The organism is Micromonospora sp. NPDC000316, assembly GCF_042898885.1.
Classification (GTDB): Bacteria; Actinomycetota; Actinomycetes; order Mycobacteriales; family Micromonosporaceae; genus Micromonospora.
Genome location: NZ_JBIAZG010000001.1, coordinates 327,303 through 381,956, shown reverse-complemented (window position 1 = coordinate 381,956; position 54,654 = coordinate 327,303). Strand labels below are relative to the sequence as shown.

57 protein-coding genes, 1 pseudogene and 1 riboswitch (2 of these 59 running past the window's edge) are annotated in these 54,654 nt (G+C 70.9%); of the genes and pseudogenes, 37 read left to right on the top strand and 21 right to left on the bottom strand.

All coding sequences use genetic code 11. The annotated features are described in order from the left end of the window. The 4 genes in view from ACFY2Q_RS01770 to ccsB are tightly spaced (each overlapping or abutting the next) and all read left to right on the top strand, a layout consistent with a single transcriptional unit that may run on beyond the window. Nucleotides 1-458 carry the 3' portion of a TlpA family protein disulfide reductase gene (locus tag ACFY2Q_RS01770; RefSeq protein ID WP_387126556.1) on the top strand. It extends 112 nt beyond the left edge of the window, so the window shows 458 of its 570 coding nt (coding positions 113-570); the start codon falls outside the window, past its left edge; the stop codon is at nucleotides 456-458. After that, nucleotides 458-1,306, top strand: a complete 849-nt coding sequence (locus ACFY2Q_RS01765) for a cytochrome c biogenesis CcdA family protein (RefSeq protein WP_387126554.1) — start codon at nucleotides 458-460, stop codon at nucleotides 1,304-1,306. Before ACFY2Q_RS01770 ends, ACFY2Q_RS01765 begins: the two co-directional genes overlap by 1 nt. After that, nucleotides 1,306-2,961 (top strand): cytochrome c biogenesis protein ResB, encoded by a 1,656-nt coding sequence (locus ACFY2Q_RS01760; protein ID WP_387126552.1) that lies wholly within the window; start codon nucleotides 1,306-1,308, stop codon nucleotides 2,959-2,961. The genes ACFY2Q_RS01765 and ACFY2Q_RS01760 overlap by 1 nt, the downstream gene beginning before the upstream one ends. Next, nucleotides 2,961-3,935: a c-type cytochrome biogenesis protein CcsB gene (gene ccsB / locus ACFY2Q_RS01755; RefSeq protein WP_387126550.1), complete on the top strand. Its 975-nt coding sequence runs from the start codon at nucleotides 2,961-2,963 to the stop codon at nucleotides 3,933-3,935. The genes ACFY2Q_RS01760 and ccsB overlap by 1 nt, the downstream gene beginning before the upstream one ends. Before the next feature lie 13 nt (nucleotides 3,936-3,948). Here ccsB and ACFY2Q_RS01750 read toward each other — a convergent pair whose 3' ends face one another. The 4 genes and pseudogenes from ACFY2Q_RS01750 to ACFY2Q_RS01735 form a co-directional block, all read right to left on the bottom strand. Further along, nucleotides 3,949-4,293, bottom strand: a complete 345-nt coding sequence (locus ACFY2Q_RS01750) for a hypothetical protein (RefSeq protein WP_387127614.1) — start codon at nucleotides 4,291-4,293, stop codon at nucleotides 3,949-3,951. Nucleotides 4,294-4,681: 388 nt separating this feature from the next. Further along, nucleotides 4,682-5,113, bottom strand: a pseudogene (locus tag ACFY2Q_RS01745) (FUSC family protein); the annotation flags it as partial. Between the two features lie 7 nt (nucleotides 5,114-5,120). After that, on the bottom strand, nucleotides 5,121-5,339 hold the full coding sequence (locus ACFY2Q_RS01740) for a hypothetical protein (protein WP_387126548.1): 219 nt from the start codon (nucleotides 5,337-5,339) through the stop codon (nucleotides 5,121-5,123). Nucleotides 5,340-5,409: 70 nt separating this feature from the next. Continuing rightward, nucleotides 5,410-5,886 (bottom strand): MarR family winged helix-turn-helix transcriptional regulator, encoded by a 477-nt coding sequence (locus tag ACFY2Q_RS01735; protein ID WP_387126546.1) that lies wholly within the window; start codon nucleotides 5,884-5,886, stop codon nucleotides 5,410-5,412. Nucleotides 5,887-5,982: 96 nt separating this feature from the next. On the opposite strand from ACFY2Q_RS01735, the gene ACFY2Q_RS01730 reads away from it, so the two are divergent. From ACFY2Q_RS01730 to ACFY2Q_RS01710, 5 genes are all read left to right on the top strand, one after another. Beyond that, nucleotides 5,983-6,537 carry a carboxymuconolactone decarboxylase family protein gene (locus ACFY2Q_RS01730; protein ID WP_387126544.1) on the top strand — a complete coding sequence of 185 codons (555 nt, stop codon included), beginning with the start codon at nucleotides 5,983-5,985 and terminating at the stop codon, nucleotides 6,535-6,537. Between the two features lie 203 nt (nucleotides 6,538-6,740). Beyond that, on the top strand, nucleotides 6,741-8,201 hold the full coding sequence (locus ACFY2Q_RS01725) for a menaquinone biosynthesis decarboxylase (RefSeq protein WP_387126542.1): 1,461 nt from the start codon (nucleotides 6,741-6,743) through the stop codon (nucleotides 8,199-8,201). Next, a complete protein-coding gene (gene mqnP / locus ACFY2Q_RS01720; RefSeq protein WP_387126540.1) occupies nucleotides 8,201-9,166 on the top strand; it encodes a menaquinone biosynthesis prenyltransferase MqnP in 966 nt (321 codons plus the stop codon). Before ACFY2Q_RS01725 ends, mqnP begins: the two co-directional genes overlap by 1 nt. Nucleotides 9,167-9,269: 103 nt before the next feature. Next, nucleotides 9,270-9,626 carry a GntR family transcriptional regulator gene (locus ACFY2Q_RS01715; protein WP_387126538.1) on the top strand — a complete coding sequence of 119 codons (357 nt, stop codon included), beginning with the start codon at nucleotides 9,270-9,272 and terminating at the stop codon, nucleotides 9,624-9,626. Next, nucleotides 9,623-10,621 carry a DUF1648 domain-containing protein gene (locus ACFY2Q_RS01710; protein ID WP_387126536.1) on the top strand — a complete coding sequence of 333 codons (999 nt, stop codon included), beginning with the start codon at nucleotides 9,623-9,625 and terminating at the stop codon, nucleotides 10,619-10,621. The genes ACFY2Q_RS01715 and ACFY2Q_RS01710 overlap by 4 nt, the downstream gene beginning before the upstream one ends. A gap of 13 nt (nucleotides 10,622-10,634) precedes the next feature. Here ACFY2Q_RS01710 and ACFY2Q_RS01705 read toward each other — a convergent pair whose 3' ends face one another. Next, the gene (locus tag ACFY2Q_RS01705) at nucleotides 10,635-11,498 is read right to left on the bottom strand and encodes a terpene synthase (RefSeq protein ID WP_387126534.1); all 864 of its coding nucleotides are present in this window, start codon (nucleotides 11,496-11,498) and stop codon (nucleotides 10,635-10,637) included. 272 nt (nucleotides 11,499-11,770) lie between these two features. Between ACFY2Q_RS01705 and ACFY2Q_RS01700 the strand changes: the two genes are divergently transcribed. Then, entirely contained in the window at nucleotides 11,771-12,400 is a 630-nt protein-coding gene (locus ACFY2Q_RS01700; RefSeq protein WP_387126532.1) for a UbiX family flavin prenyltransferase, read from the top strand. A gap of 95 nt (nucleotides 12,401-12,495) precedes the next feature. Here ACFY2Q_RS01700 and ACFY2Q_RS01695 read toward each other — a convergent pair whose 3' ends face one another. Next, nucleotides 12,496-12,762: a BldC family transcriptional regulator gene (locus ACFY2Q_RS01695; RefSeq protein WP_007454516.1), complete on the bottom strand. Its 267-nt coding sequence runs from the start codon at nucleotides 12,760-12,762 to the stop codon at nucleotides 12,496-12,498. 268 nt (nucleotides 12,763-13,030) lie between these two features. Between ACFY2Q_RS01695 and ACFY2Q_RS01690 the strand changes: the two genes are divergently transcribed. Next, nucleotides 13,031-13,489, top strand: coding sequence for an Lrp/AsnC family transcriptional regulator (locus ACFY2Q_RS01690; protein ID WP_357003862.1), 459 nt, complete (start codon nucleotides 13,031-13,033; stop codon nucleotides 13,487-13,489). 113 nt (nucleotides 13,490-13,602) lie between these two features. After that, a complete protein-coding gene (locus ACFY2Q_RS01685; RefSeq protein ID WP_387126530.1) occupies nucleotides 13,603-14,694 on the top strand; it encodes a PLP-dependent cysteine synthase family protein in 1,092 nt (363 codons plus the stop codon). A 12-nt stretch (nucleotides 14,695-14,706) separates the two neighbouring features. On the opposite strand, the gene ACFY2Q_RS01680 is transcribed toward ACFY2Q_RS01685, so the two are convergent. The 3 genes from ACFY2Q_RS01680 to ACFY2Q_RS01670 all read right to left on the bottom strand — a co-directional run bounded on the left by ACFY2Q_RS01680 (nucleotide 14,707) and on the right by ACFY2Q_RS01670 (nucleotide 18,339). Next, nucleotides 14,707-15,327, bottom strand: a complete 621-nt coding sequence (locus tag ACFY2Q_RS01680; RefSeq protein ID WP_387127555.1) for a putative glycolipid-binding domain-containing protein — start codon at nucleotides 15,325-15,327, stop codon at nucleotides 14,707-14,709. Between the two features lie 106 nt (nucleotides 15,328-15,433). Further along, nucleotides 15,434-17,422, bottom strand: a complete 1,989-nt coding sequence (locus ACFY2Q_RS01675; RefSeq protein WP_387127553.1) for a DEAD/DEAH box helicase — start codon at nucleotides 17,420-17,422, stop codon at nucleotides 15,434-15,436. 323 nt (nucleotides 17,423-17,745) lie between these two features. After that, a complete protein-coding gene (locus ACFY2Q_RS01670) occupies nucleotides 17,746-18,339 on the bottom strand; it encodes a hypothetical protein (protein WP_387126528.1) in 594 nt (197 codons plus the stop codon). A 181-nt stretch (nucleotides 18,340-18,520) separates the two neighbouring features. Here ACFY2Q_RS01670 and ACFY2Q_RS01665 point away from each other — a divergent pair, with 181 nt between their 5' ends. Further along, nucleotides 18,521-19,093, top strand: a complete 573-nt coding sequence (locus ACFY2Q_RS01665) for a hypothetical protein (RefSeq protein ID WP_387126526.1) — start codon at nucleotides 18,521-18,523, stop codon at nucleotides 19,091-19,093. A gap of 420 nt (nucleotides 19,094-19,513) precedes the next feature. On the opposite strand, the gene ACFY2Q_RS01660 is transcribed toward ACFY2Q_RS01665, so the two are convergent. Beyond that, nucleotides 19,514-21,067 carry a C40 family peptidase gene (locus ACFY2Q_RS01660; RefSeq protein ID WP_387126524.1) on the bottom strand — a complete coding sequence of 518 codons (1,554 nt, stop codon included), beginning with the start codon at nucleotides 21,065-21,067 and terminating at the stop codon, nucleotides 19,514-19,516. 256 nt (nucleotides 21,068-21,323) lie between these two features. On the opposite strand from ACFY2Q_RS01660, the gene mqnE reads away from it, so the two are divergent. The 3 genes from mqnE to ACFY2Q_RS01645 all read left to right on the top strand — a co-directional run bounded on the left by mqnE (nucleotide 21,324) and on the right by ACFY2Q_RS01645 (nucleotide 23,347). After that, complete coding sequence (mqnE, locus tag ACFY2Q_RS01655; RefSeq protein ID WP_091395685.1) at nucleotides 21,324-22,493, top strand: aminofutalosine synthase MqnE; 1,170 nt, start codon at nucleotides 21,324-21,326, stop codon at nucleotides 22,491-22,493. Nucleotides 22,494-22,515: 22 nt separating this feature from the next. Then, nucleotides 22,516-22,953 carry a hypothetical protein gene (locus ACFY2Q_RS01650; protein ID WP_387126522.1) on the top strand — a complete coding sequence of 146 codons (438 nt, stop codon included), beginning with the start codon at nucleotides 22,516-22,518 and terminating at the stop codon, nucleotides 22,951-22,953. Between the two features lie 73 nt (nucleotides 22,954-23,026). Continuing rightward, nucleotides 23,027-23,347 carry a DUF4229 domain-containing protein gene (locus ACFY2Q_RS01645; RefSeq protein ID WP_387127551.1) on the top strand — a complete coding sequence of 107 codons (321 nt, stop codon included), beginning with the start codon at nucleotides 23,027-23,029 and terminating at the stop codon, nucleotides 23,345-23,347. A gap of 62 nt (nucleotides 23,348-23,409) precedes the next feature. Here the strand turns inward: ACFY2Q_RS01645 and ACFY2Q_RS01640 are convergent, their stop codons facing one another. Then, a complete protein-coding gene (locus tag ACFY2Q_RS01640) occupies nucleotides 23,410-24,747 on the bottom strand; it encodes a C39 family peptidase (RefSeq protein WP_387126520.1) in 1,338 nt (445 codons plus the stop codon). A gap of 211 nt (nucleotides 24,748-24,958) precedes the next feature. On the opposite strand from ACFY2Q_RS01640, the gene ACFY2Q_RS01635 reads away from it, so the two are divergent. The 4 genes from ACFY2Q_RS01635 to ACFY2Q_RS01620 all read left to right on the top strand — a co-directional run bounded on the left by ACFY2Q_RS01635 (nucleotide 24,959) and on the right by ACFY2Q_RS01620 (nucleotide 30,039). After that, nucleotides 24,959-26,839: a M14 family zinc carboxypeptidase gene (locus tag ACFY2Q_RS01635; protein ID WP_387126518.1), complete on the top strand. Its 1,881-nt coding sequence runs from the start codon at nucleotides 24,959-24,961 to the stop codon at nucleotides 26,837-26,839. 46 nt (nucleotides 26,840-26,885) lie between these two features. Continuing rightward, nucleotides 26,886-27,031: riboswitch (cobalamin riboswitch) on the top strand. A gap of 83 nt (nucleotides 27,032-27,114) precedes the next feature. Next, a complete protein-coding gene (locus tag ACFY2Q_RS01630) occupies nucleotides 27,115-28,050 on the top strand; it encodes an ABC transporter substrate-binding protein (RefSeq protein WP_387126516.1) in 936 nt (311 codons plus the stop codon). A gap of 22 nt (nucleotides 28,051-28,072) precedes the next feature. After that, complete coding sequence (locus ACFY2Q_RS01625) at nucleotides 28,073-29,179, top strand: FecCD family ABC transporter permease (RefSeq protein ID WP_387127549.1); 1,107 nt, start codon at nucleotides 28,073-28,075, stop codon at nucleotides 29,177-29,179. Nucleotides 29,180-29,259: 80 nt separating this feature from the next. Then, complete coding sequence (locus tag ACFY2Q_RS01620) at nucleotides 29,260-30,039, top strand: ABC transporter ATP-binding protein (RefSeq protein WP_387127547.1); 780 nt, start codon at nucleotides 29,260-29,262, stop codon at nucleotides 30,037-30,039. Nucleotides 30,040-30,048: 9 nt separating this feature from the next. Here ACFY2Q_RS01620 and ACFY2Q_RS01615 read toward each other — a convergent pair whose 3' ends face one another. From ACFY2Q_RS01615 to ACFY2Q_RS01595, 5 genes are all read right to left on the bottom strand, one after another. Continuing rightward, the gene (locus ACFY2Q_RS01615) at nucleotides 30,049-30,822 is read right to left on the bottom strand and encodes a VOC family protein (protein WP_387126514.1); all 774 of its coding nucleotides are present in this window, start codon (nucleotides 30,820-30,822) and stop codon (nucleotides 30,049-30,051) included. A gap of 95 nt (nucleotides 30,823-30,917) precedes the next feature. Then, on the bottom strand, nucleotides 30,918-31,655 hold the full coding sequence (locus tag ACFY2Q_RS01610; RefSeq protein WP_387126511.1) for an ABC transporter permease: 738 nt from the start codon (nucleotides 31,653-31,655) through the stop codon (nucleotides 30,918-30,920). Nucleotides 31,656-31,666: 11 nt separating this feature from the next. Further along, nucleotides 31,667-32,665 carry an ABC transporter ATP-binding protein gene (locus ACFY2Q_RS01605; RefSeq protein ID WP_387126509.1) on the bottom strand — a complete coding sequence of 333 codons (999 nt, stop codon included), beginning with the start codon at nucleotides 32,663-32,665 and terminating at the stop codon, nucleotides 31,667-31,669. After that, nucleotides 32,662-32,988: a transcriptional regulator gene (locus ACFY2Q_RS01600; protein ID WP_387126507.1), complete on the bottom strand. Its 327-nt coding sequence runs from the start codon at nucleotides 32,986-32,988 to the stop codon at nucleotides 32,662-32,664. The genes ACFY2Q_RS01605 and ACFY2Q_RS01600 overlap by 4 nt, the downstream gene beginning before the upstream one ends. Further along, nucleotides 32,985-33,623 (bottom strand): transporter, encoded by a 639-nt coding sequence (locus tag ACFY2Q_RS01595; protein WP_387126505.1) that lies wholly within the window; start codon nucleotides 33,621-33,623, stop codon nucleotides 32,985-32,987. Before ACFY2Q_RS01595 ends, ACFY2Q_RS01600 begins: the two co-directional genes overlap by 4 nt. Nucleotides 33,624-33,775: 152 nt before the next feature. On the opposite strand from ACFY2Q_RS01595, the gene ACFY2Q_RS01590 reads away from it, so the two are divergent. Together ACFY2Q_RS01590 and ACFY2Q_RS01585 are read left to right on the top strand one after the other, a co-directional pair. Beyond that, entirely contained in the window at nucleotides 33,776-34,033 is a 258-nt protein-coding gene (locus ACFY2Q_RS01590; RefSeq protein ID WP_387126503.1) for a hypothetical protein, read from the top strand. Continuing rightward, nucleotides 34,021-34,185 (top strand): hypothetical protein, encoded by a 165-nt coding sequence (locus ACFY2Q_RS01585; protein ID WP_387126501.1) that lies wholly within the window; start codon nucleotides 34,021-34,023, stop codon nucleotides 34,183-34,185. The genes ACFY2Q_RS01590 and ACFY2Q_RS01585 overlap by 13 nt, the downstream gene beginning before the upstream one ends. Nucleotides 34,186-34,249: 64 nt before the next feature. Here the strand turns inward: ACFY2Q_RS01585 and ACFY2Q_RS01580 are convergent, their stop codons facing one another. Further along, the gene (locus ACFY2Q_RS01580) at nucleotides 34,250-36,556 is read right to left on the bottom strand and encodes a HelD family protein (RefSeq protein ID WP_387126499.1); all 2,307 of its coding nucleotides are present in this window, start codon (nucleotides 36,554-36,556) and stop codon (nucleotides 34,250-34,252) included. Between the two features lie 524 nt (nucleotides 36,557-37,080). Then, nucleotides 37,081-38,331 carry a DUF222 domain-containing protein gene (locus ACFY2Q_RS01575; RefSeq protein ID WP_387126497.1) on the bottom strand — a complete coding sequence of 417 codons (1,251 nt, stop codon included), beginning with the start codon at nucleotides 38,329-38,331 and terminating at the stop codon, nucleotides 37,081-37,083. A gap of 319 nt (nucleotides 38,332-38,650) precedes the next feature. On the opposite strand from ACFY2Q_RS01575, the gene ACFY2Q_RS01570 reads away from it, so the two are divergent. Continuing rightward, entirely contained in the window at nucleotides 38,651-39,502 is an 852-nt protein-coding gene (locus ACFY2Q_RS01570) for a menaquinone biosynthetic enzyme MqnA/MqnD family protein (RefSeq protein WP_387126495.1), read from the top strand. Nucleotides 39,503-39,636: 134 nt separating this feature from the next. Here ACFY2Q_RS01570 and ACFY2Q_RS01565 read toward each other — a convergent pair whose 3' ends face one another. After that, entirely contained in the window at nucleotides 39,637-40,593 is a 957-nt protein-coding gene (locus ACFY2Q_RS01565) for a hypothetical protein (protein ID WP_387126493.1), read from the bottom strand. Then, nucleotides 40,593-41,579, bottom strand: a complete 987-nt coding sequence (locus ACFY2Q_RS01560; RefSeq protein ID WP_387126490.1) for a hypothetical protein — start codon at nucleotides 41,577-41,579, stop codon at nucleotides 40,593-40,595. Before ACFY2Q_RS01560 ends, ACFY2Q_RS01565 begins: the two co-directional genes overlap by 1 nt. A 372-nt stretch (nucleotides 41,580-41,951) precedes the next feature. On the opposite strand from ACFY2Q_RS01560, the gene paaA reads away from it, so the two are divergent. From paaA to paaE, 5 genes are read left to right on the top strand one after another with little or no spacing between them, the layout of a single operon-like run. Further along, the gene (paaA, locus tag ACFY2Q_RS01555; protein ID WP_387126488.1) at nucleotides 41,952-43,019 is read left to right on the top strand and encodes a 1,2-phenylacetyl-CoA epoxidase subunit PaaA; all 1,068 of its coding nucleotides are present in this window, start codon (nucleotides 41,952-41,954) and stop codon (nucleotides 43,017-43,019) included. Continuing rightward, entirely contained in the window at nucleotides 43,016-43,303 is a 288-nt protein-coding gene (gene paaB / locus ACFY2Q_RS01550; RefSeq protein WP_357990554.1) for a 1,2-phenylacetyl-CoA epoxidase subunit PaaB, read from the top strand. Before paaA ends, paaB begins: the two co-directional genes overlap by 4 nt. After that, nucleotides 43,300-44,025: a 1,2-phenylacetyl-CoA epoxidase subunit PaaC gene (gene paaC / locus ACFY2Q_RS01545; protein WP_387126485.1), complete on the top strand. Its 726-nt coding sequence runs from the start codon at nucleotides 43,300-43,302 to the stop codon at nucleotides 44,023-44,025. Before paaB ends, paaC begins: the two co-directional genes overlap by 4 nt. Beyond that, nucleotides 44,019-44,495: a 1,2-phenylacetyl-CoA epoxidase subunit PaaD gene (paaD, locus tag ACFY2Q_RS01540; protein ID WP_387126482.1), complete on the top strand. Its 477-nt coding sequence runs from the start codon at nucleotides 44,019-44,021 to the stop codon at nucleotides 44,493-44,495. Before paaC ends, paaD begins: the two co-directional genes overlap by 7 nt. Further along, on the top strand, nucleotides 44,492-45,601 hold the full coding sequence (gene paaE / locus ACFY2Q_RS01535; RefSeq protein ID WP_387126479.1) for a 1,2-phenylacetyl-CoA epoxidase subunit PaaE: 1,110 nt from the start codon (nucleotides 44,492-44,494) through the stop codon (nucleotides 45,599-45,601). The genes paaD and paaE overlap by 4 nt, the downstream gene beginning before the upstream one ends. Before the next feature lie 63 nt (nucleotides 45,602-45,664). Here the strand turns inward: paaE and ACFY2Q_RS01530 are convergent, their stop codons facing one another. Further along, on the bottom strand, nucleotides 45,665-46,792 hold the full coding sequence (locus ACFY2Q_RS01530) for a Fic family protein (RefSeq protein WP_387126477.1): 1,128 nt from the start codon (nucleotides 46,790-46,792) through the stop codon (nucleotides 45,665-45,667). Nucleotides 46,793-46,994: 202 nt separating this feature from the next. On the opposite strand from ACFY2Q_RS01530, the gene mqnC reads away from it, so the two are divergent. The 9 genes from mqnC to ACFY2Q_RS01485 all read left to right on the top strand — a co-directional run. Continuing rightward, nucleotides 46,995-48,185 carry a cyclic dehypoxanthinyl futalosine synthase gene (gene mqnC / locus ACFY2Q_RS01525; RefSeq protein ID WP_387126475.1) on the top strand — a complete coding sequence of 397 codons (1,191 nt, stop codon included), beginning with the start codon at nucleotides 46,995-46,997 and terminating at the stop codon, nucleotides 48,183-48,185. Nucleotides 48,186-48,588: 403 nt separating this feature from the next. After that, nucleotides 48,589-49,866, top strand: a complete 1,278-nt coding sequence (locus ACFY2Q_RS01520) for an LPXTG cell wall anchor domain-containing protein (protein WP_387126473.1) — start codon at nucleotides 48,589-48,591, stop codon at nucleotides 49,864-49,866. A 221-nt stretch (nucleotides 49,867-50,087) separates the two neighbouring features. Continuing rightward, on the top strand, nucleotides 50,088-50,798 hold the full coding sequence (locus tag ACFY2Q_RS01515; RefSeq protein ID WP_387126471.1) for a demethylmenaquinone methyltransferase: 711 nt from the start codon (nucleotides 50,088-50,090) through the stop codon (nucleotides 50,796-50,798). 84 nt (nucleotides 50,799-50,882) lie between these two features. Then, nucleotides 50,883-51,107 (top strand): hypothetical protein, encoded by a 225-nt coding sequence (locus ACFY2Q_RS01510; RefSeq protein WP_387126470.1) that lies wholly within the window; start codon nucleotides 50,883-50,885, stop codon nucleotides 51,105-51,107. Between the two features lie 139 nt (nucleotides 51,108-51,246). After that, nucleotides 51,247-52,524: a geranylgeranyl reductase family protein gene (locus tag ACFY2Q_RS01505; RefSeq protein WP_387126468.1), complete on the top strand. Its 1,278-nt coding sequence runs from the start codon at nucleotides 51,247-51,249 to the stop codon at nucleotides 52,522-52,524. A gap of 134 nt (nucleotides 52,525-52,658) precedes the next feature. Continuing rightward, a complete protein-coding gene (locus ACFY2Q_RS01500) occupies nucleotides 52,659-53,024 on the top strand; it encodes an NADH-quinone oxidoreductase subunit A (RefSeq protein WP_387126466.1) in 366 nt (121 codons plus the stop codon). A 14-nt stretch (nucleotides 53,025-53,038) separates the two neighbouring features. Next, nucleotides 53,039-53,716, top strand: coding sequence for a NuoB/complex I 20 kDa subunit family protein (locus ACFY2Q_RS01495; protein ID WP_387126464.1), 678 nt, complete (start codon nucleotides 53,039-53,041; stop codon nucleotides 53,714-53,716). Beyond that, a complete protein-coding gene (locus ACFY2Q_RS01490; protein WP_357484586.1) occupies nucleotides 53,713-54,450 on the top strand; it encodes an NADH-quinone oxidoreductase subunit C in 738 nt (245 codons plus the stop codon). Before ACFY2Q_RS01495 ends, ACFY2Q_RS01490 begins: the two co-directional genes overlap by 4 nt. Next, nucleotides 54,447-54,654 carry the start of an NADH-quinone oxidoreductase subunit D gene (locus ACFY2Q_RS01485; protein ID WP_387126462.1) on the top strand. Its footprint extends 1,118 nt past the window's final position, so only the first 208 of its 1,326 coding nucleotides appear in the window; its start codon is at nucleotides 54,447-54,449; the stop codon falls past the right edge of the window. The genes ACFY2Q_RS01490 and ACFY2Q_RS01485 overlap by 4 nt, the downstream gene beginning before the upstream one ends.

Genomic DNA, 54,654 nt, shown 5'->3' with positions numbered 1-54,654 from the left:
GGATCATCGAGTGTGCCCCCGATCAGCGGTCGGCGCCGCCGAAGCTGGCCGGTGAGCTGCTCACCGGCGGCACGTACGACGTCAGCCAGGCCCGCGGCCAGGTCGTGGTGGTCAACTTCTGGGGCTCCTGGTGTGCGCCGTGCCGTGCCGAGGCCGACGACCTTGAGGCCGTCTACCAGGCGACCAAGGGCTCCGGGGTGGAGTTCCTCGGCATCAACGTCCAGGACCAGCGGGACAAGGCCAAGGCGTTCGAGGAGGGCCGGGTCACCTATCCGAGCCTGTTCGACCCGGCCAGCCGGCTGGCGCTCGACCTGGACATCCCGCCGAACACCGTCCCGGCGACTGTGGTGCTCGACCGGGAGGGCCGGGTCGCGGTGGTGATCCGGGCAGCCGTCAAGCAGGAGGGCCTGCAACCGATCGTCGAGCGGGTCGCCGGCGAGAAGCCGGCTTCGGGCTGATGGGCGAGACCTTCCGGGAGTTGGCCCTGAGCGGGCCGCTGCTGCTCGCCATCGGCGCGGCGGCGCTCGCCGGCCTTGTCAGCTTCCTCTCGCCGTGCGTGCTTCCGCTGGTCCCCGGCTACCTCTCGTACGTGACAGGCCTGGCCGGCGCCGACCTCGAAGGCAGTGCAAGGAAGGGCACCTCGTTAACGCCTGCGGTAGCCCTTCCTGACGCTTCCGCCGACGGTGGTGGAGCTGTCGCCGTACGCGAGCGAACCGCGACGGTCGCCGTCAAGGGCCGGGTGCTCGCCGGGACGTTGCTCTTCATCGCCGGCTTCACTGTGGTCTTCGTCGCCACCGCGATCCTGTTCGCCGGCATCGGCCGGGTCTTCTTCGAGTACGAGCGGCAGCTGGAGATCGTCGTCGGCGCGCTGATCATCGTGCTCGGGTTGGGCTACCTGGGGCTGATCCCCGCCCTGCAACGCGAGTTCCGGATCTCCCGGCTGCCGTCGGCCGGGCTGCTCGGCGCACCGGTCTTCGGCGCGGTCTTCGCGCTCAGTTGGGTGCCCTGCACCGGCCCGACGCTCGGCGCGGTGATGGGCATGGCCACCGCCTCCGGGCAGAGCGACCGTGCCGTGGTGCTCGCCGTGGCGTACTGCCTCGGGTTGGGGATACCGTTCATCGTCTTCGGGCTGGGCTTCCAGCGCCTGCTCGGGGTCTTCCGCGCCGTCCGGCGCAACAGCCGTTGGGTCACCCGGATCGGCGGCGCGCTGCTCATCCTGATCGGCCTGGCGCTTGTCACCGGCGGATGGCAGAACTTCGTGATCTGGCTGCAGACCACCGTCGGGGTGGGCGAGGTGAGTATCTGATGACGGTCGTCGACGACCGGCCGCAGACCGAGGCGCCGGCGCCCCGGCGTCGCCCCAATCGGCTGCTGGCGCTGCTGCGCAACTCGTGGCGGCAGCTCACCAGCATGCGTACGGCGCTGATCCTGCTCTTCCTGCTCGCGGTCGCGGCCATCCCCGGCTCGGTGCTGCCGCAGCGCGGGGTCAGCCCGGAGAACGTGAACCAGTACTTCATCGACCACCCGGACTGGGCGCCCCGGCTGGACCGGATCGGCGCGTTCGAGGTCTTCGGCTCGGTCTGGTTCTCGGCGATCTACCTGCTGCTGTTCACGTCGCTGATCGGCTGCATCACGCCCCGGCTCCGCGACCACGTCCGGGCGCTGCGATCCCGCCCTCCGGCCGCGCCGAAGCGGTTGGCGCGGCTGCCGCAGCACACCGTTCTGCCCGCTCCGGCCGGTGGCGCGGCGGCTGTCGCCGAGGTGCTGCGCAAGCGGCGTTGGCGGGTGGAGGTGCGTGGCGACGAGGTGTCCGCCGAGAAGGGCTACCTCAAGGAGACAGGCAACCTGCTGTTCCACACCTCGCTGATCGCGGTGCTGATCGGCGTCGCGCTCGGCTCCTGGTACGGCTGGAGCGGCAACCGGATCCTGGTGGCCGGCGCGGACAACGCCTTCTGCAACACCCGTCAGCAGTACGCCGAGGCGAAGCTCGGCCCCCAGGTGGACAGCGCCGACCTGCCCGGCTTCTGCCTGCGGCTGGACGACTTCCAGGCCCGGTTCCTGCCGTCCGGTCAGCCGGAGTTCTTCAACGCCACGGTGACAGTCGACGGCCCGAACGAGCCGACCCGCAGCGCGGACTTCTCGGTGAACTCGCCGCTGCGGCTGAACGGGGCGAACGTCTACCTGCTCGGCCACGGGTACGCCCCGCTGATCCGCTACACCGACCGGTTCGGCAACAGCCAGACCAGCGACCTGCCGTTCCTCACGACCGGGGACATGGGTCTGACAAGCGAAGGGCTGGCGGCCTTCCCGGACGCCAACGTCGATCCGAGCACCGGGCAGCGCGCGTCGGATCAGCAGGTGGCGTTCACAGGCATCTACCTGCCCACGGCCCCGCAGCAGGCGCCGTTCGTCCGTTCGGAGTATCCGACGGAGCGCAACCCGGCGCTGAACCTGGTCGCGTACCGGGGCAACCTCGGGCTGGACGCCGGCATCCCCAGTTCGGTCTACCAACTCGACCAGCGGCAGGTGACCGCCGGCAAGGTCAAGGAGATCGGCACGAAGGTGCTGCGCAAGGGCGAGACCTGGACGCTCGATGACGGCACGACAGTCGAGTTCCTGGGCACCGAGCGGTACGTCACGCTCTCCGTCCGGTACGACCCCGGTTCGACGATCCTGCTTGTCAGCTGTGGTTTCCTGCTGGTCGGGCTGATGGGCTCGCTGTTCGGGCGGCGTCGCCGGGTGTGGTTCCGGATGCTGCCGGCCGACCCCGGAGACGGATCTCCGACGGGCGGTAGTAGCTTGATGGAGGCCGGTGGGTTGCCGCGCACCGACTATCCAGGGTTCGCCGACGAGTTCGCCCAGCTCGTCACCGCCGTGGGCGGTGACGGCAAGGCAGCCGAGCGAGCCGGCACCGACGCTGATTCCAGCGACCGGGCCGGTGTGCGAGAAGGGACCGAGTGATGTCCGCGCTCTCCGACAATCTGGTGACCTTCGCGATCCTGGTGTACCTGATCGCGATGATCAGTCACGCCGTGGAGTACGCGCTTGGCAACGCGCGTACCCGGGTCGCGGTGCCGGCTGCCGAGCGCGAACTGGTCGGCGCCGGAGTCGGTGGCACCGGCTTGACGCCGTCGTCCACGCCGGCCCCGCCGCCCGTGGTCCACAGCTCGGCTCGGCGCGCCCGGATCGCCGGTCTGATCGCGGTGGCCGCCACAGCTGTCGCCGCCGTGCTGCACCTCGCGGCTCTGGTCACGCGCGGCATCGCCGCCGACCGGATGCCCTGGGGCAACATGTACGAGTTCGTGCTCACGGTGACGTTCATCGGTGCCGTGGCCTGGCTCGGGGTGCTCTGGAAGCTGCCGTCGCTGCGCAAGCTCGGGCTGTTCCTCACCCTGGTGATGGTGCTGCTCGTGGCCACCGCCGAGCTGGTGCTGTACGTGCCGATCGTGCCGCTGGTGCCGGCTCTGAACTCGTACTGGTTCGTCATCCACGTGTCGACGATCGTCTTCGCGTCCGGCATCTTCCTGTTCGGCGCGGTGCCGGCGGTCGGCTTCATCATGCGTAACGGGTACGAGCAGGGTAAGCGGAGCTTCCCGTACACCCTGGCCAAGCGGCTGCCCGACGCGGGCAGCCTGGAGCGGCTGACCTTCGTGCTGCACGCGTTTTCCTTCCCGATCTTCACCTTCGCGGTGATCGCCGGCGCGATCTGGGCCGAGGCGGCCTGGGGTCGCCCGTGGGGCTGGGACCCGAAGGAGACCTGGGCGTTCATCTCCTGGGTGGTCTACGCCGGCTACCTGCACGCGCGGGCCACGCCGAGCGTCAAGCGCAACGTGGCGACCTGGCTGGCGGTGCTCGGCTTCCTCACCGTGCTGATGAACCTGTTCGGCGTGAACATCTTCTTCACCGGTCTGCACTCGTACGGCGGCCTGGACTGATCGTCGACGGCAGTCACTGCTGCTTTCCGACGGTTGGCAGGTCGAGCGCGTCGTCGATCGCGTTGAGCACGTCCTGCCGGTCCGCACCGGCGCTGCGCAGCAGGTCGAGGACGGCCATCCGGAGCTGACCGATCATCGTGCTCACCGGCAGCGGTTGCTCGTGCCGGAGCAGCGGTGCCACCGCCCGTACGGCGTCGACAGCGATGCCGCTGACACGGTCGCGATGCCGGTCGGCGGTGTCGCGGTCGCCGGTGACGACGGCGACGAACACGGTGGCGGCACATGTCGTCAGTTCGTGCAGTGCGGCCAGCGCGGTGTCGAGCTGCTGCGGTGTCGGATCCGGCAGCCGGGTGATCATGATCGTCGTGCGCGCCAGGGTCCGCGTGTTGCGTACGGCGTAGTCGACGTGGTCGATGGCGGCCCGCGCCGCATCGATTCGCGGGCGGCTGTGTCGGTCCCAGGGCGCGAAACGTAGGTTCTCGTCGGCGACCCAGGGCGGCCTTGCGCAGTGCCTCGGTGCGCGAGTCCAGTTGGCGGGCCTGGTGGAGCACGGCCTGGGCCGTCGCCTCGTCATGCCGCCGCAGCGCCTGCCGGATGCCGTCCACCACGCCGGCGAGTTCGGTGAACGCCTGCCGGCCCTCGGTCTCCAGTGGTGCCAGCGGCGTACGTGCGACGGCGATCTGACTGATCAGCAGCGCTATCGAGCCGCCGATCAGCGCGTCGTAGAAGCGGGTGGGTGCCTGGTTCTGGTTGCCCGGTGGCACCACGGCGACCAGGAAGAGCGCGGACATCGTCAACTGGTTGCGGACGACGCCTGCGGCTCCTGCGGCCACCGAGAGCCCGGCCGCGACCAGGATGACGACGAAGATGCTGGCGGTGGATCGCGCACCGAGTGCCTCGATGACGACCTCGCCGAGGACTGCCCCGACGGTGATCCCGATCATGGTCCCGATCGCCCGGCGCAGTCGCGTGCCCCTGGCCTGGGCCAGCACGATCAGCGCGGCGGCCGGTGCGAAGAACGGCCCGCTGTATCCGGCGCCACTGAGCAGGCGGCTGGCGACGAACCAGGAGACGGCAGCGGCGAGCGTCACCTGCGCCACAAGCGGCCAACCAGTGCGCAGGTGCGCCCACGCGCCGCGCAACCAGCTCGCGATCCGGGTCACGGTTCTCGTCGTCATCGACTGGTCAACGACTCAGCCCGGCTGCCGGTGGACGTGATCGCCAGCCGCGTAGCGCCCGCTCGACCTGGATGGTGACCTGGTAGGAGACCTCGGGCAGGTCGGCCAACTCGATCCGCTCGCCACGTAGCGCCAGTTGGGCGTGCAGCTCGCGGGCGACGGTATCGCGCAGCTCGGCCAGCAGGGGCGACAACCCGTCCGGATCGCCCACGACGTACGCGTCCATGCCCCTCAGCCTGCCCCGCGGTGGGCCGGGCGGGACAGCGTCGGTGAGATTCGCCCGCAGGGCTTGCGCGTCAGCCGCCGAACCAGCCCGGCATGTCGAGGCGGAACCAGTTGGCCGAGGCCACCCTGCTCAGGTCGTCTTCCAGAGCGGCGACCCGGTCCTCGCCGAGAGTCGCCGTCCAACGCTTTCGAAGCTGGTCGAAGATCTCCGCCGAGCGGTGCAGGCCGTCAGCGCCGCGTGGTGTCACTCGGACCAATCGGCGGCGGGCGTCGGCGGGATCGTCGATCCGCTCCAGGTAACCGACGGCGACAAGCCGGTCGACGGTCTTGCCGGCTGCCTGCTTGGAGATGCCGAGGCGTTGGCCGAGCTCGGTGGCGGTCGTGCCGTCCATCCCCACGGCCTGGAGCACGAAGCCGTGCAGCGGTCGCAACTCTGGATGCCCCTGTCGGGTCAGCTCGGCGTGCAGATCGTCGATAAGCGTGCGGAAGCCGGCCAGCAGGAGCAGCGGCAGGGCAAAGCCGGGCCGCGCGGAGTCAGCGCTTGCCATGTTCGACAACCACATTTACTATTTGGTCAACCACGTTGACTATCTTACGGGATGTGTCCTCGCAGTCCCGACCGACTCCCCGAGAGCAGGTAAACCGTGCCCGTCTTCACCGCACACACCGCCGACACCGCACCCGCCGCCGCCCGCCCGACCGTCGAGGAGGTACGCCGCCGGTTCGGCTGGCTGCCCACGCCCGTGGCACTGATGGCCGAGTCGCCCCAACTGCTCGCAGGATTCGTCACCGCCAACAAGGGCTTCGAGCAGACCGACCTGTCGCCGCTGGAGCGGGAGGTGGTCGTGCTCGCCGTTGCCACCACAAACGAATGCCACGTCTGCGTAGCCCTGCACACCGGCACACTCACCCGACTCGGCGCGACCGCCGAACTGATCGCCGCCCTGCGCGCCGGCACCCCGCTGCCCGAGCCGCGCCTGGAAGCGTTGCGTCGGTTCACGCTGGCCATGATCGCCCACCGGGGCGCGGTGCCTGACGACGAGATTGATGGCTTTCTGGCCGCCGGCTATCGGCCCCGACACGCGTTGGACGTGGTGCTCGGCGTCGGCGCGTACACCCTCTCCACGTTCGCCAACCGGCTCACCCGCGCACCACTCGACCCGCCACTGTCTCAGCACGCGTGGACGCCTGCGGCCTGACTCGACGCGGGGCGCGCGGCGCACCAGGTCGCCGTTGATCCACTCGGCTTCGGCGAAACCGGTGTGTCCCCGCCGCAGGACGCCCCGATTTCACGGAAGCCGACTGGATCAAGCCCCGCCTCGCCGGCCGGTGACCCGGTCATCGCGGGTGTCACACCACCCGGCTTCGTGGACGGGGCACTGGGTGCGGGAGACTTGGCTCCATGGCGGCTCGTGGCTTTCCGTACACCGACCTGAAGGACTTCCTCGCGGCGCTGGAGCGCGCGGGGGAGCTGCGCCGGGTCGACGTCCCCGTCGACCCCACCCTGGAGATCAGCGAGGTGGTCACCCGCACGGTGCGTGCCGGTGGGCCGGCGCTGCTCTTCGAGCGCCCGACCCGGGGCGAGATGCCTGTGGCGATCAACCTGTTCGGCACCGAGAAGCGGATGGCGATGGCGCTCGGGGTGGAGAACCTCGACGAGATCGGCGAGCGGATCGGCGAGATGCTCAAGCCGGAGCTGCCGCAGGGCTTCTCGGGCATGATGGGCGGCCTCGGCAAGGTCATGCAGCTCAAGTCGATGCCGCCGAAGAAGGTCAAGACCGCCCCGTGCCAGCAGGTGGTCTACCGAGGCGACGACGTCGACCTCAACCGCCTGCCGGGGTTGCAGGTGTGGCCGGGCGACGGCGGGATCTTCCACAACTTCGGGCTGACCCACACCAAGCACCCGGAGTCCGGCAAGCGCAACCTCGGGCTGTACCGGCTCCAGCAGCACTCGCACAACACGATCGGCATGCACTGGCAGATCCACAAGAACTCGACGGCGCACCACGCGGTCGCCGAGCAGCTCGGGCAGCGACTGCCGGTGGCCATCGCCATCGGCGCCGACCCGGCGGTCGCCTACTCGGCAAGCGCGCCGCTCCCCGCCGAGATCGACGAATACCTGTTCGCCGGGTTCCTGCGGGGCGAGCGCGTCGAGATGGTGGACTGCCTGACCGTCCCGTTGCAGGTGCCGGCGCACGCGCAGATCGTCCTGGAGGGCTACATCGAGCCCGGCGAGCGCATGCCGGAGGGGCCGTTCGGCGACCACACGGGCTTCTACACGCCTGTGGAGCCGTTCCCGGTCATGCACATCGAGTGCATGACCATGCAGCGCGACCCGGTCTACCACTCGATCGTCACGTCCCAGCCGCCGCAGGAGGACCACGGCCTCGGCAAGGCCACCGAGCGGATCTTCGCGCCGCTGCTGCGCTTCCTGATCCCGGACATCGTCGACTACAACCTGCCGGCCGCCGGGGTCTTCCACAACTGCGCGATCGTGTCGATCCGTAAGCGCTACCCGAAGCACGCCCAGAAGGTCATGAACGCGATCTGGGGCGCGCACATGATGTCGCTTACCAAGCTGATCGTGATCGTCGACGAGGACTGCGACGTGCACGACTACAACGAGGTCGCCTTCCGCGCCTTCGGCAACGTCGACTACGCCCGCGACCTGCTGCTCACCGAGGGCCCGGTGGACCACCTCGACCACGCGTCGTACCAGCAGTTCTGGGGTGGCAAGGCGGGCGTCGACGCGACCCGCAAGCTCCCCACCGAGGGCTACAACCGAGGTTGGCCAGAGGAAATGACCATGGCCCCCGAGGTAACGGCCCTGGTGAACAAGCGCTGGAAGGAGTACGGGATCTGATGCCCGCCGACGACTCCCGCGATCTTGCACTTTCGGTCTCCGATTCGCCCCCTTCCACCCCTTCTGCCCCGGCAGAAAGTGCAAGATCGCGGGTGCGGGCGTTTTTGGATCTTGTTGCTATTGAGCACTCCGTGTTCGCTCTGCCGTTCGCGTTTCTTTCGGCGTTGACCGCTATGCAGGTCAACGGTGGGCGGGTTCGGTGGCTCGACCTGTTGCTGATCACTGTGGCTATGGTCGGGGCGCGGACGTTCGCTATGGCCGCCAACCGGATCCTCGACCGGCAGATCGACGCGCGGAATCCGCGTACCGCCAACCGGGAACTGGTGACCGGCGCGGTGAGCGTGCGGACGGCCTGGACCGGCGCGGCCGTCGCGCTCGTGGTCTTCCTCGCCGCCGCCGCCCTGCTCAACCCGCTCTGCCTGGTGCTGGCGCCGCTCGCCGTGGTGCCGCTTGTGGTCTACCCCTATGCCAAGCGGTTCACCAACTGGCCGCACGCCATCCTCGGCATCGCCCAGGCGGTCGGCCCGGTCGGCGCGTGGCTGGCGGTCACCGGCACCCTTGACGGCTCCTGGCCGGCCTGGCTGCTCGGCGCGGCGGTCGGGTTGTGGATCGGTGGCTTCGACCTGATCTACGCCTGCCAGGACTCCGAGATCGACAAGGAGATCGGCGTGCACAGCGTGCCCGCCCGGTACGGCCGGCGCTTCGCGCTGCACGCTTCCACGGTGGCGCACGTGGTGACATTCGGGCTCTTCGTGTGGTTCGGGTCTCTTGTCGGGTTCGGCTGGCTCTGGTGGGTGGGCCTGGCGCTGACCGCCCTCGCGTTCGCCTACCAGCACCTTGTGGTCAGCCCGACCGACCTGAGCAAGGTCAACCGTGCGTTCTTCACCGCCAACGGGTTCGTCGGCATCGCGTTGTTCGTGTTCGCCCTGCTTGACCTGGTGGTGCGGCTGGGCCTGCGCGCCTAGCTCTAGCGCGGAAGCAGACGGCGGCGGTGCACTCGGCACCGCCGCCGTTGGCGTACGGCGGCTTTGTTTGTTCTATCAACACTAGAACAAGTATTCTTTAAGCATGCTCTTCCGCATCGACTCCTCGCTGGATGAGACGCTCTTCGCCCAGCTCGTCACGCAGGTACGCCTCGCCGTGGCCCAGGGCCTGCTCCAGCCCGGCGAACGGCTGCCCGCCGCCCGCGAGCTGGCCGCTTCGCTCGATCTCAACGTGCACACAGTGCTCCGGGCCTATCAACTGCTCCGCGACGACGGGCTGATCGAGCTGCGACGTGGACGCGGCGCCATCGTCACCGCCCGACCCGCAGCCGACCACGCCAAGTTGCTGGCCGCCATCGACGAGGTCGTACGCGAGGCGCGTGCCCTGCGTTTCTCCCCGGAAGCCACAGCCACACTCCTCAAGGAGGCGTTCTCATCATGACCAGCGGCACCGAGCCCGTCCGCGCCCCGCACCGGCGGATGCGCCGCGTCGGCCTGACAGTCACCGTCTGCGGGCTCGCGATCCTGGCCGTGGCCGCCGCCGTGGTCCTCTCCTGGCGCGGCGACCTGCCCGATCCGGTGGCGACGCACTGGGGAGCCCAGGGCAGCCCCGACGGCTTCATGTCCCTCGGTGCCTTCCTCTGGGGTGGCTTCGGCCTGGGCGCCCTCCTGGTGCTCGGCTTCGGCGCGGTCACGACGCTGTGGGGACAGTCCGCGGTGAGCCGCCGCATCGGCGCGGCGACCACCATCTGGGTGGCGCTCTTCCTCGCCCTCGTGCAGCTCGGCGCGCTGCACGTCCAGCGCGGGCTTGCGGACGCGAGCGGTGCCGGCGAGATCGGCGGTGCCCTCACCCTGGCGATCGTCGGCTCCCTGGTGCCGGCCGTGCTCGTCGGCGTGCTCCTGCCCGGTGACCCACCTCAGCCGGCTGACACCCCCGTCGCGCCCGAGGCGTCCCGCGTCCCCCTGGCGGCGAGCGAACGGGCGGTCTGGATCGGGCACACCGATGCCGGAGCGGGGATCGCCATGGGCGCCGTGGCCATCGTCGTCCTGGTCACGCTCACCGTCGTCAGCGGTGTGTGGGGCCTGCTGATCGTCGCGGCGCTGCTGGTCGGGGTCTTCGTGGCGATGTTCGCCTTCACCGTCCGGGTCGACGAGAGCGGTTTGCTGGTCCGGTCGTCCGCCGGCTGGCCCCGCACCCACGTCCCCCTCGACGAGGTGCTCCGCGCAAGCGTCGTCCAGGTCCGCCCGCTGCGCGAGTTCGGCGGCTGGGGCTGGCGGGTGGGCCGCGGCGGCCGGGTCGGCATCGTGCTGCGTGCGGGCGAGGGCCTGCTTGTCGAGCGGACCGGCGGGCGCTCGATCGTCGTCACTGTCGCCGACGCCGGCACCGCCGCCGCGCTGCTCAACACCCTCGCCGACCGGCAGCGGCCGGCCCGGTGACCCGGAGGGGCGTTCAGCTCCGGGATGCCGAATACCTGTCACTCTCCAGTGACCAGTCGATCGTCCCCCGCACCGAGCGGGCGACCCCCTCGACGTGCGCGGCCACCGCTGGGTCCAGCTCCGGGCCGAAGGACGGGATCGTGGCCCGCAGCTCCATGAACCGCCTCATCGCCGTGCGCCAGCGGCCCACCACCGCCTCTACGGCCCGATCGTCCGACAGGCGCTGCTCCCGCGCGATGGCCAGCACCAGGTTGTGCCCGCCCGAGGTGACCCGGTCCGTCTCCAACGACACCAGGTCGTTGAACCAGGAGAGCAGGTCGTTGCCGGTGGCCGCCAGCGCCTGTAGCGCCGGGTGGTGGTAGACGGCGTCCGGCAGCGCGTGGCCGGTGACAAACTCGATCATGGTGTACGAGACGTACGCCGCCGAGGTGGCCCGGCGCAGCGCCACGTACTCGGTGACACCGGGAGCGTGGCCCCGGGTCTTGTTCTCCGCCTCCATCCGGTTGCCGGCCAGGTGGTGGGCGACGGCGTCGGCGAAACGTTGCTGCCAGGGCGGGGGCATCCGGGCCCGCGGCGTTCGCCATGCCTCCGCGAGCATCCGGCGCAGCGGTCCCCGGAAACCCGCCGGGCGGGCGCGGGGGCCGTGGCGCAGCACGTGGAGCACCCCGTCCCGCAGGGCCTCGACGTCCGCGCCGCTGGCACGGTGTGGTCCGTCGCAGGCGTCGTCGAGCAGGAAGAACCAGGTCCAGAGGGCGGCGACGGTACGCAGGTCGGCGGTGCTGGCGTCGGGGTAGAGCCGGCCCGCGTACCAGGCGATGCGGCCGGCGTCCAAGCGGCGCAGTGCGACGTCGTCAAGCGGCAGGTCGAAGCGGCGCACCCAGCCGGCCAGCCACTCCTGAGTCGGCTGGGCATGCGGGGAGCACCGGGAGGGAAGGGGACACTCGGCACGTAGTGTGCGGGCAGCCGTCGCCGTCATCGGTCGTACCGCCCCTCCGGTCGATGCACAGGGGTGATCCTCCCATCCGAGCATGTCAGAAATCGGCTTCCGATGATGTCCCTCGTGGGCCGGGACGACGGGACGACGACGGTGAACTGGCGAGGGCCGGGGGCCGCGGCACGGCGTCCACCCCGACCAGGCAGGCTGGGGGCATGCGCGAACCATGGGTTGTCGGGGTCTCCGGAGCCTCCGGAACGCCGTACGCGGCGGCCGTCGTCGGTGGGCTGCTCGACGCGGGGGAGCCGGTGGACCTGATCGTGTCCCGCGCGGCACGGCTCACCGTGCTCGACGAGACCGGCCGGGCGTTCCGCGACGCGCACTGGGCCGAGGACCTCGCGGCCTGGCTCGGCCGGGACCTGACACGCGCGGACGTGCGGCACTGGCCGGCGGGCGACCTGGCCGCTGGGCCGAGCAGCGGCTCCTACCGAGTACGCGGAATGGCTGTGGTGCCGGCCAGCACGGCGGCCTGCGCGGGCATCGCGATCGGGCTCTCCAAGGATCTGTTGCAGCGTGCCGCCGAGGTCAACCTCAAGGAGCGCCGACCGGTGGTGGTGGTGCCCCGGGAGACACCTGTGACCCGCAGCCATCTGGAGCACCTGATCGCGTTGCACGACGCTGGCGCTGTGGTGTTGCCAGCCAGCCCCGGCTTCTACGGCGCGGGTGCGGCGGCCAGCGCCCAGCAGTTGGTCGACTTCGTGGCCGGCAAGGTGCTGGACGCGCTCGGCGTGCCACACACCCTGTTCCGGCGGTGGTCCGGTCAGCTCGGCGCGAGCCGGAGCTGAGCGGCCCGTTCAACTGGTCCGGCCATCAGGTGCTGTCAAAGCGGCACGCGGACCGGACTGGTGCCCGGTCCGCGTGCCGATATGTCCGCACCAGTTCAGTACATGCCCGCGTTGGCCGGACCCGGCCCGGTGGAAGCGGCCGGTCCCACGTTGCGTGGCTTTCCGACCTCGTCCACCTCGTCAAGCATGCCCTCCCCCTCAAGCAGGGCTCGCACCTCGGATTCCCGAAAACGGCGATGCCCGCCTGGAGTCCGGATGCTTCCTATCCGGCCAGCCGCCGCCCATCGCGTCACAGTCTTCGGGTCTACCCGAAACAGCGCGGCGACCTCACCTGGTGTCAGCAGGCGATCTCCAGTGTCCACAGCCCCCTCCTCGCGTCGACGAAGCCCCTGGCTGAACACACTGCCCCCGGCTGGTGCGAGCCCAGAGCCGTCATGAGGGACGTATGGCAATTACAGCACCAGCGACCTGGCCTGTCCGCCAAACGCGAAAAATGCACTGAGTGGGAAGTTAGTAATCGTACTGGTGCAACCCCTGCCTTGACAGTCAGTTTGTGAACACTTACTCACTGTTTTGTCCAACGTATGCCGAAGGCGTCTCGTTACGCCCAACCGGTTAAGGTCACTCTCCGTGGACGCCATCGACCTGAGCCTCGTCGACCTGCTGCGCGGAAACGCCCGCCTCTCGTACGCCGAGTTGGCCCGGCAGGTGGGCCTCTCCGCCCCGGCCGTGCACGAACGCGTCGGCAAGCTGGAGAGCAGCGGTGTGGTCCGCGGCTACCGCGCGGACGTGGCGCCCGAGTCGATCGGGCTTGGTGTCACGGCGCTCATCGGCATCGTCGAGGACTCCGGTGCGGACTCCGACGACATGCTGGAATCGCTGCGGGTGCTGCCTGAGATCGAATCCTGCTACTTCATGGCCGGCGTCGAGTCGTTCCTGCTCAAGGCGCGGGTCGGCACGATCGCCGAGCTGGAGCAGTTGATCGTGCGGCTGAACCGGACTCCCGGGGTCGCCTCCACCCGGACGGCGATCGCGCTCTCCACCAAATGGGAAAACCGTCCGCAACCGGTCGGCCAGCCGCCTGCCTGACCCCGCGTACCCCCGCTGTCGCCCCGCCGCGCGGCCGCGACGTTCGCCGATGACGCGGCGCGGTCGTGGCGACCGGAGCTGGCCAGCTCAGACTTGCTTGCTAGGTTTCCGGCGTGACTCATTTCGACAGGTGCGACCAGGCCAACCGCGGTTGGGTGAGCGAGGCCATCGCCACCGTCGAAGCGGACGCGAACCGTTCGGCCGACACCCACCTGCTGCCGTTCCCGCTGCCCCGCGCCTGGGGTGTCGACCTGTACCTCAAGGACGAGTCGTCGCACCCGACCGGCTCGCTGAAGCACCGGCTGGCCCGATCCCTGTTCCTCTACGGGCTCTGCAACGGCTGGATCGGGCCGAGCACGACTGTCGTCGAGGCGTCCTCGGGCTCCACGGCGGTCTCCGAGGCGTACTTCGCCCGCATGCTCGGTCTGCCGTTCGTCGCCGTGATGCCTGCCTCCACGTCGCCGGAGAAGATCGCGCAGATCGAGTTCCAGGGCGGCCGCTGCCACCTGGTGGACGACCCGGCGAGCGTCGTGGTCGAGGCCCGCTGGCTCGCGGAGGACTCCGGCGGCCACTTCATGGACCAGTTCACGTACGCCGAGCGGGCCACCGACTGGCGGGGCAACAACAACATCGCCGAGTCGATCTACGCGCAGTTGGAGTTGGAGCGGCACGCTATCCCGGCCTGGGTCGTGGTGGGCGCCGGCACCGGGGGCACAAGCGCGACAATCGGCCGGTACGCCAGGTATCGCCGGCTCTCCACCAAGCTCTGCGTGGTGGATCCGGAGAACTCCGCCTTCTATCCGGCCTGGCTGGCGGCCGACTGGTCGGTGGAGACCGGCAAGGGGTCCCGCATCGAGGGGATCGGCCGTCCGGCAGTGGAGGCGTCCTTCGTGCCGACAGTTGTGGATCGGATGGTCCAGGTGCCGGACGCGGCCTCGATGGCCGCGATGCACGCCGGTTCGGCGGTGCTCGGCCGCCGGGTGGGCGGCTCCACAGGCACCAACCTGTGGGGCGCCTTCGGCCTGATCGCCGAGATGATCGCCGAGGGCCGGACCGGCTCGGTCGTCACCCTGATCTGCGACGCCGGTGACAGGTACGCCGACACGTACTACTCCGACGACTGGTTGGCTGCCCAGGGCTTCGACCTGGCACCGCACGCGGCCACCATCGACCGTTTCCTGGCCAGCGGCGCCTGGCCGGCATGAGCGGCGGCTCGTTCAGCGCGGGTCGATCCGTTCGGCCAGGCCGGGGTAGCGCACCACGTAGCCGTCGGCGTCCACATCTATGTCGGCGGTGAAGGTCCCGCTGGCGAACCGCACCCGGCCCGGCCCGAGCCCTGTGTAGATCTGCTCGGCGGGCACCACCTCCAGACCGGGCAGCAGCACCCAGGCGACGGTGATCCGGCGTGACAGGTCAGCCGGTGTGCCGGCGAGCCCGAGTCGACGGACCGGCAGGGCGTTGAACAGCGGTGAGCCGCTCAGGTCGACGTCGACCGCGTCGGCCAGCCGACCGGGATCATCGGTGCCCGGCAGACCGGCCCGGGGATGCCCGGCCGCGACAAGCGCCGCGTCCAGGTCACCCTGCTCGGCGGTGGTCACCCGCCACCGGTCCGCCGCCCGCTCCAGCGTCACCCTGCGCTGCCAGCCCGACCCCTCGGCCTCGACCTCGACCCGGGACGCGCTCCAGTCGGGCGCGGTGGTCACCTGATAGCGGGCGGTGAAGGGCACCGGGTCGACGGCGAGCAGCGTGCCCCGGGCCGACAACCCGTTGCCATCGTCGAGCAGAGCCTGCTCACTGCCGGCGGTGTCCGTACGGGACCAGAAGATCGACTTCGCCATGGTCGCCATGAGCCGGACGTTACGCGACCGGACCGACATTGGCAGCGCATGCGCGAACGCCGCCGCAGAGCGTCAGCTCCGCGACGGCGTCCGTCAGACAAATGGATCAGTGGGTACGCGCCGGCGGTCGCCCGCCGAAACCGCGCCGGTCGTCCCGCGGCCGGTCGTCACGTGGCCGGTCGTCGGAGCGGAAACCACCCCGGGTGTCCCGGTCCGGGAAACGCCGCTCGCCGGCTGGCCGGTCGCCCTGAGTGCGGTCACCAAAACGCCGCTCGCCGCTGGCCCGATCCGCGCTGGGCCGGTCGCCATAGCCCCGGCTGTCCCGGTCGGCGTAGCGCCGCTCGCCGGTGGGCCGGTCGCTGTAGCCGCGCTCGCCGGTGGGACGGTCACCGGTCGGGCGGTCGCCGTAGCGGCGCTCGCCGGTCGGCCGGTCGCCGAAGCGACGGTCGCCCTGCGGTCGGTCGGACCGGTCGCCGAACTGCTGACGGTCGCCGAAGCGGCGCTCGCCAGTGGGTCGGTCGCCCTGCGGGCGGTCGCCGTAGCCCCGCTCACCCTGCGGGCGGTCGCCGTAACCCCGGCTGTCCCGGTCGGCGTAGCGACGCTCGCCGGTGGGTCGGTCGCTGTAGCCGCGGTCGCCGGTGGGTCGGTCGCCGTGCTGGCGGTCACCTGTCGGGCGGTCGCCGAAGCGGCGCTCGCCGGTCGGCCGGTCGCCGAAGCGACGGTCGCCGGTCGGCCGGTCACCGTAGCGACGGTCGCCGGTCGGCCGGTCACCGAAGCGACGCGGGCCGCCGGACCGGTCGTCGAAGCGGCGCGAGCCGCCGGAGCGGTCGCCGTAGCCACGAGGCTCCGCCTCCACCCGGACCGGGACGCCGCTGGGCTCACGGGCGCCGATCAACTCGGCCAGCACCGGGTCGCCGAGCCGGACCCGGGTCTCGGCCGGCGCCACGCCGGCCTTCTCCATCATCGCGAGTGTCGTACGGCGCTGCTTGGGCAGCACCAGCGTGGCGACAGCACCCGACTCGCCGGCCCGGGCGGTGCGCCCGGCGCGGTGCAGGTAGTCCTTCGGGTCCTTCGGCGGGTCGACGTGCAGCACGAGGGTGACCCCGTCGACGTGGATGCCCCGTGCCGCTACGTCAGTGGCGACCAGGACGTTCATCCGCCCCTCACGGAACTCGGCAAGGGTCTTCGTCCGCATCCGCTGGGTCTTGCCGCCGTGCAGCCCACCGGCGCGTACGCCGACCGCCGCGAGCTGCTCGACCAGCCGGTCCACGCCCAGTTGGGTACGCGCGAAGACCATCGTGCGGCCGTCCCGGGCGGCGATCGAGGCGGCCACCGGGAACTTCTCGTGCGGCGGGATCAGCAGCATGTGGTGGTCCATGGTGGACACCGATGCGGTCGACGGCGCTGTGGAGTGGGTCACCGGGTCGTTCATGAACCGCTTGACAAGCGTGTCGACGTCGCCGTCGAGGGTGGCCGAGAAGAGCAGGCGCTGACCACCGGCGGGTGTCTTCGCCAGCAGCTCGGTCACCTCGGGCAGGAAGCCCATGTCGGCCATCTGGTCGGCCTCGTCGAGCACCGTCACCTCGACGTCGTCGAGCTGGCAGATGCCCCGCTCGATCAGGTCGCCGAGCCGGCCCGGGGTCGCCACGATGATCTCCACGCCGCGTCGCAGCGCGTCGATCTGGCGGTCGTACGGAACCCCGCCGACGGCGGTCTTGAGGAAGATGCCGACGGCCTTGCCCAGCGGCAACAGGGCGTCGTTGACCTGCATGGCCAACTCGCGGGTCGGAACCAGGATGAGCGCGCGGGGGCGCATCGGCCGGGCCCGGTTGCGGGTGGCCAGCCGGGCGATCAGCGGCAGACCGAAGGCGAGCGTCTTGCCCGACCCGGTCTGCCCACGGCCCAGCACGTCACGGCCGGCGAGCGCGTCCGGAACGGTGGCCCGCTGGATCTCGAACGGGCTGGTGATGCCCTGCTGTGCCAGCGCGCGGACCAGCGGCTCGGGCAGGCCGAGGCCGGCGAAGTCGACAGCCTCGGTGGTCTCGGACGAAGCGGAATCGGCCGGCGTGTCCGCGCCCGGGGCAGGCTCGGTCAGGTCGGCGGCGGGCGCTACCGGCGCGGCCTCAATCGGGGCGGTGTCGGGAGTCGCCGGGGCGGCGTCGTTCGCCGCGCTGGGGTCGAAAACGGACGTAACGGTGCTGGGGTCAGCAGAGGTGGTCAACAAATGCCTTTCGAGCGGGGCGCATCTTCGCGATGGCCTGCCGCGGCTGTACCGCCGGATCGCCCGCAAGACCGCCCAGGGGCGCGCACCACACGCGCCGGGTCAGTGATCCTGACCAGTGTACGGCCGTTCGCCAGACTCGCCAGCGGGTTGCCCGACCGTAGTGGGCGGACTCACCATAGTTACCGCTCTGCGACTCAGCCGTTGAGGACGCTTCCCACCAGGCTGTCCATGGCGTCGTTGGCAAGCAGGACGACAAGCACGCTGATCGCCACAAGCAGCCCCAGAGCGGCGATCAGGACGATCACCACCCGCGTGTTGCGGGACCGCTCGGTCGGAGTGTCAGCCCAACCCTGGGCCAGAATGTGCCCGGTCAGCGAGCCGGAATTCTCCACCGCCCGATTGGCGGGCAGCGCGATCGTGGCGAAGCCCGGCCCCTCACCGCCGCCGTAGACGGTGCCCGCCAGGTCGGAGTCGCCGTCGCGCCCCTTGGGGCGGTTGCCGGCCGCCGTACTCCGCCCGGCGCGGTCGCCCGCCGGGTAGGTCGAGGGCGTGGCCGTACGGGCGCCGCCGGTGCCGCTCGGCGAGGAAGCGCCGGTGGAGAACGCCGGGGGAGCGCTGCTGGTGGACCGCGAGTGCGCGCTGCTGGTGGACGGCGAGTGCGTGCCGGTGGTCGACGGCGGCCAACTGGGCAGCGCGGGTGCGGGCACCACAGGCGCGCCGGTGCCGGGCGCGTCGGCCCACCCACCGCTGGGCGCGGGCCGCGTCGAGCCCGGAGCAGGCGGCGTCACGGGCGGGGCGGGAGGCGTCGCGCTCGGAGCGGGAGGGGTCGAGGCCCGAGCAGGAGGCGTCGCGCTCGGAGCGGGAGGGGTCCACCGCACCCCGCCCGGAGTCGACTGTGCCGCGCCCGGGGTCCGTTGCGCCGTGCCATCCGCGGATGGCCAGCCGGCCGGCGGCGCGGAGACTGACGCGGTGGCGCGTACACCAGGGGTGTTGGTCATGGCCGGCGGCGGCGGAAACGGTGGTGCCGGCCGCGGGCCGGGCGGCGGTGGTGGCGTGGGCAACGGTGGACCGGGCGGCGGAGTCGAGGGCCCCGGAACGGGCGGCGACGGCGGGCCCGGGATGGGCGGCAGCGGCGAGGGCGGCGGCACGGGCGGACCGGGGACGGGCGGCGGCGTGGGCCCGGGCTGCGGCGGGGGGACGGGCTCCGGCGTCGGCGCCGGGCCGGGCGGGTACGGCCCCGGGCTGGGCGCGGGCTCCGGCTCACCCGGGCCGGTCGGCTCGGGCTCCGGAGGCGTCGGCCCGGGGGTCGGCGGTGCGGGAGTCGGCTCCGGAGGCTGCGCCGGCTCGGGCGGCTCGGGACTCACCGGCCCGGACCGGTACACGGCGGGCGTGCTCGCGTGGGGCTCCGGAGTGTCCCCGGCGGAGGCCGCTACCCGGCTGCTGTCCGGCACCGTGGCGCTGGCCCGGGCCGGTTTGGCCGAGCCGTCCCGCTGGCCGGGCAGCGGGAGGCTGGCGGGGCTGGCCGAGCCGGTCGCCCGGTAGGTGGTCGCGGTGGCCGGGGCGCTGGCCGGGAGATCACCCGTGCGCGCCGAGACGGTCGCGACACTTGCCCGGGCTCGCACGGGGACGGCGGCAGCCGGGCCAGGGGGAGCATCGTCGGCGTGCTCGACATCCGTCTCGGGTGTGCTGCCGTCGGCGGAGAGGGCAGGGCTGGCGGCAGCGCCGTCGGGCGTGCCCTCGACTGCCGAGTCGGTGCTGGTCGACGGGTCAGCCGCGCCTGGCTCCGGAGGGTCGGCCCGGTCGACGACAGGGTCGACAGTCTCCGCCGGATCTCTCTGCTCGGCCATCTCCGCCCTCCGCGCCACGCTCGCACCCGAGCCCGTGACGTTCGGACCGGATGTGCCTGGTTGTCACGGTGCCACAGATCGTCTCGGGCGGACAGCCAGAGCCCGCGGTGGCGGGTCAGTTGTCGGTGCTCGGGCTGCCCGTCGGGCTGTTACTTGCGGACCCGCTTCGGCTGGTCTCGGGCGTGGCGGGTGCCGACGCGGTGGCCGATGCGCTGGCCGGTGCCGTGGTCGGCGGCGGCGGCAGGGTCGTCGGGCCACCCGGGGTCGGCGTCGGGCTCGGCGTGGTGCTGCCGGTCGGCGTCGGGCTGGGTGTGTCGGTCGGCGTCGGGCTTGTCGACCCGGTCGGTGTGGGCGTCGGCTCCGTGGGCGTCGACGGCGTGGTGCTCGGCTTCGGCGTCTTGGTCGGTGTGGGCGTCGGCCGGACGGGCGGCGGAGCCGGTGGTGTCGGCACCACCGGGGCCGGGACCGCGCCGATCACCCGGGTGGCGGCGTAGAGCCGGGTCCAGCCGACAACCGAGATCTTGACCACGTCGCCGGTGGTGGGCGCCTGCACCATCTTGCCGTTGCCGATGTACATGCCGACGTGGTGGATCGTCGTCCAACTGCTGCCGGAGGCGAAGAAGAGCAGGTCGCCGGGGAGCAGCGCGCTCTGCGACACCGTGCGACCCCGAGTGGCCGCGTACTGGTCCCGGGCAACCCGGGGCAGGTCGAAGTAGTCGGCACCGCGCGACCGGTACGCCGCCCACATCAGGCCGGAGCAGTCGAACGAATCCGGCCCCTCCTCCGACCACTTGTACGGGTCGCCGAGTTGGGCGAGCGCGTAGCGGACTGCGGCCAGCGCCCGTGGGTGCGCGGCCATTCCGCTGATGTTCTGGCCGGCGACGTAGCCCGCGCCGAACTGCTGCTCGGTGGCTTCCTGTAGACGTTCGAGCGCGATCAGTTGCGTGGCGTTGTTCTTGCGGAGGGTGAGCAGGCTGGCCTCGGCCGCGCGCAGCGCCGCCTCGCCGGTGGTGAACTCCGCCTTGGCCGCGTCGAGCGCGGCCTTGGCCGCGGCGTGTGCCTCGTAGGCCTTCTGCTCGCCGGCCCGCGCCCGCGTCAGCTCCCCGGTCACGCCTGTGGTGGCGCCCTCGACCTTTTCGCCACGGTTGATCCGGTGCAGGCGGCTCAACCCCCGGATGTCGTTGGCGAAGTCGCCGGGTGGCAGCGCGGCGTCGGCCTTGACGGCTTCCGCGGCGGCGGCGTCGGCCGCCTGCTGGGCACGGAGCACGGCATCCTGCGCGGTCTCCAGCGCCTTGCCGGCCGCGTCGAGCTGGGCCTGCGCGGCTGTCCGTTTCTGTTGGCTCTGCAACAGCCCATCGCCGAGGAGGCCTACCTGACTCTCGGCGGCGGCGATCTGGGCGGCCAGCGGGCCCGCGCCGACGTTGACCACAGGTGGGACGGTGCCGCCGGTGCCGGGCGCGCCACCGGGCAGCCGGAGTTCGCCGACAGCCGCCGGCCGGGAGCCGGTGTCCGGGACCGTGGCGGGCACGGCCGGGTCGGCGTACGCGGGGGTGGCCAGCACGGCGGCGGCGATCGCGCCGAGCAGGGCAGCCCAGAGCTTCGGCCGCAGCACCGGCGAGATCACCGGGCTCCGTCGTCGCTGCCGTCGCCCGCGCTCGCTGTCGACCATTCCGCTCCCGTCCCGTGCTCGCCGCCACGCTCGGTAAGCGCGGCCGTCGGGGCGGTGCCAGTGTGTGAGTTCCGCCCCACCCTGTCTTACCGCACCCGCCCGGTGATGTCGATGCGTCGCCGGGTTACGGGAGGCTGAGAGTCTGTTGAGTGGATCGCGTGACGTGCCGGATGGATCGCTGCCGCCGACCGTGCCGCCGCGAGCATCGGAGCGCCGACGTACGCTCGACCGGGACCGCAGGTGGAAGGGACGTGCCATGGACGCCGGACTCAAGCGCGAGCTCGAAGCGAAGGTGTACGCCGGTGAACGGCTGACCCGGGAGGACGGGGTCGCGCTCTACGAGAGCGACGACCTGACCTGGTTGGGCCGGTTGGCGCACCACAAGCGCACCGAGCTCAACGGTGAACGGGTGATGTTCAACGTCAACCGGCACCTCAACCTGACAAACGTCTGCTCGGCGTCCTGTGCGTACTGCTCGTTCCAGCGCAAGCCGGGCGAGAAGGACGCGTACACGATGCGCATCGACGAGGCGGTCCGCAAGGCCAAGGAGATGGAGGATGAGCAGCTCACCGAGCTGCACATCGTCAACGGCCTGCACCCGACGCTGCCGTGGCGTTACTACCCGAAGGTGCTGCGCGAGCTGAAGGCGGCGCTGCCGAACGTCAAGCTCAAGTGCTTCACCGCGACCGAGGTGCAGTGGTTCGAGAAGATCAGCGGCCTGAGCGCCGACGAGATCCTCGACGAGCTGATGGACGCCGGCCTGGAGTCGCTCACCGGCGGTGGCGCGGAGATCTTCGACTGGGAGGTCCGGCAGCACATCGTCGACCACGCCTGCCACTGGGAGGACTGGTCGCGCATCCACGCGCTGGCGCACAGCAAGGGCATGAAGACCCCGGCGACCATGCTGTACGGCCACATCGAGGAGCCTCGGCACCGCGTCGACCACGTGCTGCGGCTGCGCGAGTTGCAGGACGAGACCGGTGGCTTCGCGGTCTTCATTCCGCTGCGTTACCAGCACGACTTCGTGGACTCGGCGGACGGCAAGATCCGTAACCGGATCCAGGCGCGCACCACGATGGCGTCGCCGGCCGAGTCGCTGAAGACGTTCGCCGTCTCCCGGCTGCTCTTCGACAACGTCCCGCACCTGAAGAACTTCTGGGTGATGCACGGGCTGTCGGTGGCGCAGCTCTCGCTGAACTTCGGCGTGGACGACCTGGACGGCTCGGTCGTCGAATACAAGATCACGCACGACGCCGACTCGTACGGCACCCCGAACACCATGCACCGCGACGACCTGCTGCACCTGATCTGGGACGCCGGTTTCCAGCCGGTCGAGCGGGACACCCGCTACAACGTGGTCCGGGAGTACGACAAGGCGCCGTCGCTTGCCGAGCGCCGCGCCGAGCCGCAGCAGGTCTGGGCCTGAGCACCACGTACCCTCGCAGTCGATGACCGAGCAGCGCGAGTCCGAGAAGCAGGGCGGGTTTCCCCGTCGGGACGACCAGGGACGCATCCGTACCCTGGCCGATCTGCTCGGCGTGTGCCTGGCCGGTCTGGTCATCGGCGTGTTGGCGCTCGTGGTGTTCGAGTTGGCGTTCGCCTCGTTCGGTGCCGGCGACTTCGGTAACACAAACGGTTGGCTGGCGGTGATCCTGCCGGCGTGGCTGTTCTGGGACGATTTCCGGGCGTGGGAGTTCGGTGCGGCCCGGGTGGTGGCGGCGCTCGTCGCGGCGGCCGTCGGGGTGGTCTTGGGCCTGCTGATCGCCGGGCTGGGCTCCGGGTTGCCGCCGCTGTTGTCCGGCGCGTTGGCGGCTGCGGCGTTCACTGTGGCGTACGCGGTGGTCTGGTTTCCGGGCGTCCGCTGGTTGGCCAGCCGGACCGGCTGACCCCGACCGCCCGCCGGGTGGGTCGATCTTTCCGCCGCAGGGCGGGGCGAACTAGGAAACGGAAGTGGTGCAGGTGAGCGCGGCGGTCAAGTACACGCTGGGCCGGCTCGGGCTGTTCGTCGCCGTGCTGGCGGGCCTCTGGTTCGTCGACATCGACATTTTCCTGAAGCTGATCCTGGCGCTGGCGTTCTCCGCCGCGCTCTCGTTCTTCCTGTTGCGCGGCTTCCGGGACGAGATGGCCGAGGAGATGGCCGGGGCGGCGGAGCGCCGCCGTGCGGAGAAGGAGCGCCTGCGCTCCGCTCTGGCCGGCGACGACAAGCCCGCGACCGACAAGCCCGCGACCGACAAGCCCTCCACCAAGCCCACCTCGCCCACCGACGAACCCCCGCGCTGATCAAGAGGTTCGCGTCGCCGGGCGGCTGCCCCGCGACGCGAACCCCTCGACCGCCCCGATGGTCACCAGTTGGTGGAGCCGGGGACCCGGGGCCAGGGCTTCGACGTCGGCTTGATGAGGTACGCGATGCCGCCCGAGCCGCCGGAGACGCCGCCGGTGGCGTTGGTGCGCTTGGTCCGCAGCCAGATCTGCTCGAACTGGGCACGCTTGTAGACGTTGCGCACCACGTCGTTGCTCGACGAGGCGGGGTCGTTGACGATGACGTCGCCGTCTGCGGTGAAGCCGACCACCACGAACAGGTGCCCGGAGGTGCCGTAGTTCGCCCCGTCCAGTTCGCTGGCGAGGAAGGACTGGCTGGTCACCACCGGGATGCCGGCGGCGATGAAGCGCTCCAGCTCGTCAAGTGAGTGCAGCCGGGTGACACGGCCCTCCAGTCCGGGGAAGCTTGCCGCGTACGCGGTGTTGAACGGCCAGTTGCCCGCGCCGTCGTACGCGTAGTCGAAGACCATCCGGGCGGCGTGGTTGACAGTCGGGTCGGGGTAGGTCGGGTCCACCCAGGAGGTGTCGGCCGCCGACGGCCTGCGCCCCCAGTACTCGACGACCATCTCCGTGGAGGTGGGCGAGCACCATGCCTCGCCGCCGCCGTCGTACTCGGGGTAGTGCCCACTGTGCACGTTCTGCGAGTAGCGCGGCACCGGCAACTCGACCCCCCAGGCGATGCGCCCGGCGCTCGGTGTGACGGTGAACCGGTCCGGCACTGTGGAGCTCATCGCGCCGAGCATCCGGACCACAGGCGCGGCGGTCTGCCCGGGTGCTCGGTAGAGGGTCAGCCGCAGTTGGTAGGACCGCAGCAGCACCCCGGCGGTGGCGTCGTCGATGCTGAAGGTGTCGGTCCAGATCGTCGACCAGGGATCACCCTGCCGGTTGACGCTTGTCCGCTTGATGTCGGTGTCGCCGGAGGCCCAGCGACCCATGACGTACCAGGGGGTCTGGTCGCCGCTCGTGTAGCTGCCCTGCATCTCGACCTGGATCCAGGTGCCGGCGGGGGTCTCGGCGTTCCAGGAGGCGATCAGTTCGGTGGCGTCGAAGCCGATCCGGGTCACCGGCGAGGTCCAGGTGCCGTACTCCCAGGTGCGGGTGGCGCCGGTGTGCGGATCGGCGTACTCGATGGTGCCGGCCGGGCGGGCCAGGGTGACGCCCGTTCGAGCGCCGGGCACGACGCGGGTGCCGGCGCTGCTGCCCCGGTGCCAGTCGGCGGGCCCCGACCATTCCTGGAAGGTGATCTGCTCGTCGTGGGCGGGGGTGGGTGGTCGCCCTGCTGTGGCGGGGGCTGTGGTGGCGAGCAGGGTGAGCGCGCTGACGCCCGCGAGGGCGGCCGCGTGCAAGCGGGAACTGGCCATGGGTGCTCCGCGGTGTCCAGAGGTGCATCGTCGCTGGTCAGTGTTCCGCGCGGAGGGAAGTTTCGCCAGATGTTCCCGGGAGGAAAATCATTGCCGCAGCGATGGTGAATCTGGGATGCACAAGGCAACGACGGATATTGATTCGACCATGTGGCTGATGGTGAAGTGTGCATCACCGAGCGGGATGTCCCGCCCTTCAAGGAGGTAGTTCATGACCCTCCGCACGCCCAACCCTCTCCGCCGTCTCCTGGTGCTCGCCGTCGTCACCGGGCTGGGCATCGTCACCGTGGCCGCCGGACCGGTCGCCGCGAAACCCGCACCCGATCGCACCGCCGAGTCGGCCGCCGCCGGCTACCGGGTGCTCGGGCCCCGGACCCTCGCCGACCGCAACGCGGTGGCCCGCACCGGGGCTGCCATCGACTACTCCGAACACGGAGTCCTGCACATCTCGGCCACCGCCGCCGAAGCCGCCGCGATCGGCAGGCTCGGATTCCGCCTGGAACCGCTCACCCCGCCACCGAACGCCGAACGCGGCGCCGGTGAGATGGGCACGTTGGCCTTCCCGCCCGCCGACTCCAACTACCACGACTACGCGGAACTGACGGCCGTCGTGAACAAGGCCGTGACCGACCACCCGGCCATCGCCCGCAAGATCAGCATTGGTACGTCGTACGAGGGCCGCGACCTGATGGCCGTGAAGATCTCCGACAACGTCGGCACCGACGAGAACGAACCGGAGATTCTGTTCAACGCCCAGCAGCACGCCCGCGAGCACCTGACCGTCGAAATGGCGATCTACCTGCTCAACCTCTTCACCGACAGCTACGGCAGCGACTCCCGGATCACCAACATCGTCAACAGCCGGGAGATCTGGATCGTGCCGACGGTCAACCCGGACGGCAGCGAGTACGACATCGCCACCGGGTCGTACCGGTCCTGGCGCAAGAACCGCCAGCCCAACAGCGGCTCGTCGAACGTCGGCACCGACCTGAACCGCAACTGGTCCTACAACTGGGGTTGCTGCGGCGGCTCGTCGGGCTCGACCTCGTCGGAGACCTACCGCGGCCCGTCGGCGTTCTCCGCGCCGGAGACCCAGGCCCTGCGCAACTTCGTCAACAGTCGCGTGGTCGGTGGGACACAGCAGATCAAGGCGAACATCGACTTCCACACGTACTCGCAGTTGGTGCTCTGGCCGTACGGCTACACCACGGCGAACACGGCGGCCGGGATGAACGCCGACCAGTACAACACCTTCGCCACCCTCGGACAGCAGATGGCGGCGACGAACAACTACACACCGCAGCAGTCCAGCGACCTCTACATCACCGACGGCGACAGCATCGACTGGATGTGGGCCACCCACAACATCTGGGCGTACACATTCGAGATGTACCCGGGCTCGGCGAGCGGCGGCGGCTTCTACCCGCCCGACGAGGTGATTCCCGCGCAGACCAGCCGCAACCGCGAGGCGGTGCTGATGCTCAGCGAGTACGCCGACTGCCCGTACCGGGTCATCGGCAAGCAGGCGCAGTACTGCGGCGGCGGTGGTGGCGGCACCACGGTCTGGTCGGACACCTTCGAGACCGCCACCGGGTGGACCACCAACCCGTCCGGCACGGACGCCGCCACAAGCGGGGCGTGGGAGCGGGGCGCAGCCCAGGCGACCACCTCCTCCGGCGCCAAGCAGCTCACCCCGTACGCCGGCTCGAACGACCTGGTCACCGGCCGGCTCGCTGGCTCGGCGGCCGGTGACTACGACGTCGACGGTGGGGTGACAAGTGCCAGGTCCCCGGCGGTGACCCTGCCGTCGTCGGGCACACTCACCCTGTCCCTGGCCTGGTATCTGGCACACGGCTCGAACGCGTCGTCGGCCGACTACCTGCGGGTGAGCGTGGTGCACAACGGCGGCACCACAGCGCTGCTCACCCAGGCCGGCGCGGCGACCAACCGCAACGGGAGTTGGGCGGTGGCGAACCTCAACCTCACCCCGTACGCCGGCCAGTCCGTGCGGATCCTCGTGGAGGCGGCGGACGCCTCCGGTGCGAGCCTCGTGGAGGCGGCTGTGGACAACGTCACAATCACCGCCTCCTGATCGGGTGGGGCCCCGTTCCGCCCCGGCGGGGCCCCACCACCCGCTCCGAACCTCCAGCCCCATCGGTGCGCTACCGTCTTAGCGACCACTCCGCAGCGAAGCCGGTGTGAAACCGGCGCTGTCCCGCAACTGTGATGCCCCACCCGACGGTGGGGACAAGCCAGGTCGCCTGCGGATCGGTCGCGACACGCGCTCTCGAGGAAGGGCGCCTCGTGGGCGGGCGTACGGAAGCCCTGTCGGCGAAGCACCACACTCCTCGACCGACAGGAGGTTCCATGTCCAGACGTACCCCCCGGCTCTTCGCCGCGACGCTCGCGGTCGTCGCGCTCGCGCTCGGCGCCTGCGCCGAGAAGACCGCCGACCAGCCGACGCCCGGCGCAGGTTCGGCGAGCGTCAGCTACCCGGTCACTGTCGGCTCGCTCACCCTCGACAAGCGGCCCGAGAAGATCGTGTCGCTGGCGCCCACCGCCACCGAGATGCTCTTCGCCATCGGTGCCGGCCCGCAGGTGACCGCGGCCGACGACCAGTCCAACTATCCGGCCGACGCGCCCAAGACCGACCTGTCCGGCTTCCAGCCCAACGCCGAGGCGATCGCCAGCAAGAACCCCGACCTGGTGGTGCTCTCCGACGACCGCAACAAGATCGTCGACCAACTCGGCAAGCTGAAGATCCCGGTGTACCTGACCCCGGCGGCGACCACGCTCGACGACTCCTACCGGCAGATCGCCGACCTGGGCACGCTTACCGGGCACGCCGACCAGGCCACCGACGTCGTCACCCGGATGAAGGACGACATCACCAAGCTGGTCAAGGACGTGCCGCAGCGCGCCGAGAAGCTCACCTACTTCCACGAGCTGGGTCCGGAGCTCTACAGCGCGACAAGCAAGACCTTCATCGGCTCGATCTACGACCTGGCCGGCCTGAGCAACATCGCCGACCCGGCCGACGCGGACGGCAAGAGCGCCGGCTACCCGCAGCTGTCCCAGGAGTTCATCGTCAAGGCCGACCCCGACTTCGTCTTCCTGGCCGACGCCAAGTGCTGCCAGCAGAACGCCGACTCGGTAAAGGCCCGCAGCGGCTGGGCCGGGGTCACCGCGGTGAAGAACAACCAGGTCGTGCCGCTTGACGACGACATCGCCTCCCGCTGGGGCCCACGGATCGTGGACCTGCTCCGGGTCGTCATCGACGCGGTCGTCAAGGTGCCCGCGTGATCGACGTCCGTCGGTGACCGGACTGCTTCCGGTGGCCACTCCGGCACCAACCAGGCGGTCGGCCGGGACGCAGCTCGCGTCCCGGCCCGCCGGCCTGCGCAAGCGCTGGTTGGCCGCCGGGGTGTTCGCGGTGCTCGTCGCGCTCGTCGCCGGGGTGTCGCTCGGCCCGGTAAGCCTGCCGCCGGGCAGCGTCGCCGCCGAACTGCTCAACCTGATCCCCGGGGTGCACCTGGAGAGCGGGTTGACCGAGCGGGAAATCGCCATCGTCACCGAGTTGCGGCTGCCCCGGGTCGTGCTGGGCCTGCTCGTCGGTGGTCTGCTCGCCCTGGCCGGCGGCTGCTACCAGGGCGTGTTCCGCAACCCGCTCGCCGACCCGTACCTGCTCGGGGTGGCAGCCGGCGCGGGCCTCGCGGTCACCGCGGTGATCGCCCTCGGCGGCGCCGGCCGCGAGGGCGCGATCTCCGGGCTGCCGCTGACCATCCCGTTGGCGGCGTTCGTCGGGTCGCTTGTCGCCGTGACGATGACCTACCTGCTCGGCGCGGCCGGCGGGCGGAGCCGATCCCCGGCGATGCTGATCCTGGCCGGGGTCGCGGTCTCCGCGTTCCTCTCCGCCGGGCAGACGTACCTGCTGCAACGGCACTCCGACACCATCCAGTCGGTCTACTCCTGGCTGCTGGGCCGGCTGGCCACCGCCGGCTGGCACGACGTGCTGCTGGTGCTGCCGTACGCGGTGGTGACCACAGTGGTGGTGCTGCTGCACCGCCGCGAACTGGACGTCCTCGCGCTCGGCGACGACGAGGCGCGCAGCCTCGGCCTGCACCCGCAGCGGTCCCGCTACCTGCTGATCGCCGCCGCGTCGCTGGGCACCGCCGCGGCGGTCTCCGCGACCGGCCTGATCGGCTTCGTCGGCATCATCGTGCCGCACACCGTCCGGCTGCTCGCCGGGTCGAGCTACCGGGTGATCCTGCCGCTGTCGATGCTGTTCGGGGCCGCGTTCCTGGCCCTTACCGACGTGGTGGCCCGCACCGCCGCCGCCCCGGCCGAGGTGCCCATCGGCGTGGTCACCGCCCTACTCGGCGGCCCGTTCTTCGTCCTCGTCCTGCGCACCGCCCGGCGGGTGCTCACGTGAGCCGCGAGCCCGCTGCCGAGCCCGTCGCCGGGCGCGCTGCCGGTGCCGGGCCGGTCGGTGGTGCCGAGCCCGGCCCGGGCGTGCCGGCGGTCGAGGTCCGGGGGCTGCACGTCAGCCTGGACGGCACGCCGATCCTCACCGGCATCGACCTCACTGTCGCCGCCGGCGAGTGGGTAACCGTGATCGGCCCGAACGGCGCCGGCAAATCGACACTGTTGCGCGCCGTCGGCGGGCTGCTGCCCGCGCCCGGTGCGATCACCCTCTTCGGTACGGCGAGCACCGCGCTACGCCGCCGGGAGCGCGCCCGGGTGGTGGCCACCGTGGCGCAGTCACCGGTGGTGCCGCCCGGCATGTCGGTACTGGACTACGTGCTGCTCGGTCGCACCCCGTACATCGCGCCGCTGGGCCGGGAGTCGGCCGCCGACGTCGACGCCGTGCACGAGGTGCTGGATCGGTTGGACCTCGTCGGCTTCCACCGCCGCGAGCTGGCGACCCTCTCCGGGGGTGAACGGCAGCGGGTCTTCCTGGCCCGAGCGCTGGCCCAAGGCGCGACGCTGCTGCTGCTCGACGAGCCGACAAGCGCCCTGGACATCGGCCACCAACAGGAGGTGCTGGAGCTGGTCGACCAGTTGCGCCGCGCACACGGCCTGACCGTGCTCGCCACGATGCACGACCTCTCCGTGGCCGGCGAGTACGCCGACCGGATGGTGATGCTCGACGAGGGCCGGGTGGTGGCCGCCGGAACACCACCCGAGGTGCTGACCGAGCACCTCCTCGCGACCCACTACCGGGCCAGCGTCCGCGTCGTCCCCGGCACCCACGGCCCCCTGGTTGTTCCCGTTCGCCCCGCCCGCCGCTGACCTGGGCGGTCAGCTCTCGTCCGGGCCCAGGTCGATCACCGAGAAGAGCGCGCCCTGGGGGTCGCGTAGGGCGGCGAACCGGCCCGTCGGGATGTCGCGGGGTGGGACGAGGATGGTTCCGCCCAGCTCTGCGGCGCGGGCCGCCGTGGCGTCCGCGTCGGCCACCGCGAAGTACACGGTCCAGTACGCGGGCAGGTCGGCCGGGAAGTCGTCGGCCAGCGGCGGCATCATCCCGGCGACGATCCGAGCGCCGAGCCGCCACCCCGTGTACGTCATCCCGCCGACCGGCTGCTCGTCCGGCTGCCAGCCGAACACCAGCTCGTAGAAGACCTTCGCGCCTTCCGGGTCGGGGGTGACCAGCTCGTTCCAGCTCATCGCGCCGGGCACGTTGAACACCTCGGCGCCGGCCATGGCCTGCGGCTGCCAGACGCTGAACGTCGCTCCCGCCGGGTCGGCGAAGACCGCCATCCGTCCCCGGTCGAAGACCTCGAACGGCGGCACCACGACCTGCCCGCCGGCCCGTTCGACCCGGCCGGCGACGAGTTCCGCGTCGTCGGTGGCGAGGTACGTCGACCAGATCGGCACCTGGTCGGGAATCGCCGGCGGTCCCACTCCGGCGACCGGCTGCCCGTCGAGCAGGAACACGGTGTAGCCGCCCGCCTCGGGCTCCGGTGTCACCCGTCCGGTCCAGCCGAACAGCTCGGGGTAGAACCGCCGCGCGTCGGTCAGATCCGGGGTGGCCAGGTCGGCCCAGCAGGGCGTACCCGGCGGGACGGTGCTCACGTCAAGACCCCTCTCGGCCGGGGTGGCCACGGCGGCCCCCCTGCGGGAATCCTGGCACCGTCCCGACGCGGCCCGGGGCGGAAACGGACGAATCGTCAGCTGAACCGGCGACCCTCGTCCCGCCGGTACGCCCAGGCGGCGAGCGTGGCGAGCAGCACCACCCAGACACCGAGCATGATCAACGACAGCGGCTCGACACGGTAGTCGCCTACCGCCGCCCACATCAGCTCGGCCGCACCCCGGGTGGGCAGGAACGGCGCGATGGTCTCGATGAACCCGGGTGCGTCCCCCGGAGCGGAGAGCAGGCCGCCGCCGAACGCGAGCGGCAGGAAGACGACCTGCGCCACCACGATGGCTGCCTTGCTCGGCATCGAGTAGCCGATGGTCAGCCCCATCAGCGTGAACGGCACCGAGATGACGGCCACGGTGACGACGGCCAGCAGAAACGCCGCCGGGGTGATCCGGGCCGCGGTCAGGGTCGCGCCGATCACCACGACCGGGATCAGCGACAGGTATGTAAGCACCAGGCCGGCCAGCACCCGGCCGGCGAAGCGGGGCGCCGGCCCGGCGGGCAAAGTCCGGGTGTACGGGCTCCACGGCTGGTCGCGATCCTCGGCGACGCCGACGCCGTACTGGAAGATGTTGGCGCTCATCACCGAGAACGTGACCATCGACGCGGTGGCGAAGGTGGCACCTACCGGATCGTCACCGGCGAACGGCACCACAAAGAAGATCATGGCGGCGGCCGGGAAGAAGGCGCTGCCGACGATGGCCACCGGGATCCGGATGAGCTCCAGAAGCTGGTAGCGGGCGTGGACCAGGGCGAGCTGCACGGTGCGCCTCCTCAGACGGCGGTGGGTCGGCCGCCGGCAGCGGCGGTGGGCTGGCCGCCGGCAGCGGCGGGCTGGCTGGCGGCCGTGGGCTGGCTTTCGGCGGTGGGCTGGCGGGTCGTGGTGGCTTGGCTCTCGGCGGTGGGCTGGTCGGTGCCGGTGATGGCGAGGAACGCCTCTTCCAGCGACGTCGGCCGCACCTCCAGGTCGACGAACGTGACCCCGGCGGTGACCAGCGCCCGGACCAGTTCGTCGGCGTCGGTGGTGAGCAGGTGCAGCCGGCCGTCGATCCGTTCGGTGCGGACCACACCGGGCAGCTCGGGCAGCGCGTCGGCGACCAGGCTGACCCGGCGTACGCCGACGATGCCGCGCACCGCCGCCACCGTGTCGTCGGCGAGCACCCGGCCCTGCCCGATCACCACCACCCGGTGCGCGAGCGCCTCCACCTCCTCCAGGTAGTGGCTGCTCAACAGGACGGTTCCGCCGTCGTCGTGAAACGCGCGGATCGCATCCCAGAGCGTGTGCCGGGCTGCCACGTCCAGGCCTGTCGTCGGCTCGTCAAGCAGCACGAGACGGGGCCGGCCGACGAACGCCAGCGCCACCGCAAGCCGACGCCGCTGGCCGCCGGAGAGCCCACCGGTCTGCCGTCGGGCGAGGTCACCCAGGCCGAAACGGTCGAGCAGTTCGCCCCGGGGCACCGGGTCCGGGTAGTGCGCGGAGACGAAGTCGACGACCTCGCCCACCCGGAGCGTGCCCGGCAGGCCGGTCTCCTGCGGGGTGACGCCGATCTGTCGGCGGGAGGTTGGGTCGCGGGGGTCGCGGCCGAACAACTCGACGCGGCCCGAGGTGGGACGGCGGAGGCCGACAAGCAGGTTCATCAGGGTGCTCTTGCCGGCGCCGTTCGGGCCGAGCAGGCCGACCAGTTCACCGGCGTGGACCTCCAGGTCGACGCGGTCGAGGGCGAGGACGTCGCCGTACCGGCGGCTGGCCTGGTCGGCGCGGGCGAGTGTCATGGCTGCTCCTTCGACGGGGTCGGATCGAGCTGGGTGGGGTCGAGCAGGGTGCGGATGGCCTCCGTGTATTCCTCGAACGCCAGCCGACCGCGTCTGCTGAGCCGGATCAGCGTGGTCGGGGTGCGTCCACGGTGGGTCTTGCTGATCTCCACGTAGCCGGCGTCCTCCAGCTTGCGGAGGTGCACGGAGAGGTTGCCAGCGGTCATCGCGAGCAGATCCTGCAATCGGGGAAAGGCAATCCGGTCGCCGTCGTTGAGCGTCGAGAGGGTGGCGACCACCCGCAGCCGCGCCTGCGCGTGGATGACCGGGTCCAGTTCGGTCACGACCGTTGCCGCTGTCGTCGTCGGGCGACCGCTCCGGCGGCCAGGATTCCGCCTCCGCCGGCCACCGCGATGACAAGCGCGTGCCAGCTGGGCCCGGCGATCGTGCCGACCACGTTGATCACGCTGATCCAGGCGCCCAGCCGGAACAGGTCCCGGTCCAGCCAGATGGCTCCGCCGGCCATGTGCAGGGCGCCGGTCAGCCCGACGGCGATCGCCGACCAGAGCAGGCTGGCCTGGTCGGCTGGCAGGTGCTCGGAGATTCGCCCGACCGCCGTGTACACGCTCACCGACCCCAGGGCCCAGGCGCAGCCGTACCAGCGGCCACGCACCGCGGAGTCGCCACTGACCTGCCCGTACGCCCGCGCGCTGGCGACCGCCTGGACCGCCGCGGCAGCCGCGAGCAGGACGAACAGGACGGTCAACGGCAGCCATTCCGGCAGCCGGACCAGGACCCGACCATCGGGTGCGAAGCGCAGGAAGAACAGCCCGAAGCCGATCAGCCAGGCCACGCCCCACGGCCAGTAGAGCAGTCGCGCGTCCGGCTCCAGCCGACGTGCGGTGGCCGCCTGCTGGTCACGGATCAGCCGGAGCGCGGCCGCCGCGTCGGAGGGCGGCAGGTCATCGTTGGGTTCCACGCAAACTACTTTACGCCGCAAAGTCAACGCTGTGTGTCCCGCGCGTCGCCGGCGTCCCGCTTCAAGCGACCGGGTCGCCGACAGCGGCGCGGGGTGCCTATGGTGGGGAGCCGTCGTGACTGATCTGTCGCACAGGGCACAGAGGAGGGTCCGTGTCGAGCCCGAGCGGTGAGCTGGAGGTCGCACCGGAGGCTCTGAAAGTGTTCGCGGTGGCGTCCACCGACCGGGCGGCCCGCTTTCGTGAGCTGCACCGTCCGCCCGCCGCCGCCGGCACGATCGTGTCGACCGACCTCGACGAGCGGGCCATGCGTTTCGACTCGTACACAGTGGCCGAGGAGTTCACCACCGCCGCCGCCGGCCGCGCGCAGGAGGCTGCCGCCGCCCGGGTACGCGATTGGTGGGCGAGGTGATCGGCGACGCGCCCGGTGCCGGCTGGCACCGGCTCAATCCAAAGCGACTGCGGATCGAGTTCGCCGACGGCTCGTGGTTGGCCTTCACGGTGCCGATCGCCGAGCCCGGCAAGCCGCTGCGCGAGATCGCCGCAGCCCTAACCGGCCGCTGACCCGCGCTGCGGCGAGCCGCGCAGCGCTGACCCGCGCGCAGCGCTGGCCCGCGCCGGCCAGGGTCTACAGCGGTGCCGGCTGTAGTGGCCCGGCCTGCGGTGGTGTGGTCGGTTGCGGTGTGGCCCCGGGCGGTGCGGCTCCTGGCGGTGTGGCTTCTGTCGGGGTGGCTTCCGTCGGTGTGGTCAGCAGCGGCGCGGGCAGCGGTTCGCTGTGCAGCACCGAGAGCCGGGACACCGCTCGGGTGAGCACCACGTACAGCCGATGAAGCCCGCGCGGCTCGGCCGCGACGATCGCGGCTGGCTCGACCACCACCACATGGTCGTACTCCAGGCCTTTGACAAGCGTCGCGGGCACTACGGTGACCCGCTCCGCGGCCGTCACGTCGTCGGCGGTCGTGGTCGCGACACCGGCGGCGGCGAGGGCCGCGCGCAGCCCGTCGACCGCGTCGTCCGCGGCGATCACGCCCACCGAACCGTCGTGCGCGAGCGCCGCGCGCACCTCGCCCACCGTCGCCGAGGTCAGGTCGGTCACGGTACGCACGTCCAGGCCGCCGTCGCGGCGCAGCGACTCGGCCGGCGGTACGTTCACGGCGAGCGCCGGCAGCAGCAGGTTCGCGAACGCCACCACCGCGGCGGGCACCCGGAAACCGACGGTCAACGGGACCACCACCGCGTCGGGTTTGCCCAGGTGGGCCAGGGACTCCCGCCAGTCGGTGGCCGCCCACGGCGCGGTGCCCTGCGCGAGGTCACCGAGGAGGGTGACCGAGCCGTGCTCGCTGCGCCGGGCGATGGCCCGACACTGCATCGGGGAGAGATCCTGCGCCTCGTCCACCACCACGTGCCCGAACCCGGAGGCCCGCTCCAGCAACCCCGCCGCCTCGTCGATAAGCACGGCGTCCGCGGCGGTCCAGCGGGTCGCCTTCGGGGTACGCGCCGGCTTCACCCAGGTCAGCAGCGCCTGCTCGGCGTCGGTGAGCAGGCCATCCGCTGCGGCAGCGGCGAGTCGAGCCGGGTCGGACAGCAGGCCGTACACCAGCCCTTCCGGGGTGAGCGCCGGCCAGACCGTGTCCAGGAAGTCGACGACCGGTTTGCAGCGGCCCATCCGGCGCAGCCACGCGTCGCTGGGTGACTCCGCGCGGCGCGCCTCGGCCTGCCGTTGCAGCAGACCCACCACCCGCGCGCGGACCCGCTCCCGGCCCGTGGCGTACGGCAGCCCTTCCCGCCGGGTCTCCTCGACGATCCGATGCAGCGGCTCCAGCCCGATCCGCCACCGGAACGAACCGTCCGACACGGTGATCGAGTCGGTCGGCGTACCGATCTGGGCCTGCACCGCGCGCCGTAGCACGTCAGCCATCCGCACGTCGTGCTTGAGCGCGGCGACCGCCGGTGCCTCCACCGTCCGGACCGGCACCCGCGAGATCAGCTCCTCGACGGTGGCCTGCTCGACCTCGACCTCACCGAGCGTCGGCAGCACCGCCGCGATGTACGACAGGAACGCCCGGTTCGGCCCCACGATCAGCACACCCGCCCGCCGCAACCGCTCCCGGTGCAGATAGAGCAGGTACGCGGCCCGGTGCAGACCGACAGCCGTCTTCCCGGTGCCCGGCGCCCCCTGCACGCAGATCGAGTCGGCCAAGTCGGCCCGGACCAACTCGTCCTGCTCAGGCTGGATGGTGGCCACGATGTCCCGCATCGGCCCGACGCGCGGCCGCTCGATCTCGGCGGTGAGGATCCGGCTGGTCGTACCCAGCTCCTCACCCCGATCCAGCCGCTCATCCTCGAAGCTGGTCAGCACCCCATTGCTGAAGCCGAACCGCCGCCGGACCGCCACCCCCTGCGGATCGCGCGCACTGGCCCGATAGAACGACCGGGACACGGGTGCCCGCCAGTCCAGCACCAGCGGCTCGCCCCGCTCATCGGTGACGTGCCGCCGGCCGACGTGGTACCGCCGACCGTCATGATCGGTGCTGGTGCTGGTGCTGGTGCTGGTGCTGCTGCTGGCGCCGCTGCCGCTGCCGCCGCTGCTGCTGGCGCCGCTGCTGCCGCTGCCGCCGCTGCTGCTGGCGCCGCTGCTGGCGCTGCCGCCGGTGGTCTCGCTGCCCGTGGTCTCGGCGGTCGGGCGTCCGGCGAAGTCGAGGCGGCCGAAGAACAGCGGTGTGGTCGGGTCGTCGGCCAGCTCGGCCACACGGCGGGCCAGCGTGCGACCGAGCGTCTCCGCGGCGTACGCATCGCCGGCCACCTGATCGCCCGTGGCGAAGAGGGATTCGGCTCGCTCCCGCATCCGCCGCAGCGCTGCACGCGAGGTTGCCAGGTGTGCGCGCTCGGCGGCCAAGTCGTCGTCTAGGTGGGTGTCAAGGTCAGGTGCGGGCATGCTGACGTCCCATCGTCCACAGCTGCTGCTCGCTCGCGTTTCCGGGGGCGGATGGCCGGCCGCCCGGCGCGGTGACGTCCGTTCCGGTGCAGCTCACCTCGGCCGTCAAGCGGGGTGCAACCGTACGCTCCCGAGCCTGCCCGTGCCACCGAATTACCGATGCGGCCACCCGAAAGAGACGGCGTGGCGCCGCGACAGCAGGACGGCGTGCCGGTGGACGGCGGCTGTGCCGCTGTGCCGTCCGAGCCGCTGTGCCGCTCGGCCGCTCGGCCGCTCGGCCGCTGTGCCGTCCGAGCCACTCGGTCGCTGTGCCACTCGGTCGCTGTGCCGCTCGGCCGCTGTGCCGTCCGAGTTAGCCGAACGGCTGTGTCGCCCGTGCGGCCCGGCTTCCGGAGTGCTGCCGCGAGCCCGGGTTGGATCCCGAGGTGGGCTGTGCGGCCCATTGCGGTGAGACGGCATGCCGGCGGGTGGCTGAGGTGGGTCGTTCGCCCTGGTCCGGTGCCGCGTCTGTGGTGGTGTCGGCTTTAGCAGCGGCGGTGGTAGAGGTTGCGCCGTGGGGCGCGGAGCGGGTCGAGCCAGCGGGGCGGAAGGAAGTCGGGCTTGCCGTCAGGTGCGATGCGGACCGACCAGTCGCCTTGATGAAGGAGGCGATGGTGGTGGCCGCAGAGCAGGACCGCGTTGCCCAATGCCGTTGTGCCGCCGTCGGCCCAGTGCTGGACGTGGTGGCCATCGCACCAGCGGGATGGCCGGTCGCAGCCGGGGAAGGCGCAGCCGCCGTCGCGCAGCACCAGCGCGCGACGCAGTGGCCCGGTGAAGAGCCGGCGTTGACGACCGACGTCCAGGACCTGGCTGTTGCCGCCCAGCACGGCCGGCAGCACGGCGGCGTCGCAGGAAAGGCGGCGGATAGCGCCCGGTGTGAGGCGTTCGCCGGTCTCCAGGGCACCCGCACGTACGCCGTTGACCAGCGCATCCAGCGAAACGGTCACCACCAGTTGTGGGCGGTCACCGCCGTTGTCGGGCAGATGGCCGGTGCGCAGCGCCAGCCGACAGATCTCACCGAGGGCATCCGCCCTGCGTTGGCCAGGGCTGCGGTCGTCGTGCGCGCCTGCGGGTGCGCACAGCGGGTCGATTGCGTCGCGCAGCAGGCTCGCCGTTTCGGTGTCGAGGCTGCCGCTGAGGCGTACCCGCCCATCCCGTTGGTCGGAGAGGGTGACGTGCCGGCGGGCCTCGGCCCGCTCGGTGGCCCGCTCAAGGGCTGCCAGCTCAGCTTGGTCTGCCAGGTCGGGAGCGACGTGCGCGAGGACGCGCTCCCCGAGACGGCTCAGGGTCGCCGGATCGAACCTGTCGGCCCACGCGATCAGCAGATGGGTCGCCTTGTCGGTCACCTCTGGCCCCGCCTCGACAGGAAGGGCGGCGACGGTTTCCGCCACGACGCGGCCCTGCTCGACGGTGATCGTGCCGTCGTGCAGGGCATCGCGGACCGCTGATGGCGCCGCGTCGAGGGTGGCGGCGAGCTGAACGAGCTGGCGGGCAGATCGACCCGAGAGCCGGAGCCGATCCCGCAGCCAGACCGCAGTGGACGAGGCGCCTTGGGCGACGGCCAGGCCGCGGGAGTCAAGCTCGCGCACCAGGCCCAGCTCGACGGCGGCCAGCCGCTGCGACGCCGCGTGCGCCGCGTCGAGCGATGCGAGTAGCTCGGCGTCCGAGAGCGCCCATAGGGAGGTCGCGACGCAGTCGTCGACGGCACCACTCGCCTGCGACAACGCCCTCAACATGACGACAAGATAGAACATGTGTACGACAATTTCCGCCCCGTTCGGCCAGGTTGCGACCGCCTCGCCCGCCCGGGATCTGTCGGCGGTCTGACCCCGGTCAGAGCCGGATGCGCCACTCCACTGCCGGCCGCAACCATGCCCACCGCTGGCTTGCCTTCGTGCCGGTCGTCGCCCGGGCGTTGCGCGGGTCGGTGAGTGACGGTCCGGCCGTACCCGAGCGTGGTCCGTCCGGTGGACCAGAGCGTCAGCCGGATGCGGGGTTGGCCACTCTGGGCCGGCCCGCCGAGCCGGACTCGGGCGGCGGGGATACGGTCGGGTCATGGCTGAGCGCATCGCACGCCCGCGGGTCGGGCACATCCAGTTCCTGAACTGCCTGCCGATCTACTGGGGTCTGATGCGCTCCGGTGCCCTGCTCGACGTGGACCTGCACAAGGATTCGCCTGACCAGTTGAACACCGCGCTGATCGCCGGTGACCTGGACATCGGGCCGATCTCGCTGGTGGAGTACCTGCGGCACGCCGACGAGTTGCTGCTCCTGCCGGACCTAGCGGTGGGCAGCGACGGGCCGGTGCTCTCGGTGAACGTGGTCTCCACCCGGCCTCTCACCGAGCTGGATGGCGCTCGGGTGGCGCTCGGTTCGACTTCGCGGACCGGAGTGATGCTGGCCCAGTTGCTGCTCGCCGAGAAGTACCACGTACGCCCCGACTACTTCCGCTGCCCTCCGGACCTGACCCAGATGCTGCTGGAGGCCGACGCCGGGGTGCTGATCGGTGACGTGGCGCTGCGGGCGCTCCATGAGGCGCCGCAGCGCGGCCTCATGGTCACCGACCTCGGGCAGGCGTGGCGGGAGTGGAGCGGGCTGCCGATGGTCTTCGCCGTCTGGGCGGTACGCCGAGACTTTGCCGCCGCCCACCCGGGCATGGTCAAGGAGGTGCATGAGGCGTTCCTGCGCTCCAGGGACCTCTGCCTGGCCGAGTTGGACCAGGTCGCCGAGGCGGCGGCGCGGTGGGAGACGTTCGACGCCGCGACGCTTGCCACGTACTTCCGGACCCTGGACTTCTCGCTCGGTGACCGGCAGGTCGCCGGGCTGCGGGAGTTCGCCCGCCGCGCCGCCGCGAACGGTGAGGTGCCGGCCCTGCCGGACGGCGGCCCGGAGTTCTTCGCCGGCTGAGCCGCCGGTCAGGTCAACCGCCGAGCGGAACCCCCAGGCCCGGGCTGCCGGGCCGGGTTACCGCGCGCCCGACGACCGCACCGCCGGGAACGACCGTGCCGCCGGGACGACCGCGCCGGGCGCGGGCGGGCGGGTCAGGTGCGGGGGCGGAGCAGGGCCTTGGTGATCTTCTCGCAATTCTCCATGCCGTAGTCGTAGCCCTTGTTGATCGGGTACTTGACCATCACGCCCATCGTCCAGGTGTCGCCGATGGCCAGGCAGTTGACGTGCATCTCCTGCTCCCGGGTGCGGTCGATCCACCCGTTCTTGATGGCGATCTGCTTCTGCTCGGCGGCTGGGAAGGCCTTGCGGATGCCGAAGTCTCCCGCGCCGCGGACCAGCTTCATCTCGTTGAGCAGCCACTTCGTCCACTTTGGCCCGGCAGCGGTGCCGGTGGCGATGCAGTTGCCGAGTCGGGCGGTGTCGCGGGGGGAGAGGGCCGTCCGGCTCCAGCCCTTGTCGGGGGCGACGCTGCTGTCGGTGAGCTTGCACATGGAGAGCAGTCGCTTGATCGAGGCGTCCCGGCCGACGGAGTTGTAGAACTGCTCGGCCCGTTCGTTGTCGCTGTCCCGGATGATCTTCGTAGCGTCGGCAAGCATCGCATCGCTCGGCGCATCGCCGTCCTCGGCCGTGCGGCGCAGGTAGTCGGCGACGATCCACGACTTGATCAACGAGGCGGTGGTGCTGGTCTCGTCCATGTTCTTCGAACCGATGATCTTCCCGGTGCGGCGGTCGAGCACGCTCCAGGAGTACCAGCCTTCGATGTCGAGGTTGAGATCCTTGGCCACGAACGGCAGCGGTTCCAGCGCCGGGCTGGGGCTCGGCGACGGCGAAGCTGGCTGGCGGGCGCTGCGGCCGGTGGCCGCGCCGGTGGATCGGCTACTGGCGTCGGACTCACCCCACTTGGCGGCGGCGGCGGACTCGAACGGCGACCCGGGCAACAGTCGCAGCGACACAAGCACCAGCCCGATCAGGATGACCGCGATGGCGATCAGCCGCAGCGGGGCGGTGTCGCCGCCGTCGCGCCGGTCGGCCCGGCGGTTGCCGGCCATCAGCTCACGTCCAGCGTTTGCGGCACCTTGAGCGCGGCACCCGGCTGCGGGGTGACGAGTTGGGTGGCCACGCTGGCGCAGGCCTGCGCCCCGTAGTCCAGGGGGAACTTGGCGCTGGGGTAACGCAGCATCACCGCGAGGCTCCACTTGTCGGTGACCGCGAGGCAGTTGACGTGCCAGTTGCCGTCATAGGCGAGCTGTGTCCAACCGTTCTTCATGCTGACCGGGCCCTGCGCGGTGATCGACTCGGGCAGGCCGTCGATGATCCCCCAGCGCCCACCACCCGAATCCCGCTTCTGGTCCTTGTCCGCGGTGGTGCCGCGAACCTTGCTCATCTCGTTGAGCACCCACTTGGTCCATTTCGGGCCGGCGGCCTTACCGCTGGCGATGCAGTCGCCGAGCCGGACCGCGTCGCGGGGCGACATCCTGGTGAAACTCCAGTAGCCCTCGTACTTCGCCACATTGCCCCGCTTGGTGTCGGTCAGCCCGCAGATCGTGATCGCCCGCTGGATGACCGGGCTGGGCTGCCCGTTCGGCAGCACCTTGTAGGAGCCGCCGGCAGCGGCGTAGACCTTGTTGGCGGCCCCGTCGTTGCTGTCCCGGATGGCAGTGACGGCCATCTTCTTGAGGGCCTCGGGCGGCTCCTTGTCACCGAGCTGCCGCAGATAGTCGGAGACGATCCACGCCTTGATCATCGACTCGGTGGAGCTGGTCGCGGTCATGTTCTTCGACCCGGAGATCTTGCCGGTCGTCCGATCCATCAGCGCCCACGAGAAGAACTCGCCAGCGAAGTCCACCGACACCGGGCCAGCGGCCAGTGTGGGCGGTGGCGGCGGGGTGGGTGAGGGCGCGGCGACGCTTGCGGCGCCGCCTCCGCCTCCGCTGCTGTCACCGTCGGAGAGCCGGGCGTACGCGGCGGGGACCAGTAGGACACCACCGAGAAGGACCGCCACGACGGCGAACACCATGGTCACGCGAGATCGCATGATTTGGGTGAGCTCCAGATGTCAGGGCCGGGGGGCCGGCTTGTTGTCCGGGGCGATCGGTGCGTTCGCCGAGGCGCGGGGGGAGGTGGCCTCTGTGGAACCGACGATTGGTGGCAGCCGATCGGTTGACCGGCAGAAGTCTACGTCTGGACCAGCTGACCGGCAGGGTCCGACACCTGGCAACACGCCATATCAGTGGGAAATCAGGCTTATTTGTGTCTTGTGTGCGGTTTCGCGTTTGGGCAGTGACCGAAGTCATAACGAAGGCGGTAGCGATGCGTGGTCAAAAAATGCCGATCCGTGACAGAAGGTGACTCGGGTTTCCTGTTACACCCCCTAGTGCATCAAGGCGCAAGCTGTAACACTTGCCTCATGTATGGCAGCGACTTCTCCGCATCGGACGACGCGCCCGGCGCTGGCCTGCTCGGCGAGGTCGAAGCGGCCGAGGCTGAGCTGCGTGCGGCCGCCGCGCGCCAGCGCCGGGGCGGACCGGCGCCCGACGAGGACCTGGCCGGGTACTTCGCCGAGGTGGTCGACGCGGAGCAGAAGATCGAGCCGCGGGACTGGATGCCCGACGCGTACCGCCGGACGCTGATCCGGCAGATCGCCCAGCACGCCCACTCCGAGATCATCGGCATGCAGCCCGAGGGCAACTGGATCAGCCGGGCGCCGTCGCTCAAGCGCAAGGCGATCCTGCTGGCCAAGGTGCAGGACGAGGCGGGCCACGGGCTCTACCTCTACGCCGCCGCCGAAACCCTCGGCATCAGCCGTGACGAGCTGGTCCAGTTGCTGCTCGACGGCAGGCAGAAGTACAGCTCGATCTTCAACTACCCCACCCTGACCTGGGCCGACGTGGGCGCGATCGGCTGGCTGGTGGACGGCGCGGCGATCGTCAACCAGGTGCCGCTGTGCCGCTGCTCCTACGGCCCGTACGCCCGGGCGATGATCCGGGTCTGCAAGGAGGAGTCGTTCCACCAGCGGCAGGGCTACGAGATCTTGCACACACTCGCGCACGGCACCCCCGGGCAGAAGGCGATGGCCCAGGACGCGGTGGACCGCTGGTGGTACCCGTCGCTCGCGATGTTCGGCCCGCCGGACGGCGACTCGACCCACTCCACCCAGTCGATGGCCTGGAAGATCAAGCGCTTCTCGAACGACGATCTGCGGCAGCGCTTCGTCGACATGTGCGTCCAGCAGGCCGAGGTCCTCGGGCTGCGCATCCCCGATGACGACCTGCGCTGGAACGAGGAGCGGCAGGCGTACGACTACACCCAGCCGGACTACGACGAGCTGATGCGGGTGATCTCCGGCAACGGGCCGTGCAACCGGGAACGGATGGCACACCGCCGGGCCGCGCACGCCGACGGCGCATGGGTACGCGAGGCCGCCGCGGCGTACGCCGCCAAGCGGGCGGAGAACAGGGAGAAGGTAGCCGCGTGAGCACCGAACACTCGCCGCTGTGGGAGGTCTTCGTGCGGGCGCGGCGCGGGCTGTCACACACCCACGTCGGCAGCCTGCACGCCCCCGACGCCGAGCTGGCCCTGCGCAACGCCCGGGACCTCTACACCCGTCGGCAGGAGGGCGTGTCGATCTGGGTGGTGCCGGCCGGCGCGATCACCGCGTCGAGCCCTGACGAGAAGGACTCCTTCTTCGACCCGGCCGCCGACAAGGTCTACCGCCACCCCACCTTCTACGAGGTGCCGGACGGGGTGGCCCACCTGTGAACGGGCCCTTCGACTTCACGCTTGCTCTCGGCGACGACGCGCTGATCGCGGCGCAGCGGCTGGGCGAGTGGACCACTCGCGCACCGGAGATGGAAGAGGACATCGCGCTTGCCAACATCGCCCTCGACCAGCTCGGCGCGGCCCGCCTGCTGCTGTCGTACGCGGGCGAGCTGGAGGGCGCCGGCCGCGACGAGGACGCGCTTGCGTACCTGCGTGACGACCGCGAGTTCCGCAACGTGCTCCTGGTCGAGCTGCCCAACGGCGACTTCGCGGTGACCATGGCGAAGCTGTTCTTCCTGGCGGCGTACCAGTTGCCGCTCTACACGGCGCTCGCCGGGTGCGGGGACGAGCGGCTGGCCGCGATCGGCGCGAAGGCCCGCAAGGAGTCGGCGTACCACCTGGACCACGGCGCGCTGTGGGTGAAGCGGCTCGGCGACGGCACCGAGGAGTCGCACCGTCGGATGCAGGCGGCCGTCGACCAGGTGTGGCCGTACACCCATGAACTGTTCGTCGCGGACCCGGCGGCGCCTGTCGACCCGGCCACCCTGCGGCCGGCGTTCGACGACACCGTCGGCCCGGTGCTGGCCGAGGCGACGCTCACCCGACCGGAGGGCGGCTGGGCGCCGGGCGGCGGACGGGCCGGTGTGCACACCGAGCACCTGTCCTACCTGCTCGCCGAGATGCAGGTGCTGCACCGCGCCCACCCGGGGGCGACGTGGTGAACCCCAGGGCCGCGGCTGCGTCGGTGGTGGACCCGGAGATCCGGGTGATCACCATCGACGAGCTGGGCATCCTGCGGGCCGTCGAGGAGGACCCGGCAAGCGGTCGGGTCACCGTCACGATCACCCCGACCTACACCGGCTGCCCGGCCATGGACGTGATCCGGGCCGACATCCGGCGTGCGCTCGCCGGCGCCGGGCACCCGGACGTCGAGGTCCGCACGGTCTACAGCCCGCCGTGGAGCACCGACTGGATCTCCGACGGTGGGCGGGCCAAGCTCGCCGCCGCCGGGATCGCCCCACCGTCGCCAGTACGCGCCCCCGGCGTGGTGTCGTTGACCCTCGCGGTCCGCTGCCCGCAGTGCGGCTCGCCGGAGACCGAACAGGTCAGCCGGTTCGGCTCCACCGCGTGCAAGGCGCTGTGGCGGTGCCGTTCCTGCTCCGAACCCTTCGACCACCTGAAGGCACTGTGACAGTCACGATCTCCCGGCCGGTTCGCCGTCGGCCGGCCTTCCACCCGCTGCCGGTCTCCGCCGTCGACCGGCTCACCGACGACTCGGTGGCTGTCACGTTCGCCGTACCCGAGGAGTTGCGCGACACCTTCGCGTTCCGCGCGGGCCAGCACCTCACCGTGCGCCGGGTGACCGAGGGTGGCGAGGACGTGCGCCGGTCGTACTCCATCTGCTCCACCCCCGACGACCTGGCCCGGCACGGCCGGTTGCGGATCGGGGTGCGGGAGATCCCCGGCGGCGCGTTCTCGGCGTTCGCGTGCGGCGCGCTGCGCGGTGGCGACACGGTCGAGGTGCTGCCGCCGCTGGGCACCTTCACCACGGCGTTCGCGCCGGACCGGGTGCGGCACTACGGCGCGGTCGTCGCCGGCTCCGGCATCACCCCGGTGCTCGGGCTCGTCGCGACGGCCCTGGCCGTCGAGCCGGCCAGCACCTTCACACTGGTGTACGGCAACCGCACGGCCAACACGGTGATGTTCGTCGAGGAGTTGGCCGACCTGAAGGACCGCTATCCCACCCGGCTGCACCTGGTGCACGTGCTGTCCCGGGAGCAGGGCGAGTCGCCGCTGCTCTCCGGTCGGATCGACGCCGAACGGCTGGGCCGTCTGCTGGACACCATCGTGCCGGGCGACGTCATCGAGGAGTGGTTCCTCTGCGGCCCGTACGCCATGGTGGTCGACGCCCGGGACGTGCTGACCGCGCGCGGGCTGCCCGAGTCGGCGGTACGCACCGAGTTGTTCCACGTCGACGCGCCGCCGGAGCCGGTGCGGCGTCCCGCCGACCAGCCGGGCGCCGGAGCGGAGATCACGATCGTGCTGGACGGGCGGTCGTCGAGCTTCACGATGGGCCGCGAGGAGCGGGTGCTGGACGCCGCGCTGAAGGTGCGCGGCGAGTTGCCGTACGCCTGCAAGGGCGGCGTCTGCTCGACATGCAAGGCGAAGGTCGTCGACGGCGCGGTAACGATGGCCCGCAACTACGCCCTGGAGCCCGACGAGTTGGCGGCGGGCTACGTGCTGACCTGCCAGTCCAGCCCGACCACCGACAAGCTCACAGTCGACTACGACGCCTGAGGATCGGCAGTTCGCCGAGGTAGCCAGGGGAGTTGCGGGCGGTACTCCCCGAGCAGGGTGGACTCACAGTCGATACGGATCGGTGATTTCCTTTGGGATGAGCGCGGGTGCCGCGAGGTCGCGGAGCGCTGGTGCGGCGAGGTAGTACCGCCCTCGGGTCTGCCCGCGCTGTTCGAGCATTCCCGCCCGCACCAGGGCGCGTAGGTCGCGGGTGGCCTGGTCGTCAGTGAGGCCCTCGTCGCGTTGAAAGATCGTGCGGCGCACCCGGCCGCCAGCCGAGGCCAGATGCAGTGCGCTCACCACGCGCTCGGGCAACCCGTTGCGGCGGACCCAGGTGTCGAGCAGTTCCCAGAGTTGTGCGGCTTGATCAATGCGCTGCCGGACAAGTTGGGCCTGTTGATGATGGGCGCCCAGGCAGAATCTGACCCACTTTCCGGTGTCGTTGTCCGGCGACCATGCCGGGCCGCCTACCTCGCCGAGCACGTCGTAGTAGGCGTACGTGTTGCGGCCGGCGCCGAGCCACTCCTCGATCGAGGAGAACTCCGGGGCGAGTACGCCGTCCCGGGCGAGGACGAGGGTGTGCAGGCAACGGGACATGCGGCCATTCCCGTCTCGCCAGGGGTGGATCTTGACAAGGTTCAGATGGGCCATCGAAGCACGTACGAGCAGCGGAGTCTCCGGCTCTCCGTCGGCTAGCCAGTCGATCAGCTCGGCGATCAGGGCTGGGACGTCGTCCGCGTCTGGACCGGTGTAGACCCGGCGGCCGGTGTGCGCCTCGTCGACATGGATGTCTCCAGGTCGGAATCGGCCCGGCCACTTGGCGAGGTCGTGTCGAAGCATCATGAAGTGTAGGGAGTTCATCAGCATGTGCTGCCAGGTGAACTCCTGCGAGCGGGCGAGTTGTTGCACGTAGGTAAGTGCGTCTCGGTAACCGGTGATGACATCCCAGGTCTGCGGACTCGTCTCCACAGGGTCCTCGCCGGCAACGGCTGCGGCTGCGTCGTCAAGCGTCACCTGATAGCCCTCGATCGAATTCGAGCCCTGGATGGCACGGGCGATCAGAGTGCGGCGGAGCTGCCCCGTCCAGCGGTGCGGTTCGGCGAGTTGGTATCGCAGGCTGGCCCGCATCGTGTCCAACTCGTCGAGCACACGCAAGTCCTCGTCGGAGAGCGCAGGCGTCTGGTAGAGCATCGGCTAATGCTACAGACAATTTGGCATTTTGCCGAAATCATTTAGGCATTCCGGGCTTGTCGGCGGTTCAACCGGCCACACGGCAGGACACCGCTGGCCCGGCACCAGGACTCAGCCCGTCCCAGGTGCCGACTCGGGGGTGTGCGTCACGCGCGCCGGAGGGGCGTGCCGGCCGCCGGAGGACCGACGTAGGCTCGGGGGCGTGACGGTGAGCCGGGAGATCGACGACATCCTGCAGCGCGGCGCGGACGGCGGGCGGATCACGCCCGAGGAGGCCCTGCTGCTCTACACCGAGGCGCCCTTCCACGCGCTTGGCGAGGCGGCGGACGCGGTGCGCAGGCGGCGCTATCCGGACAACGTCGTCACGTACCTGATCGATCGCAACATCAATTACACGAACGTCTGCGTGACGGCGTGCAAGTTCTGCGCGTTCTACCGGGCGCCGAAGCACTCCGAGGGGTGGACCCACCCGACCGAGGAGATCCTGCGCCGCTGCGCCGAGGCGGTCGAGCTGGGCGCGACCCAGGTGATGCTCCAGGGCGGGCACCACCCGGACTACGGCGTCGAGTACTACGAGGAGCTGTTCTCCTCGGTCAAGCAGGCGTACCCGCAGCTGGTCATCCACTCGATCGGCCCCAGCGAGATCCTGCACATGGCCAAGGTGTCCGGCGTGAGCCTGGACGAGGCCATCGCCCGGATCAAGGCCGCCGGCCTGGACTCCATCGCCGGTGCCGGGGCGGAGATGCTGCCCGAGCGTCCGCGCAGGGCCATCGCGCCGCTCAAGGAGTCGGGTGAGCGCTGGCTGGAGGTCATGGAGCTGGCCCACCGCCAGGGCATCGAGTCGACCGCCACCATGATGATGGGCACCGGCGAGACGCACGCCGAGCGGATCGAGCACCTCCGGATGATCCGTGACGTGCAGGACCGCACCCGTGGCTTCCGGTCGTTCATCCCGTGGACGTACCAGCCGGAGAACAACCACCTCAAGGGCCGCACGCAGGCGACCACGCTGGAATACCTGCGGCTGGTCGCGGTCGCCCGGCTCTTCTTCGAGACCGTGCCGCACCTGCAGGCGTCCTGGCTGACCACAGGCAAGGACGTCGGGCAGCTCGCGCTGCACATGGGCGTGGACGACCTCGGCTCGATCATGCTGGAGGAGAACGTCATCTCCTCGGCCGGCGCCCGGCACCGCTCCAACCTGCACGAGCTGATCGGCATGATCCGTTCCGCCGACCGGATCCCGGCGCAGCGGGACACCCTCTACAACCGGCTGGCGGTGCACCACACGCCTGCCGACGATCCGACCGACGACCGGGTGGTGTCGCACTTCTCGTCGATCGCGCTGCCCGGTGGCGGTGCCGGCCGGTCGCTCCCGCTGGTCGAGGTCAACTGAGACTGGTCGCGGCCCGGCCGTTCGGCTGACCCGGGGGTCATGCTCCCGCGCGGCCGTGTCGGCGGTACGGGTCGTCCCTGTCGTCGCAGCGCCAGGCTGACCGCTGCGGGGCTGGTGGAGATGATCGTGGGCGGCTACCGTCCGGGCTCATATCCGTCCTCACCATCCACCGTTTCACGCGGTCGGGTGGGTGCTGTCCCGGGATGGTCCTCCATCGACCCGTGAGGGGTCGTTCATATAACGCACGGCGGTACGGGCGGGATGGGTGACCATTCCGCCCGTTCCGTTTGTCCGGTCCGGTCCGGACGGTTGAAAACCGTCTCCCAGTGTGGCGCCGGAGATCGACATTCGATAACGTCCGCTCGTTCCACACATTTCTTCTTCCCTATCCCCCGGGGGACTGATGACAGCGTTCCACCGCTCGACCCTGGCTCGCGCCGCCGTCGTGGCCCTGCTCGCGGCTGGTGGCCTGGCCACCGTCGCCGCCCCGGCGCAGGCGGCCGGCGGGGCCGACCTGGCGCTGCAGCCGTTGAGCTACCAGCTGGCCAAGGGCGTCAAGGAGGCCAAGGCCAAGCCGTTCAAGTTCCAGGTCGACAACACCCGGAGCACGGTCGACGCCAAGGACGTCCGGGTGACCGTGGAGACGAAGGGCCTCAAGAACCGCAAGGTCGGCTACCTCGTCCCGATCGGATGCGACGTCACCGGCACGACCTTCACCTGTCTGCTCGGCGATCTGGCCGCAGGCACCACCGAGGACTTCGGCCTCCCGCTCTTTTCCACAGGCGGTCGCGGTGACGGCGGCAGGCTTGTCGTCACGATCAGCTCAGCCACCACCGACCCCAATCTCGGCGACAACACGGTCGAGCACGACATCACCGTCACCGAACCCGGCTACGACCTCACCGCCTGGGTGCAGGACGTCTACGCCAACGTGACGGTGGACGGGGACGAGGTCGGCGAGTCCGATCTCCAGGCCGTGAAGCTCGGCGACACCGCGCCGCTGGACTGGGCGATCTTCAACGACGGCAGCCGCAAGGCGACAGGCGTGGCGTACGGGATCACCCTGCCGGCCGGCGTCACCTTCGCCGAGCTGCCGGAGAGCTGCGTCGAGCAGCCGCTGGGTGCCTTGGCGAACGCGTACTGCGAGGACACCGGCGTGGTGCTGAAGCCGGGGCAGTTCTACACCGCTGCGGTCCGGGTGAAGGTCGGCGCGGGCGTCACCGAGTCGGTGCTCCGGCCGGGCTTCCTGTGGGCCTTCGGTCTGGACGCCGCCGCGGGCAACCCCGAGGAGCAGCCGAAGGTGGCCACCGGTGCGCAGCGTCGGGCGTTCACCGAGGTCGACGAGGTGGACAACAGCGCGCAGTTCGACGTCTTCGTCGACCTGACCGTGCGGCCCACCCCGACCCCGACCCCGTCGGCGACGCCCACGGCGAACCCGACGGCCACTCCGACCCCGGGCGGCACGACGTCGCCGGACGCGACCACGTCCCCCGGCGTGACCACGTCGCCGGCCGCCGGTGGCGGCTCCGGTGGTGGCGGTCTCCCGGTCACCGGCGTGCAGGTCGGCCTGATCGGCGGCATCGGCGGCATGATCCTGCTCGTGGGTGGAGCGCTGCTGGTGCTCTCCCGCCGGCGCAAGGTCGTCCTGGTGGCACCGGGCGACGAGAAGTCGACCGACTGACCGAAGCGTGACGCGAGGGCGGGGTGGGCAACCACCCCGCCCTTTTCGCGCGCCCGGGTCGGTGCCGGCGGCGCGGCCCGTGCCGGCAGCGTCGCGCCGCTCGCGTCGGCACGTGCGGGCTGCGTCGGGGCGCACGTGCCGGCTGCGCCGACGCTTCCGGCTGGCCGGGGGTACGCAGACCCAGCGGTCGTCGGTTGGACGGCGGCTGGCAGAGTGGAGGGGTGAGCCGTACCCCGCAGGGCCAGCGCGCCAGCCTGGACAAGCAGCCGCACGAGGTCGCCGCGATGTTCGACGGCGTGGCCGAGCGTTACGACCTGACAAACACCGTGCTCTCCTTCGGTCAGGACCGTTCCTGGCGTCGGGCCACCCGCGCCGCGCTCGGCCTGCGGCCGGGTGAGCGGGTGCTCGACGTGGGCGCGGGCACCGGAGTCTCGACCCGTGAGCTGGCCCAGTCCGGGGCGTACGCGGTCGGCGCCGACCTGTCGCTTGGCATGTTGTACGCGGGCAAGCGGGTTCGGCCCGAGGTGCCGCTGCTGGCGGGGGACGCGCTGCGGCTGCCTTTCGCCGACGCCAGCTTCGACGCGGTGACCATCTCGTTCGCGTTGCGCAACGTCAACGACACCGACGCGGCCCTGCGTGAGCTGGCACGGGTGACCCGCCCCGGAGGGCGGCTGGTGGTCTGCGAGTTCAGCACCCCGGTCAACCCGGCCTTCCGGACGGTCTACCTGTCGTACCTGATGCGGTCCCTGCCGGCGGTGGCCCGGGGCGTGTCCAGCAACCCGGAGGCGTACGTCTACCTGGCCGAGTCGATCCGGGCCTGGCCGGATCAGGCCGCGCTGGCCGGACGCGTCGGTGCGGCTGGGTGGGGCCGTGTGGCGTGGCGCAACCTGACCGGCGGCGTGGTCGCCCTGCACCGGGGGATCCGCGAGTAGTCGCGGAGGATCACCCAACCCGGACATAATTCGGGTTTCGTTAATACCAGCATTTAGTCCACTTTGCCCGGTACGCTCGTCGGCATGACCGGAGCAGACCCGGCGGACCCGGTGGCCGCCACCGACGACGACGCGGCCGAACTCGTCGCGCAACTGCGTGCGCTGGCGGGTGCCGACCCCGCCGACGTGCGGCAGGTGGTCGCCGAGGTGCTGGCCGCGCTGGACCGGGCGGCCGGGGGAGCGCTGCGTGAGCATCTGCCGGAGTCCATCCGGGCCGATGCCGGCCTGGACGCGCCCAGCCGAGCCTGAGACCTGGCACTTTGGACGGTCACCGGCTGTCACATCCCGCGGGTTAGGTACCCCTGGTCCTGCGTAGGCATGACGTCGGTCATACACTCGTCCCGTCTGGCTTGTGAAGCATTTCACGAGCGTGCGGGAGGAGGCGCGAATGACCGCGGTGGAACACGACGCCGACGTCATTGTCGTTGGCGCCGGTCCCGGTGGATCGGCAACTGCGTACCACCTGGCCCGGCACGGCGCACGGGTGCTGGTGTTGGAGAAGACCGAGTTCCCCCGGGAGAAGGTCTGCGGCGACGGGCTGACCCCGCGCGCGGTGCGGCAGCTCATCCGGATGGGTGTGGACACCTCGCCCGAGGCCGGCTGGCTGCACAACCGGGGCCTGCGCGTGATCGGCGGCGGCGTACGCCTCGAACTGGACTGGCCCGACCTGGCGAGCTTCCCCAACTACGGCCTGGTGCGTACGAGGCTCGACTTCGACGACCTGCTCGCCAAGCGTGCGGTTGCCGCCGGCGCGGAGCTCCGCACAAACGTGAACGTGCTCGGCCCGGTGCTCGACGGCGACGGCCGGGTGACAGGTGTCGAGGCGGAGGTGGGCCCGGGCAAGGAGCCCGCCACCTTCCGCGCCCCGCTTGTCGTGGCGGCCGACGGGGTCTCCGGTCGGTTCCCGCTCGCGCTCGGGCTGGCCAAGCGGGAGGACCGGCCGATCGGCGTGGCCGTCCGCCGCTACTACCGCTCACCTGTCAAGCACGACGACAACTACCTGGAGTCGTGGCTGGAGCTGCGCAGCAAGGACAGCGGCGACAACCTGCTGCCCGGCTACGGCTGGATCTTCGGCCTCGGTGACGGCCGCGTCAACGTCGGCCTCGGCGTGCTCAACTCGTCCTCCGCGTTCGGCAAGACCAACTACCGCAGGCTGCTCACCGACTGGCTCGCCAACACCCCCGAGGACTGGGGGATGACCGACGAGGCCAACGCCGAGGGCCCGATCCTCGGTGCGGCGCTGCCGATGGGCTTCAACCGGGTGCCTCACTACACGCGCGGCGTGCTGCTGGTCGGCGACTCCGGCGGCATGGTCAACCCGTTCAACGGCGAGGGCATCGCGTACGCCATGGAGTCCGGCGAACTGGCCGCGGAGGTCGTGGCCCAGGCCCTCGCCCGCCCGGCCGGCCCGGAGCGGGAGCGGGCGCTGATGGCGTACCCGAACGAGCTGAAGGCCCGGCTCGGTGGCTACTACCGGCTCGGCGGCATCTTCGTGAAGCTGATTGGCCGTCCGGAGATCATGCGGATCGCCACCAAGCACGGAATGCCACACCCGACGCTGATGCGATTCGTGCTCAAACTGTTGGCCAACCTGACCGATCCCCGTGGCGGGGACGCGATGGACCGGGTCATCAACGCGATGACGAAGGCAGCGCCAGCCGTCTAGGACAACCGGTATCGGTGCAGGTCACAGCCCCGATCCGGACAAAGATCGACCCCCGGCGGCAGCCACCGCGAGGGACGTGAATAGTGTGATTTTCGTCAAGCATCGAGGGCAGGGAAGGACGAGCAGGAGAAAAGATGTCGCTCTCGCCTTACGCACCGATCATCGGGCTCTTCGCCATCGCCGCGGCGTTCGCGCTGTTCTCCGTTGGCGCCGCTCGGATTACTGGCCCCCGTCGCTATAACAAGGCCAAGCTCGAGGCCTATGAGTGCGGCATCGAGCCCAGCCCGCAGCCGGTTGGCGGCGGGCGGTTCCCGATCAAGTTCTACCTGACGGCGATGCTCTTCATCGTCTTCGACATCGAGATCATCTTCCTCTACCCCTGGGCGGTCTCGTTCGACGCTCTGCCGATCTTCGGCTTCGTGGAGATGGTCCTGTTCATCGTCGCGGTCTTCGTCGCGTACGCCTATGTGTGGCGGCGCGGCGGCCTGGACTGGGACTGAGGAAGGAACGTCAGATGGGCATCGAGGAGAAGCTTCCCGCCGGCGTCCTGCTCACCTCGGTGGAGAAGCTGGTCAACTGGTCTCGGAAGTCGTCCGTGTGGGGCGCCACCTTCGGCCTGGCCTGCTGCGCCATCGAGATGATGGCCGCCGGTGGTCCGCACTACGACATGGGCCGCTGGGGCATGGAGGTCTTCCGGGCCTCGCCCCGGCAGGCCGACCTGATGATCGTGGCCGGCCGGGTGAGTCAGAAGATGGCACCGGTGCTGCGCCAGATCTACGACCAGATGGCCGAGCCCCGCTGGGTGCTCTCGATGGGCGTCTGCGCCAGCAGCGGCGGCATGTTCAACAACTACGCGATCGTGCAGGGCGTCGACCACGTCGTGCCTGTCGACATGTACCTGCCCGGCTGCCCGCCCCGGCCCGAGATGCTCATCGACGCGATCCTCAAGCTCCGCGAGAAGATCATGTACGAGCCGCTGGGCGCGAACGGTCGCAAGATGCAGGCGGCCCGGCAGGAGCGCGGTGACGTTCCCGTCGTGCCGTACGGCTCCATGCCGTCCTCGTACCGCAGCGACAAGGCCCGGCGTGCCGAGTGGACCCAGGCGGTCCGCGAGGGGCGCGAGGAGCAGTTGCGGATCGAGAACTGGATGAACGCCCAGAACCACCTCCACCCGCAGGTAGGCCCCAAATGACGTCACCCACCGACAAGCCCAACGACGGCGGGGTGCCGGTGCCGGTCACCCCGGCCGGCGCCAGCGGCACCGCACCGGCGGAGTACCCGCCGTCCAGCCCTGCCGGCCGCGGGATGTTCGGCAACCAGGGCACCGGCGACGTGTCCGGCTACGGCGGCCTGGTCCGTCAGCGCCAGCCGATCGAGGAGGCCGCGCGGCCCTACGGCGGCTACTTCGACGAGGTCCGCGACGCGTTGGAGGAGGCGTACCCGGCCTTCGGTGACGCGATCGAGAAGGTCGTCGTCGACAGGGGTGAGCTGACCCTGCACGTGCGCCCGGAGCGGATCGCCGAGGTCTGCCAGGTGCTGCGGGACGACATGGCGCTGCGATTCGAGCTGTGCTCCTCGGTGTCCGGTGTGGACTACCTCGGTGCCGACGAGCGCCGGCTGCACGTGGTCTACCTGCTCACCTCGATGACGTACCGGCGTCGGGTCCGGCTGGAGGCCGCGGTCTCCGTCGAGCAGCCGCACCTGCCCAGCGTGACAGCCGTCTACCCGACGGCGGACTGGCAGGAGCGCGAGGCGTACGACATGTTCGGGATCGTCTTCGACGGCCACCCCAGCCTGACCCGGATCCTCATGCCGGACGACTGGGAGGGCCACCCGCAGCGCAAGGACTACCCGCTCGGTGGGGTGCCCGTCGAATACAAGGGCGCCGAGATCCCGCCGCCGGACCGGAGGAGGTCGTACCAGTGACGACGTCGAACTACGCGACCGAGCACGAGACCACCGAGGGTCGGGTCTTCACCGTCACCGGTGGCGACTGGGACACGGTCGTCTCGAGCACCGACCCGATCAACGACGAGCGGATCGTGGTCAACATGGGTCCGCAGCACCCGTCCACGCACGGGGTGCTGCGACTGGTCCTGGAGTTGGAGGGCGAGACGGTCCGCGAGGCCC

Coding starts and splice junctions, on each gene's coding strand:
- ACFY2Q_RS01765 (WP_387126554.1), top strand. CDS start 458: ATGGGCGAGACCTTCCGGGAGTTGGCCCTGAGCGGGCCGCTGCTGCTC.
- ACFY2Q_RS01760 (WP_387126552.1), top strand. CDS start 1,306: ATGACGGTCGTCGACGACCGGCCGCAGACCGAGGCGCCGGCGCCCCGG.
- ccsB (WP_387126550.1), top strand. CDS start 2,961: ATGTCCGCGCTCTCCGACAATCTGGTGACCTTCGCGATCCTGGTGTAC.
- ACFY2Q_RS01750 (WP_387127614.1), bottom strand. CDS start 4,293: ATGATCACCCGGCTGCCGGATCCGACACCGCAGCAGCTCGACACCGCG.
- ACFY2Q_RS01740 (WP_387126548.1), bottom strand. CDS start 5,339: ATGGACGCGTACGTCGTGGGCGATCCGGACGGGTTGTCGCCCCTGCTG.
- ACFY2Q_RS01735 (WP_387126546.1), bottom strand. CDS start 5,886: ATGGCAAGCGCTGACTCCGCGCGGCCCGGCTTTGCCCTGCCGCTGCTC.
- ACFY2Q_RS01725 (WP_387126542.1), top strand. CDS start 6,741: ATGGCGGCTCGTGGCTTTCCGTACACCGACCTGAAGGACTTCCTCGCG.
- mqnP (WP_387126540.1), top strand. CDS start 8,201: ATGCCCGCCGACGACTCCCGCGATCTTGCACTTTCGGTCTCCGATTCG.
- ACFY2Q_RS01715 (WP_387126538.1), top strand. CDS start 9,270: ATGCTCTTCCGCATCGACTCCTCGCTGGATGAGACGCTCTTCGCCCAG.
- ACFY2Q_RS01710 (WP_387126536.1), top strand. CDS start 9,623: ATGACCAGCGGCACCGAGCCCGTCCGCGCCCCGCACCGGCGGATGCGC.
- ACFY2Q_RS01700 (WP_387126532.1), top strand. CDS start 11,771: ATGCGCGAACCATGGGTTGTCGGGGTCTCCGGAGCCTCCGGAACGCCG.
- ACFY2Q_RS01680 (WP_387127555.1), bottom strand. CDS start 15,327: ATGGCGAAGTCGATCTTCTGGTCCCGTACGGACACCGCCGGCAGTGAG.
- ACFY2Q_RS01660 (WP_387126524.1), bottom strand. CDS start 21,067: ATGGTCGACAGCGAGCGCGGGCGACGGCAGCGACGACGGAGCCCGGTG.
- mqnE (WP_091395685.1), top strand. CDS start 21,324: ATGGACGCCGGACTCAAGCGCGAGCTCGAAGCGAAGGTGTACGCCGGT.
- ACFY2Q_RS01650 (WP_387126522.1), top strand. CDS start 22,516: ATGACCGAGCAGCGCGAGTCCGAGAAGCAGGGCGGGTTTCCCCGTCGG.
- ACFY2Q_RS01640 (WP_387126520.1), bottom strand. CDS start 24,747: ATGGCCAGTTCCCGCTTGCACGCGGCCGCCCTCGCGGGCGTCAGCGCG.
- ACFY2Q_RS01635 (WP_387126518.1), top strand. CDS start 24,959: ATGACCCTCCGCACGCCCAACCCTCTCCGCCGTCTCCTGGTGCTCGCC.
- ACFY2Q_RS01630 (WP_387126516.1), top strand. CDS start 27,115: ATGTCCAGACGTACCCCCCGGCTCTTCGCCGCGACGCTCGCGGTCGTC.
- ACFY2Q_RS01605 (WP_387126509.1), bottom strand. CDS start 32,665: ATGACACTCGCCCGCGCCGACCAGGCCAGCCGCCGGTACGGCGACGTC.
- ACFY2Q_RS01580 (WP_387126499.1), bottom strand. CDS start 36,556: ATGCCCGCACCTGACCTTGACACCCACCTAGACGACGACTTGGCCGCC.
- ACFY2Q_RS01575 (WP_387126497.1), bottom strand. CDS start 38,331: ATGTTGAGGGCGTTGTCGCAGGCGAGTGGTGCCGTCGACGACTGCGTC.
- ACFY2Q_RS01570 (WP_387126495.1), top strand. CDS start 38,651: ATGGCTGAGCGCATCGCACGCCCGCGGGTCGGGCACATCCAGTTCCTG.
- ACFY2Q_RS01565 (WP_387126493.1), bottom strand. CDS start 40,593: ATGGCCGGCAACCGCCGGGCCGACCGGCGCGACGGCGGCGACACCGCC.
- ACFY2Q_RS01560 (WP_387126490.1), bottom strand. CDS start 41,579: ATGCGATCTCGCGTGACCATGGTGTTCGCCGTCGTGGCGGTCCTTCTC.
- paaA (WP_387126488.1), top strand. CDS start 41,952: ATGTATGGCAGCGACTTCTCCGCATCGGACGACGCGCCCGGCGCTGGC.
- ACFY2Q_RS01530 (WP_387126477.1), bottom strand. CDS start 46,792: ATGCTCTACCAGACGCCTGCGCTCTCCGACGAGGACTTGCGTGTGCTC.
- ACFY2Q_RS01520 (WP_387126473.1), top strand. CDS start 48,589: ATGACAGCGTTCCACCGCTCGACCCTGGCTCGCGCCGCCGTCGTGGCC.
- ACFY2Q_RS01510 (WP_387126470.1), top strand. CDS start 50,883: ATGACCGGAGCAGACCCGGCGGACCCGGTGGCCGCCACCGACGACGAC.
- ACFY2Q_RS01505 (WP_387126468.1), top strand. CDS start 51,247: ATGACCGCGGTGGAACACGACGCCGACGTCATTGTCGTTGGCGCCGGT.
- ACFY2Q_RS01500 (WP_387126466.1), top strand. CDS start 52,659: ATGTCGCTCTCGCCTTACGCACCGATCATCGGGCTCTTCGCCATCGCC.
- ACFY2Q_RS01495 (WP_387126464.1), top strand. CDS start 53,039: ATGGGCATCGAGGAGAAGCTTCCCGCCGGCGTCCTGCTCACCTCGGTG.
- ACFY2Q_RS01490 (WP_357484586.1), top strand. CDS start 53,713: ATGACGTCACCCACCGACAAGCCCAACGACGGCGGGGTGCCGGTGCCG.